The organism is Streptomyces sp. NPDC127119 (assembly GCF_042677425.1).
In the GTDB taxonomy this organism is placed as follows: domain Bacteria; phylum Actinomycetota; class Actinomycetes; order Streptomycetales; family Streptomycetaceae; genus Streptomyces.
Genome location: NZ_JBHXTO010000031.1, coordinates 1 through 56403, shown reverse-complemented (window position 1 = coordinate 56403; position 56403 = coordinate 1). Strand labels below are relative to the sequence as shown.

The window sequence follows — 56403 nt, the reverse complement described above, 5'->3', positions numbered from 1 at the left end:
TTGAATCCGCCGTCCGGCCCGACGATGTAGCCGTCGAGCGAGACGTTCATCGAATAGGTCACGTTACGCATCAGAAGTCCTCCCCGCGTCCGAACTATTTGACCATCATTGAAAGCTTTGCGGCACGTGAACACAGGCACGGACACTGAACCCCGCGCACCACAGAACTCGCACCACAGATCTTGGACCACAAGGGGGAAGCATGAGTTTCAACCGTTCCGTCCTGACCGCCGCCGCGTTCGCCGCCCTGGCGGTGGGGACCACGACCGCGCTGGCGGTGCCCGCCTCGGCAGCGCCCAACACCACGCCGCAGAAGGTCTGCGGAAGCGCCTACAAGACCGTGAACTCGGCGGCCGTCGGCACCCAGGGCACCGTCTATCTGACGTACAACGCCGCGAACGGCCAGAACTGTGTGGCCACCATCCGCAGCAACCCGGGCACCGCGGTGAACATGTCCGCGTACGTCTACGTCCCCGAAACCCAGGAAGGCGCCAACGACGACGGCGCCTACACGTCGTACGCGGGCCCGACATACGTGTACGGCAAGGGCCACTGCATCGACTGGGGCGGCAGCATCAACAACGTCTTCGTACAGATCACAGGCTCGAACTGCGGCACCCTGAAGGAGAACCGGGTCACATCGACGCACTGACCCATTGACCCGTTGCCCGCCGTTCCCGGGCGCCCGGTGAGGGCGCTGCGGGCAGACGAGTCGGGCTGTACGCCGGGTTCTGTCGCCCGGTCGCCTCGCGGCGGCCGGGGAGACGGCCATCCATCTAGGGCCGGCGTTGCCGCCGGCCTCGTGCGGTCTACCCGGGGACTCGGGCGGGCAGCCCTCGAACGTCCTCGCAGAGCGCCTTTCACAGCGCTCCTTTTGACCTTGCTCCGGGTGGGGTTTACCTAGCCGCCTGAGTCGCCTCAGGCGCTGGTGGTCTCTTACACCACCGTTTCACCCTTACCCGGGACCGAGGTCCCGGGCGGTTTGTTTTCTGTGGCACTGTCCCGCGGGTCACCCCGGGTGGCCGTTAGCCATCACCCTGCCCTGTGGAGCCCGGACGTTCCTCGGGAAGCGCCCCCGAAGGGGACTCCACGCGGCCGTCCGCCCGGCTCGTCTGCCGTGTCGACCATGCTACCGGGCGTTCGCCCCGCCGCCGTCCCGCGGCCGACGACGCCGTCGCCAGGAAGGAGCCCAGCAGGATCAGGGCGAAGGCCGCCACCGTGCCTCCGGTCAGCTCCTCGTCCAGCAGCAGCACGCCCGCCGTCACCGCCACCGCCGGGTTGACGTATGTGAAGACCACCGCCCGGGTCGGTCCCACCTCCCTGATCAGTTCCAGGAAGGCGACGAACGCGAGCGCCGTGCAGATCACTCCCAGGCCCGCGAGGGAGGCGAGGACCGGGAGGGAGGGGAGGGTGCCGGGCCATTGGAGGGCCGCCGCCGGGGCGTACACCAGGGCGGACAGGAGCAGGCACGGGGCTATCAGTTGCAGGGTCGGGATCTGCCGCAGGTAGCGGGCCATGATCAGCGGGGCCGTCGCGTAGCCCACCACCGTGATCAGCATCTCCGTCAGCGAGCGGGCGTCGCCGCCCGTCAGGTGCGGGATCGTCAGGACCGCCACGCCGCCGAGGCCGAGTGCGAGGCCGAGCGTGCGGCGGGTGTCCAGGCGTTCCGTGTCGCCGAAGAAGCGCGACAGGAGGACGCCCACGATCGGTACGCCCGCGATCAGCAGGCCGGCCGTGGAGCTGGAGAGGTGGCGTTCGGCGTCGGTCAGGGTCCACCACGGGCCGATGATCTCTATGCACGCGAAGGCCAGCATGGGGCGCCAGTGGGTCCGTACGACTCCGGTCAGGTTTCCCTGGCGGACGGCGAAGGGCAGGAGCAGCGCCGCGCCCACCGCACAGCGTGCGAACACCACCATGGACGCGGACATGCCACCGTCCACCGCCACTTTGATCATGAGATAGGGGATGCCCCAGAGCACTCCCATGAGGGAGAAGAGAAACCAGCCGCGTGCAGTCATGCGCGCAGTTTCGGCCAGGTCAGCGGCGGGCGTCTTGAACGCTGTTGCGGTACGCCGCCGGGGTCACCCCCAGCACCCGCCGGAACCAGCGCGTCAGATGCGCCTGGTCCGCGAAGCCCACCAGCGCGGCGGCCTCGGCCGGACGGTGGCCCGACTCCAGCAGGCAGCGGGCGCGGTTCACCCGGTACTGGGCCAGCCATGCGTACGGCGGCATCCCCATGCTCGTACGGAAGGCGCGCAGGAGCTGGTACCGGGACAGGCCGAGGTCCGCTGCCAGGGCAGCCAGGGAGGGCGGGGCGAGGAGTTCGTCGGCCAGGCGGTCGCGTACCGCCTCCGCCACCCGGCCCGCGCCCGGGATCGTGTCGCACACGTGGCGGGCCGAGGAGTGGCGGCGGGCCAGGGCCGTGAGCAGCCACGGTATGCGGGACTCGGCCTCCAGGGGGTCCGGGCAGGCGCTGAGTTCGGTGTGGGTCAGGCGGAGGGCGGCGGCCAGCTCGGGGTCGTCGAGGAGTGGTTCGCGGAAGTTCGGGATGCCCAGGGTGCCCTCGGTGAGCAGGGGTGTCTCCGCGTACAGGGCGCGGTAGGCGTACCCTCCGGCGGTCGTGGCCGGGCCGCCCGTGTGCACCTCGCCGGGGCCCAGGACCACGATCGATCCGGGGCCCGGACGGATCCGGCCGCCGCGGTAGTCGATGACCTCGGCGCCGGCGACGCAGACGCCGACGGTGAACTCGTCGTGCGCGTGGGGCGCGTACTTGTGGCGGTCGAATGTGGCCGTCAGCAGGTCGAGCGGCCTGCCGGTGCCGCCGAGGGTCGCCCTCGTCCAGACGGCCTGTTCACGCCCGCCCACGCGTCCCGAGCCGCCTGCGTCCGCCGTGTTCACCGTGTTCACGCCCGTCCGTCTCCCCCATGGACCCACCTCTTCCGGACACACTTCCTCGGGGGTGCAACGCCCTCGGCCCCGTTTCCATGCCCCGGTTCCATGCCCCGGTTCCATGCCTCGTTTCCATGTCCCTTCGCCGTGCTCCGTCGCCGTGCCACATTGCCGTGACCCGCCGCCGTGCGGCTCGCTTGACCTTGCCGCAACGTCAACGTTTCTACTGAGGGCATGCGGATCGGAGAGCTCGCCGCGGCCGTCGGCGTCACGACGCGGACCGTGCGGCACTACCACCACCTCGGGCTGCTGCCCGAACCCGAGCGGCGCCCCAACGGGTACCGCGACTACGGGCTGCGGCACGCCGTCGCGCTCGCCCGGATCAGACGGCTGACCGAGCTGGGGCTCGGGCTCACCGAGGTACGGGACGTCCTCGCGGACGACGCCGGCCGCGACCTCGCCGAGGTGCTCGCGGAACTCGACGACGACCTGGCACGCCAGGAGGCGGCGATCCGGGCGAGGCGGCTGCGGCTGCGCGCCCTGCTCGACGGGGGCCGGATGCCCGCCGAAGGTCCCGTCTCCCCCGAACTCGCCGCCATCTTCGGTGAGATGACCCGGCATCCGGAACCGGCGATCGCCGCGAAGGACCGCGAGATGATCGCCCTCCTCGAAACGGTCGCCGCCCCGGAGGACCGGGAGCGCCTGCTGTCCGCGCTGCGCGCCACCGCCGATGTGCCGGGCGCGCTGGAGCGGACGCAGGCGGCGTACACGCTGCTGGACGAACTCGCGGACGCCGACCCTGCCGACCCGCGGGTCGAGGAGGCCGCCCACGCCCTCGCCGACTGCCTCCCGGACGAGGCCCTGACCGGCCTGGACCTGGACGGCCTCGGCCCGGACGGGCCCGAGACGAACGGCGGCGGGTTCCTGAGCGCCTTCCTCGACGAGTTCCCGCCCGCGCAGTCCGCGGCGGCCCTGCGGACGATCCAGCTCCTCGTGGACCGTGCCCGCCCCGGACACGGTCGCCCGGAGCGTGGGCGATGACGGCCAGACGCGTACGGCGGCTCGTCGCGCACGAGGGGCGGCTGCTCGCGAGCATCGTCCGGTGGGTGGCCCGGCGCCCGCACGGTGTCGGGCCGGGACCGGGGCGAGGGCGGGCCTTCGGGTACGCCCGGGGACAGGGCGCGATGATGTTCGGCTTCGGGTTCGTGTGCGTCCTGGAGAGCGCCTGCATGGCGGTGCTGCTGCGGAACCATCCCGCCGTGCACCGCGTCGTGCTCGCCCTCGACGTCTACACGCTGCTGCTCGTCGTCGGTCTGCACGCGGCGTCCGTGACCCGCCCCCACGTCCTCGGCGACACGGTCCTGCGCGTCCGCCGCGCCGCCCATGTCGATCTGCGCGTGCCGCTCTCCGCGATCACCTCCGTACGACGGGAGTTGGTCACCACGCACGAGCGGACCGAGGGCCGGCTGGATCTGGCGGTGGCCGCGCAGACCACGGTCACCCTCGAACTGGCCACCCCGGTACGGCACTTCACCTTCCTGGGGCGCCGCCAAAACGTACGAGTGATCCGCTTCCACGCGGACGAGTCCGATGAACTGGTACGCGCGATACGCGACGTCATGCCGGCGCTCACGCCCACGCTCACGCGGGAGCGAACAGCACCCTCGCCGTCCCCGGGTCGGCCCGGGTGAGGCGTACCCGCAGCCGCTCCCCCAGCGGCAGCGTCGTACCGTTCCCGCTCTCGATGCGGGCGACGACTGCGGGAGTCTCCAACTGGACGGTGCCCACACCGGGTTCGCGTTCCTGTACGTCCACGACGGTGCCATCGAAGAGTTCGCCGACGCGGTCCTTGAGCAGGGCCGCCTCGACGATGTCCACGCAGCCGCGTTCGGCCTGGCCCGCCCTGCGGGTGCCCTCGGCCATCCGCGCGGGCAGTTCGTCGAGGGCGGCGAGCACCCACTCGGGCGGGACGGCGTCCGCTGCGGCGGCCAGGGACAGTTCGGAGGCGTACCGGTCGACGAGGCGGCGCAGCGGGGCCGTGCAGTGGGTGTAGGGCGCGGCGACGGCGGCGTGCGTGGTGATGTCGGGGACCACGCCGTCGCGGAACGGCGTGTAGCCGGCGCCGCGCAGCAGCGTCGTGCACTCCTGGAGGAAGGCCGCGTGGTGCGGCCGGTGCGGGTCGAGGGAACGGATGAGACGCGCGTACGAGACGTGGTGCGGCCAGTCGATGCGCAGCGCCTGCGCGGTACGCCGCAGCCGGCCCACCGCGCCGTCGGGGGCGGCCGGGAGCGTCCGCAGGATGCCGGTGCCGTGCGCGAGCATCAGCTCGGCGGCGGCCATGCCGGTGAGGAGGGAGATCTGCGCGTTCCAGCCTTCGGCGGGGAGCGGGGCGCGGTAGACGAGTTCGTACGTGCCGTCGTGATCGCGGGTGCTGCCCGGCGCGACCCGCTCGATGATCTCCTGTTCGGGGACGTCGAGGGAGATGCCGCCGCGGTCCACCTCCTGCTGCTCCCGCAGCAGCCCGATGTCCTTGAGGAGGGCGAGGGGTTCCTCGGCCGTGCCCGCGTCGATCTGCCGCTGTACGCCCTCGTAGTCGAGTTTGGCCCGGCTGCGGACCAGGGCGCGGCGTACGTCGGTCGAGGTCGGGCTGCCGTCCGCGTCCAGGTCGATCGTCCACAGCACGGCCGGACGGGTGCCGTCCGAGAGCAGGCTCGCGGCGCCCTCGCTCAGCACCGGCGGGTGCAGCGGGGTCTTCCCGTCCGGGAAGTAGAGCGTGGTCACCCGGCGGTGGGCCTCGGCGTCCAGGGCGGCGCCGGGCACGACGAAGGCGGCGACGTCGGCGATCGCGTACCGCACGCGGTAGCCGTGCGGGCGGCGCGAGAGGTGCATCGCCTGGTCGAGGTCGGTGGACGTGGGCGGGTCGATGGTGAAGAGGGGGATGTCCGTCGCGTCGACCATCGCGTCGACCGTCGCGCCGCGGTCCGGCGGCGTCGGCTCGCGGGCGGCGCGTTCGGCCTCGGCGAGCACGTCCGGCGGGAAGTCCTCCGGGACACCGAGTTCGGTGCGCAGGGCACGCAGCGCGGTCCGCAGCGGGGCCCTCGACGGGGCCTCGGCTGCGCCGGTCACACGTATCTGGCGGCGGGGCACACGACGAGCGTAGGACGGGGTGGGGCGGGCGGCACCCCGTAGGCTTGCGGGTGCTCCGCGTACGTACCGAAAGCCCCAGGGAGATCCGCCGTGCTCGTGTTGTTGCCGCCGTCCGAAGGAAAGGCTCCCTCCGGGCGGGGCGCGCCGCTGAAGCCGGAGTCGCTGTCGCTGCCGGGGCTCGCCGAGGCGCGGCAGGCGGTCCTCGACGAACTGGTCGAGCTGTGCGCGGCCGACGAGGAGAAGGCGCGCGAGGTGCTCGGGCTGAGCGAGGGCCTGCGCGGCGAGATCGCCAAGAACACGGAGCTGCGGACCGCGGGGGCGCGGCCCGCCGGCGAGATCTACACGGGTGTGCTGTACGACGCCCTGGACCTGGCCTCCCTCGACGCCGCGGGCAAGCGGCGGGCGGCGCGTTCGCTGCTCGTCTTCTCTGGGCTGTGGGGCGCGGCCCGGGTGACGGACCGGATTCCCTCGTACCGCTGCTCGATGGGGGTGAAGCTGCCCGGCCTCGGGGCGCTCGGCTCGCACTGGCGTGCGCCGATGGCCGCCGTGCTGCCCGAGATCGCCGGGAGCGGGCTCGTACTGGACCTGCGGTCGGCGGCGTACGCGGCCGCGTGGAGGCCGAAGGGCGAGGTCGCGGGGCGTACGGCGAACGTACGGGTGCTGCACGCGCCGACCCGGAAGGTCGTCAGCCACTTCAACAAGGCGACGAAGGGGCGGATCGTACGGAGCCTCATGGAGACCGGGGTCGCGCCGTCGGGCCCGGCGGAACTGGTGGAGGCGTTGCGGGACCTCGGGTATGTGGTGGAGGTGGCGGGGGCGGGCGGCTCGGCGGCGGGGGCGGGCAAGCCGTGGATGTTGGATGTGTTGGTGGACGAGGTCCACTGAGCGCTGCTGAGCGTTGTTGAACACTGCCGGTTGTTGCAGCATGCGCAACGACCTTTGCGCATGATGCGCGCTGCGGGCAGGATGACGGCATGTCGCCCTCGCCGCTGCCCTCGTCGTCGTCTTCGCCGTCGCCCCTCTCCGTGCTCGAACTCGCGCCCGTCGTGCCCGTGGTCGTCGTCGAGGACCTCGCGGACGCCGTTCCGCTGGCACGGGCGCTCGTCGCGGGCGGGCTGCCCGCGATCGAGGTGACGCTGCGGACGCCGGTGGCGCTCGACGCGATCCGGGCGATCGCGGAGGGAGTGCCAGGGGCGGTGGTCGGTGCGGGCACGGTCATCTCGCCCGCCCAGGTGACGGACTCCGTCGCCGCCGGGGCGCGCTTTCTCGTCAGCCCCGGCTGGACGGACACGCTGCTCGACGCGATGAAGGAGTCCGGGGTGCCGTTCCTGCCGGGGGTGTCGACGACGTCGGAGGTCGTGGCGCTGCTGGAGCGCGGGGTGCGTGAGATGAAGTTCTTCCCGGCGCAGGCGGCCGGTGGCACGGCGTATCTCAAGTCGCTGGCCGGGCCGCTGCCGCAGGCCCGTTTCTGTCCCACGGGAGGGATCGGTCCCGCCGTCGCCCCCGAGTACCTCGCCCTGCCGAACGTCCTCTGCGTGGGCGGAAGCTGGATGCTCCCCCCGGACGCGACCGCCTCCGGCGACTGGCCCCGAGTGGAAAACCTCGCCCGAGAGGCGGCGGGCCTGCGCCCGTAGGGGTCGCCCGTCAGGGCGCCTTCAGGGGCGCGGGGAACGGCGCGACGAGCCCCCACCGCCCCGCAGCCAAAACACGCTCAGCTCAACGCAGTGACCTCGTTCAGCAACCTCACACTCGCGTTCCCGTCCGCGTAATACGCCACCTCCGACAGCGACGCCGCCGACAGTTCCATGCGGAACATGGCCTCCGGCGGGGCACCCAACGCCAGCCGCACCAACGTCTTGATCGGCGTCACATGCGACACGACAAGCACGGTGCGTCCCGCGTACGCCGCGAGCAGCCCGTCACGAGCGGCCTCCACCCGCCGCGCGACCGCCGCGAAACTCTCGCCGCCGCCGGTCGGTTCGGCGTCCGGTGAGGCCAGCCAGGCGTTCATGTCGTCGGGGTGGCGCTCCCGTACCTCCGCGAAAGTCAGGCCTTCCCAGGCGCCGAAGTCCGTCTCGCGGAGGCCGTCCTCGATGTGTACGTCCAGGTCCAGACGGGCCGCCGCGAACTCCGCGGTTTCGCGGCAGCGGGTCAGGGGCGAGGACACGATGGCCTGTACGGTGCCGCGCGCGGCCAGGGCCGTGGCGGTGCGCTCCGCCTGGTGGCGGCCGGTGTCCGAGAGGGGTGGGTCGGTGCCGGCGCCGGCCCCGCGCCCGACTCCGCCCCCGCTTCCTGAGAAGCGCTTCTGCGGGGTGAGGGGGGTTTCGCCGTGGCGGAGGAGTACGAAGGTGGTGGGGGTGCCCAGGTCTGGGGGGCGGGTCATGTCTTTGGCTGCCTGTACGTCGGTGTTGCGGGGGTTGGCGTTCGACTGACGGCCCGTCGTGGCTGAGCGCGCCCCCCTGCGGGGCCCGGCCTTGGTACTGCGGGGGCGGCGGAGGTAGCCCATCGGCTGACGGCCCGTCGTGGCTGAGCGCGCAGTTCCCCGCGCCCCCTGCGGGGCCCGGCCCTGGTGCTGCGGGGGCGGCGGGGTTGGCATTCGGCTGACCGCCCGTCGTGGCTGGCCGCGCAGTTCCCCGCGCCCCCTGCGGGGCCCGGCCCTGGTACTGCGGGGCGGCGGGGTTGGCATTCGGCTGACCGCCCGTCGTGGCTGGCCGCGCAGTTCCCCGCGCCCCTTACGGGGCCCCGCCTGGGGCCCCGCGGACCGCGGACCCGGGCGCGGGGCCCTACAGGCCCGACTCCGACGTGCGGATCAGGATGCGGCGGCAGTTCTCGCAGCGCAGGACCTGGTCCGGGGCCGCCTTCTTCACCTCGTTGACCTCGGTGATGTTGAGCTCCAGGCGGCAGCCCTCGCAGCGGCGCTGGTAGAGGCGGGCAGCGCCGACGCCGCCCTGCTGCTCGCGGAGCTTCTCGTAGAGCTTGAGGAGGTCGGCGGGAACGGTACCCGCCACGACCTCGCGCTCCTTGGTCAGCGTGGCGCTCTCGCCGTCGAAGGACTCGTAGGACGCGTCCCGGCGGCTCGTCGCGTCGTCGATCTTCGACTGTACGGACGAGACCCGCCCGGTCAGCTCGCCGACCCGCTCCTGCGCGGACTCGCGGCGCTCCATGATCTCCAGGACGACGTCCTCAAGGTCACCCTGCCGCTTGGCCAGCGAGGTGATCTCGCGCTGGAGGTTCTCCAGGTCCTTGGGGGACGTGACGGCGCCGGAGTCCAGCCGCTGCTGGTCGCGCGAGGCGCGCTGGCGCACCTGGTCGACGTCCTGTTCCGCCTTGGTCTGCTCGCGGGAGCAGTCGCTCTCCTCGGTCTGGGCGGCGACGAGCAGGTCGCGCAGCTGCGTGAGGTCCTTGGTCAGCGACTCGATCTCGTCGTGCTCCGGCAGCGAACGCCGCTTGTGGGCGAGCTGCTGGAGGCGGGCGTCGAGGGACTGGACGTCGAGAAGTCGGATCTGGTCGGCGGGCGCGGCGTTCAGTTGGGGGCTCCAGGTGAAGGGGAGTGGGAGTTCCACGGATCGGTGACCGTCTTCGAGACATGGACCCGCAGGTCCCAGCCGTGACGGTCGGAAATCTCGTCGAGCTGGGCTGCGGCCAGCTCGCACCAGGGCCACTCGGTGGCCCAGTGCGCCGCGTCGAGCAGCGCGAGAGGACTGTGGGCGCGGGCCTCGGACGCCGGGTGGTGGCGCAGGTCCGCGGTGAGGAAGGCGTCCACGCCCGCGGCGCGTACGTCCTCGAAGAGGCTGTCGCCGGAGCCGCCGCTGACCGCGACGGTCCGCACGAGCGCGTCCGGGTCGCCGGCCACCCGGATGCCCTGCGCGGTGGCGGGCAGCCGTTCGGCGGCGCGTGCGGCGAACTCGCGGACGGTGACCGGGTGGTCCAGTTCGCAGACCCGGCCGAGGCCGCGGCGGCCCGCCGGGTCGGCGGGGTCCGGGACCAGGGGGCGTACGACCCGCAGGTCCAGCGCGCCCGCGAGGGCGTCGCTCACCCCCGGGTCGGCGCGGTCGGCGTTGGTGTGGGCGACGTGCAGCGCGATGTCGTTCTTGATGAGGGTGTGCACGACCCGGCCCTTGAAGGTCGAGGCCGCCACCGTCGTCGTACCGCGCAGATAGAGCGGATGGTGGGTGACCAGCAGGTCCGCGCCCAGCTTCACCGCCTCGTCCACGATCTCCTGGACCGGGTCGACGGCGAACAGGACACGGGAGACCTCCTGGTCGGGGTCTCCGCAGACCGTCCCGACCGCGTCCCATGCCTCCGCGCTCCCGGGGGGCCAGAGGGCGTCGAGCGCGGCGATTGCTTCAGACAGACGGGGCACGAACAAAAGGCTACCTGCCTTGTGTCCGTGCCCTGCCGGTCGCGGGTGACTCGACCAGCCGCGACCGTACGCCCCTACGCGTTCCCCGCCTACTTGGCGAGGTGGTCCCTGAGGTCGTCGAGGACCTCGTCGGCCGCGGTCACGCCGAGGCCGAGGTACCAGGTCTCGTCGGGTACGTCCTCGGCCTGCCCCTTCTCGACCGCGCCGAGCTTCTTCCAGAGCGGGTTGTCCTCGGCGCTCGCGCGGTCGGTCTTCTTCGCGTCGCCGTAGACGCCGGTGAAGATCCAGTCGGCGTCCGCCTCGTCGATCTTCTCGGGGCTGATCTCCGCCGCGAGGTCGTTGATCTGCTGGTTCTTCGGCCGCGGGATGCCGACGTCCTGAAGGATCGTGCCGACGAAGGACGCCTTCGCGTAGAGGCGGATCATGCCCGGCAGATACCGGAGCATGGTGACGGTCGGCTTGTCGGGGCCCAGCTCGTCGCCGAGGGCCTTCGCCTTCTTCTCGTACGCCGCGATCTCGTCCTTCGCCTCGGCGGTCCTGTCCAGCGCGGCGGCGTTGAGGAGGTAGTTCTCCTTCCAGGTGAAGCCCGGGCGGATGGAGAACACGGTCGGCGCGATCTTGGAGAGCTGCGGGTAGAGCTTGGCCGCGCGCAGTTCGCTGCCGAGGATCAGATCGGGCTTGAGGGCCGCGATGGCCTCCAGGTTGAGGGCGTTGATCGTGCCCACGTTCTTGGGGGTGCCCGCGTCCTTCTTCAGGTACGAGGGAATGCCGGCCGAGCCCTCGGTGGGCGCCCAGCCGACGGGCCGCACGCCCAGGGAGACGACGTTGTCGAGCTCGCCGACGTCCAGGACGACGACCCGCTTCGGCTCGGCCGTCAGCTCCGTCTCTCCCATGGCGTGCTCGATCGTGCGGGGGAATTCCCCCGCCCCGGCCGTGGTCCCCATCTTCGCCGTCTCCACGGCGGCCTTCGCGAAGTCCTCACCGCCCGTGGCGACGGACTTGCTGCCGCTGCCGTTGTCGGACTTCCCGGAGCCGGAACCGGAGTCCGCGTCGCCCGACGAACAGGCGGCGAGGGACAGCGCCGCGGCCAGGGTGAGGGCGACGGCGGCGGAGCCGCGGCGGCGTGGGGGCATCAGACACACTCCAGTGATCACTCAGCCGAGGCACAGGTCGTACTTAGGCAGCCCTAACCATAAGCACCTCCACTCCCGTCGAGCACACCCGCCCCCGTTCCCTCAGGTGAATCGGAACGGGGCCACTCTTATGTGTGAAGGGGCTGCCCGCAGGTCCCACGTCTGTGCGTGCGAAAACTAGTTTCGTCGCCGGAGGTGACCGAACGATGGCGGCCTGTGCGATCGAGTCCGCGGCGTCCGAGAACGAAAGGGCCGTGCGGGCAGGGTGCGTGATCACCGTCGACGGGGCGTACGCGGCCCGGCTGGCCCGCAGCGGCGAGTCCTGGTTCCCGGAGCGCTGGACGCTGGACGGCCCTGAGCCCTACGCCGTGCCCCTGCCGGGCAACCAGCCCGAGGAGCCCGGTACGGAGGTGCTGCCGATGACGGACGGGCGGGTGCTCATCCACCGGTTCACCGACGGGCGGCACGCGTTCTCCCTGCTGTACCCGACGGGTCCCGGGACGGGCGAGGTGCCGCTCGGCGCGGTGGAGTGCCCCGAGCCGGGCACCGGGCTGCGACTGCTGCCACCGGCTCCGGGCGGCACACGGGCGTACGCGCTCGCCGTGGGCCGGGGTTCGACCGCGGTGTGGCTGGTGGCGGGCGGCGCGTTCGGGCCCGAGCACCTCGCGGAGATCCCGGGACGCTGCTCGGGCGGGGTGTGGCTGGGCGGCGGGGACCGGCTGCTCGCCCTGGACCGGGAGTCGCAGGGCAGGACCAAGACGGTGGTGGTCGACCTGGAACGCGGGGGCGAGATGTCGCCGCTGCTGCAGATCTCCGAGGAGAGCAACGACCGGCTGCTGCTCGCGGACGCGGACAGCGGGCTGCTCCTGATCCGCTCGGACGCGCCCTCTCCCGGGCAGGAGCGGCTCGGCTGGGGTGTGCTGGGGAGCACGCTGCCCGTCCGCTTCCCGGAGTGCCTCCAGCCGGCCGGCTGCACGGTCACGCCGTTCGCGATCCAGCCGGGTCTGGTGCTGACGCCGGAGAGCTGCGGGGTGGCGCTGCGGATCGACGGCGACGGCGGCGCCGGTGGCTCGGGCAGCTGGCTGGGACTCTGGCGCCCGACGGAACGCCACCTCCACCAGCTCCCCCCGCCGGAAGGCTGGCTCACCGGCTCCGGCCGATGGACCAGGGACGGAGTACTTCAACTGCCCTACGCGACGGGGGCGGTGCCGTGCGGGGTGGCACGGGTCCAGGCATCGACGGAGATGGGTGACGCGGCGGGTACGGCTGAGGCCCCCCAGGAGCCGTCGGAACCGAAACCGGGCGTGGGGGCGGCCCGCCCGGTACCGCTCCAACAAGCCCCCTTGACGGCCCAAGCCCTCGCCAACGCCTTCGCGGGCCGCAGGGCGGCACAGGCGGCGGGGCGGGGACGAGGACCGGGCGGGGCCCCGTACCGGGCCCCGGGTGGGGCTCCGGCCCCCCGGAGGCCAAATCCGGGAACGGCTCGGGGCGAGGCTCCGGATCGCGCTCCGGAGAAACCTCAGAACGCACCTGCGGGCACCGCTCACGGCAGGGCACGGAACGGAACCGCGGGCAGGACTATCGGCTGGGGCCAGGCGGAAGGCCGGACTGCGGGTCCGGCCCCGGTCCGCCGCGAGACGCAGAGCGGAGCGCCTGGCGGAACGCCGGACGCAGCCCGCGGCGGGGCGTCGGATGAGGCAATGGGCGGGATCCCCGGCTGGGGGCCGGAGGGAGGCCGAGGCACGGCCCCGGGCCCAACCCGCCGCGAGACACACGGCGGAACACCCGAGTGCACACGGGACGCAGCCCGCGGCAGGACGCCGGATGAGCCTCAGGGCGAGATCCCTGGCTGGGGGCCGGAGACAGGCCAAGGCACGTACCCGGACCCAACCCGCCGCGAGACTGCGGGCGGAGCACCCGGCGGCACGCCGAAGGAAAATCGGGGCAGCACGCCGGATGAGGCTCGGAGCGGGACCTCCGACTGGGGGCCGGAGGAAGGCCGCGGCGGGGCGCCGCGCGTAGCTCGCGACGCGGCGCTTGAAGGCACTCCGGGCACGACTCCCGACCGGGCACCGGCGAACGGCCAAGCTGCGGCTCCGGAACTGGTCCGTCGCGAAGCTCAAGGCGGAGCATTCGGCGGAACGTCGGAAGGCAGTCAAAGCAGGACGCCGAACACGCCCCAGAACAAGACCCCCGAGTGGGGGCCGGAAGCAGGCCGCGGCAGGGCGCCTCACCTAGCTCGCAACGCGTCCCCGGGCGCAGCCCACGACACGGCGCTCGACGGCACCCCGGGCACGGCCTCCGACCAGGCACCGGCAAACGGCCAAGCTGCGGCGCCAGAACTAGCCCGCCCCGAGGCTCAGGGCGAAACACTCCATGGCACGCCGGAAGAAAGTCGGAGCGGAACGCCGAACGCGGCCCAAGACAGGACCCTCGGCTGGGAGCCGGAGGAAGACCTCGGCAGAGCAGCACACCTAGCTCGCGACGCAGCGCTCGACGCCACCCCGCGCACGACACCCGACCAGGCACCCGCAAACGGCCAAGCCGCGGCTCCAGAGCTAGCCCGCCGCGAGGCTCAAGGTGGAGCACTCGGCGGCACGCCGGACGCGACCCAAGGCCAGATCCCCGACTGGACACCGGAGGGCGGTCGCGGCGCGGCTCCGGAACTAGCTCGCGGCGCGGCAGCCCCTGTGGCTCCGGGCGGAGCTTCCCTCAGAGCTGCCGAAGGAGACCCGGGCAGCACGCCGGACGACGCCCCCGGCCGCACTCTCGGCAGGGCTCCCGAGGTAGGTCGAGGCGTGGCCCGCGACAGGGCGCCGGCCGAGGCCCCGGGCCTGGCTTCTGGCGGAACGCCGGAGGGAAGTCAGGGCCGGGCGCCGGGCATCGCTGACGGCTGGGTGCCGGACCGAATCCCGGACAGGGCCCCCGACGGGGCTCGTGGTGCGGCCCCGGGTCTGACTCCTGGCGGAACGCCGGAGGGAAGTCAGGGCCGGGCGCCGGGCATCGCTGATAGCTGGATGCCGGGCCGAATCCCGGATACGGCCCCCGAGGGAGGCCGCGGTGCGGCTCCGGGCCCAGCCCCCGGCGGCACACCGGACGAGGTCCCCGGCGGGACGACCGGAGGAAGTCCGGGCAGGGTGACGGGGCTGGTCCGCGGCGGAACGCCGGACGAGAACCCCAGCGGAACGCCGGACGAGGTCCCCAGCAGGACAGCCGAAGGAAATCCGGGCAGGGTGATCGGGACCACGGACGAGGAGCCGGTCGCGGCGGCCCAAGGCAGTCCGGGCAGTGGCGGGACGCCGGGCGGAGGCCCGGGCGGGGCTTTCGGCTTGGCGGGGGCGGGAAGTCCGGGCAGGGTTTCGGGGGGCGTTCTCAGTGGGACGCCGGACGGAGACCCGGGCGTGGGGACCGGTGACGGGCTCCGCCTCGGTGCCGGTTCTTCCGGGGCCGGAGACGGGCTCCGCCTCGGTGCCGGTCTTTCCGGGGACGGGGCCGGGACCTTCCCGGCGGCCACGCCCCCTGCACCCCGTACGCACCACACCCCTCCCCCCACACCCCCCGAGCCGATGCAGCCGCTACGTGTTGAGCGGGTCAGTTGTGAGGCGCCGGCTGACTTTCGGGGGCTTCGGGTGGGTGCCGGGGGCGGGTCGTCTCCGAGTTCTCTCAAAGTGACCATCGAGTAGCCCCCACCACCCCTCGGGCCGGTCACGACCGACCGTTAGAATCTCCGGCGCTGTACCGAAGGATCTTGCTGACGGGGTGAATTCCAGATGAGCGAAACGAACACCATGGAGACGACGGCCACCGACCTGCGGGGAACGTCGGCGCAGGCCGACGACGACGGTGGCCAGGGCCGGCACCGGGGGCCCGTCTCCGCACAGGAGGACGGGGCGATCCCCCGTGGCCGGCACCGCAGGCCGGCCGAGCAGTACGACACGGGGGTCTGACCAGACCTCGGGCCGCGAGACGACACGGCCCCGTCCGACACTCGTCGGGCGGGGCCGTTCCGCATGGGGGCACGAAAATCCTTGCCTACGATCCTTGCCTACTCGTGCTTCAGGGCCAGTACCTCCGCCGCCGCGAACGTCTCCCCCCGCGGCCGGTCCGCGTAGTGCGGCGTGAGCAGCGCGTCCAGTTCGTCGTAGGTGAAGGCGTCCTGCTTGGTGTCGAACTTCGCCGCCACCCGCGGCCGTTCGACGACGGCGACCATCCCGCCGTGCACGACGAGCAGCTGGCCGTTGACGTGTGCCGCGGCCGGCGAGGCCAAGTAGCCGACGAGCGGGGCGACATGCTCGGGCGCGAGCGGATCGAGTGCGTCGAGCGAGCCGAGCGAGTCGCGCGGACCGCGCCGCCCCCCGGCATCCTGCCCCTGCCCCGACTCCTCCATCGGCTGCTCCCCCGGCTGCTGGAAGCCCGCGAAGACGTCCGCCGTCATACGGGTCCGGGCCCGTGGGCAGATGACGTTCGCCGTGACGCCGTACTTGGACAGCGCCAGCGCCGTCGAGGTCGTCAGTCCGACGATCCCGCCCTTCGCCGCGGCGTAGTTGGGCTGTCCCGCGGAGCCCGCGAGGAACGCCTCCGAGGAGGTGTTCACGATCCGCCCGTACACCGGCGAGTCCGCCGCCTTGGACCGGGCCCGCCAGTGCGCGGACGCGAAGTGGGTGGTGTTGAAGTGGCCCTTCAGATGGACGCGGATCACCGAGTCCCACTCGTCCTCGGTCATGGAGAAGACCATCCGGTCCCGCAGGATGCCCGCGTTGTTGACGAGGATGTCCAGCTGCCCGAACTCCGCGATCGCCAACTCCACCAGTTCCCGGGCCTGTTCGTGGTCGGCCACATCTCCGGTGTGCGCGACCGCCCGGCCGCCCGCCGCCCGGATCGACGCGGCGACCTCCTCGGCGGGCCCGGCCGACGCGTCACCGGAACCGTCCCGGCCGGGCTGTCCGTAGTCGTTGACGACGACAGCGGCCCCCAGCCGGGCAAGTTCCAGCGCCTCCGCCCGGCCGAGCCCGCGCCCGGCCCCCGTGACGACCGCGACCCGCCCCTCGAGCGGCGGACGTGGCGGGTGCGGCAGACGTGGCAGTGACATGGAAGTCCCTTCGGCTCGACCGGCCGTGACCGGAGGTTCGGGGCGGGGCGGGGCGGCGTCAGATCTCGATGCACGTACGCAGCGAAACTCCCGTACGCATCTGGTCGAGCGCCTCGTTGATGTCGCCGAGCGGCACCCGGTGCGTGATCAGGCCCTCCAGGTCGATGCGTCCGGCGCGCCACAGCGCGATGGTCCGCTCGTACGACCGCAGGACGTCCCCTCCGCCGTACATGGAGGGCAGGATCCGCTTCTCGTCGAAGAACAGCTCGAACATGTTGAGCTGGAGGAAGTCGTCCATGGCGCCCGCGCCGACGACGACCAGCGTGCCGCCGCGGCGGGTGTTCTCGTACGCCGTGCGGGCGGTGGCGGAGCGGCCGACGACCTCGAAGACGTAGTCGAAGCCCTCGCCCGCGGTCACCGACTGCTTGGCGTCGGGGAGTTCGTCGGGCGATACCGCCCTGGTGGCGCCGAACTTCAGCGCGGCCTCGCGGCGCGAGAGCACGGGGTCGACGGCGACGATCTCGGCGGCGCCCCGGAGCCGCGCGCCCTGGATCGCGGAGATGCCGACGCCTCCGCAGCCGATGACGGCGACCGACGAACCGGCTTCCACGTCAGCGGTGTTGAGCGCGGCGCCGAGCCCGGTGGTGACCCCGCAGCCGATGAGCGCGGCGATGTCGAAGGGCACGTCGTCCGGGATCGGTACGGCGCAGCCCGCGTCGACGACGACCTCCTCGGTGAAGGTCCCGGTGCCCGCGAAGCCGAACACGTCGCCGCCGGGGCGCTTGAAGTTGGGCGTGCCGGCGTTCATGAATCCGGCGAGACACAGTTCGGTCTGGCCGCGCTTGCATGCGGGACACGCGCCGCACGCGGGCAGCCAGCAGACGACGACCCGGTCGCCGGCCTTGACGTTCGTGACGCCCTCGCCGACCTCCAGGACCTCGCCGGCCCCTTCGTGCCCGGGGATGAAGGGCGCGGGCTGCGGCAGCACCCCGGCCATCGCCGAGAGGTCCGAGTGGCACAGCCCGGTGGCCCGCACCCGGATGCGTACCCGGCCCGGTCCGAAGCCCGTCGCCTCGACGTCGTCGAATATCTCCAGCTTGTCCTGGCCGATCTCGTGCAGTACGGCTGCGCGCATGGTGCGGCTCCCCTCGGAAACGTGCGGAACGTACGTACGACACGCGCCCCTCGTCCTCGGGACGCTCAGGTGTGTGCGACGACGGTGTCGGTGAGGACGGGCGCGTCGTCGCGTTCGGCCGCGCCCACCGTCACCCGGACCCGGCCGTCCTCCTCCCACATGCGGACGCGCAGGGTCTCGCCGGGGTACACCACTCCGGCGAAGCGCGTGGCGCAGGAGCGGACCCGGGTGACATCGCCGCCGAGCACGGTGTCCACGACCGCCTTCAGCGTCATCCCGTACGTGCACAGTCCGTGCAGGATCGGGCGGTCGAAGCCGGCGAGCTTGGCGAACTCGGGGTCGGCGTGCAGCGGGTTCCAGTCGCCGGAGAGCCGGTACAGGAGGGCCTGGTCCGCGCGGATCGGGCGTTCGACGGTCCGGTCCGGTGCGCCCGTCGGCGGTTCGGGGCGTGTGGAGGGGCCCCGGTCGCCGCCGAATCCGCCTTCGCCGCGTACGAAGATCTGGGCGTCGTTGGTCCAGAGCGGCCCGTCCGCGTCGGCGACCTCGGTGCGTACGACGAGGATGGCGGCCTTGCCCTTGTCGTACACGGCGGCGATCCGGGCGGTGGCGACCGCGTCGCCCGCGACCGGGATCGGCCGGTGCAGCGTGACGGTCTGGCCGCCGTGCAGGACGTGCGCGAGGTTGACGTCGACGCCCGGCATGGAGAGACCGCTGATCACTCCCGGGGAACCCGCGCCCGCGACGGTCGCGAAGCTCGGCAGGACGTGCAGCCGGGACTCCAGGGTGTAGCGCAGCTCGTCGGGGTCGGTCGCGGGGGTGTCCCTGTCGGGGTTCGCGCCGGCGCCGAGGCCGAGGTGGTAGAGCTGGACGTCCTTGTGACCCCAGGCGATCCCGGCGGACCGGGGCTCGGCCGCGAGGGCCTGGGCAACGTCGATGGGCATGGGGCTCCTGACTGCCGCGCGGAGAACACGGGCGGACAAGTACGGGCACGGGAGAACACGGGAAGACCTCGGTGCGGCCGTCCGCACCGTCGGCCGCACCGAGGTCGACTCTGGGCCGGGGGCCTGGAACCCGCCCGTTCTAGAACGCGTTCCAGTACCGGCGATCCCCTGTATAGCCGAGCCCCGGGCACATGTGAAGACTCCTGACGCCATGTCAGATAGCGGCGGGGCCGCACACACTCCCGGGCCCCGGCAGAGCCCTGGCAGTACCCCCGCAGTGCCCCGGCAGCACCCCGGCGGTGACATTTGTCCTGCCCGAGTCCGTACATGCGCATCTGCCGCGCCCGGCCCGCGCCTCCGTAGCGTCGTACCCATGAAGAAAACGGGGACGGGGACGGGAACGATGGCGGGGACGGCGGCGGGGACGAACGCGGCGGCGGTACGGATGACGGGGACGGTCAAGGCCTTCGGTGCGGTACGGGCCGTCGACGGGGTCGACCTGGAGATCGCCCGCGGCGAGACGGTCGCGCTGCTCGGCCGCAACGGCGCGGGCAAGTCCACCGCGATCTCCCTCCTGCTGGGCCTGGACGAGCCCGACGAGGGCACCGTCCGCCTCTTCGGCGCCGCTCCGGAGCACGCCGTACGCGCAGGCCGGGTCGGTGCCATGCTGCAGGACGGCCGGCCCGTGCCGCGGGTGACGGTGGGTGAGCTGGTCGGGTTCGTGGCCCGTACCTGTCCCGCGCCGATGCCCGTCGCGGAGGCCCTGGCGCTGGCGGGCATCACCGAACTGGCCGGGCGGCGCGTCGACCGGCTCTCCGGGGGCCAGACCCAGCGGGTGCGGTTCGCGGTCGCCCTCGTCGGGAACCCCGCGCTGATCGTGCTCGACGAACCGACCGCCGCACTGGACGTGGAGGCCCGGTACGCCTTCTGGGACTCGATGCGGTCGTACGCGCGCCACGGCCACACGGTCCTCTTCTCCACGCACTACCTGGAGGAGGCGGACGCCAACGCCGACCGGATCGTGGTCGTCGACCACGGGCGGATCGTCGCCGACGGCACCGGCGAGCAGCTCAGGCGGGCCGCGGGCGGCAGCCTGGTCGCCTTCGACCTCGCGGGCGCCGGTACGGACGGGCTGTCGCTGCTGCCCGGCGTGGTCTCGCTGGAGATCCGCGGGGACCGGGCCCGGCTGCGCACCGACGACCCGGACGCGACGGTGATCGCGCTGGCCGAACGAGGTGCGATACGGGGCCTGGAGGTCGCTCCGGCCTCACTGGACGACGCGTTCCTGGCCCTGACCGCCCCGACCTCCGCCACGGCCTCCGCCCCGACCTCGGCCTCAGCCTCCGCCACGGTGGCCCGGCCCGCTTCCCTGGAGACGGTGTGATGATGCTCGACTATCTGCGGCTCGAAGTGCGCCGGACGCTGCGCGACGTCGGTTTCATGATCGGCGGGGTCGTGATGCCGGTGGTGATGTACCTGCTGTTCACGAACCTCGGCGGTGGCGCCGACGGCGACTGGAAGACCGCCTCCATGATCGGTATGGCCGCGTACGGGGCGATGGGCTCGGCCCTGAACACCGGCGGCGGGGTCGCCGAGGACCGCACGGTCGGCTGGCTGCGGCAGCTGCGGATCACTCCGATGAGCCCGCGCCAGGTGGTCGCCGGGCGCGCGCTGACGGGCGCGGTGACGGTCCTGCCCGCGATCGTGGCGGTCCTCGCGGCGGGCGGCCTGGTCAACGGCGTACGGCTGGACGCCTGGAAGTGGGCGGTGATCGCGCTGACGCTCTGGCTCGGCTCGGTCCCCTTCACCCTGCTCGGACTCGGCAACGGCTACCGGCTGACCGCGCAGGCCACCGGCGTGGTGAACATGGTGTGCAACCTGACGCTCGCGGTGGTCGGCGGGCTGTGGTTCCCGCTGGCCCTCTTCCCCGGTTGGCTGCGGTCGCTGTCGTCCTACACACCCACGAACCGCTTCGCGCAGCTCGGTACGGCCGTCGCCGACGGACGGGCGCCCGCGCTCGCGGCCGTGCTGGTGCTGACCGGCTGGCTGCTGCTCTTCGGCTCGTACGCTGTGGTCTCGTACCGCAGGACCGCACGGACCGTCTGAATGGAAACGGGTACGGGAACGGGAGCTGGGGAGATGTCCTGGTTGCGGAGCGTCAGGTGCCGGACGGCCGCCCGGCGGCAGGAGCGGGCCGGGCAGAGGGCCGGGCAGAGGGCCGGGAGGCTCCCCGAGCATCTGGGTCCGCCGCCCAGCGGGTTCGCGCTGCTGCCCTGGCTCCTCATGGGAATGGGCGCGTTCTCCAACCTCTTCCAGGGCAGGACCCCGAACCCGTGGATCGGCGGCATCGGACTCCTCGTCTTCAACTCTCTCTACATCCAAGTGGTGTTCCGCGCCTTCACCAAGGAGGCCCGCGAGGCCCGCTCCACCCGGGGCGCGCTGATCGCACTGGGCGTGGTGACCTGCCTCCTCGGCGGGCTGTACGGGGGCAGCTGGCTCCTCTTCTTCCCGCTGCTCGGGCTCGCCGCGGGCGCGATCGTCCGGGGACCGTGGCTCGGCAGGACCGGTATCGGACTGAGCGTGCTCGCCGGTGTCGTGGCGGGGCTGCGGGACGGCTGGGGCGCGGTGAACGTCGCGTACGGCACGTTCCTGTCCACCATGGTGACCGCCGCGATCCTGTCCCTGTCCGACGCCGTACGTGAACTGCGGGCCGCGCGCGAGGAGTTGGCGCACCAAGCCGTCGAGAAGGAGCGTCTGCGCTTCTCCCGCGACCTGCACGACCTGCTCGGCCACACGCTCTCCGTCATCGTCGTGAAGTCGGAGGCGGCCCGGCGCCTCGCCCACCGGGACCTGGACGCGGCGCTCGTCCAGGTCTCCGACATCGAGTCGGTCGGCCGGCAGGCGCTCACCGAGATCCGTGAGGCGGTCACGGGCTATCGCGAAGGCAGCCTGGCCACGGACCTGGACCGGGCGCGGTCGGCACTGCTGGCCGCGGGCATCGAACCGGTCGTACGGCAGTCGGGGCCGCCGTTGTCCGCGCAGGCGGAGGCGTTGCTGGGATGGGTCGTGCGGGAGGCCGTCACCAACGCCGTGCGGCACAGTGGCGCTCGCCGCTGTTCGATCACGGTGGACGGGGGGTCGGAGCAGGTTCGGGTGCGGGTGTCGGACGACGGCGGGGGTGTGCCCGCGCCCACGGGGGCCTCACCGGCCGTTCTGCCGGGTATCGGCGGGACCGGATTGAAAGGGCTGACCGAGCGGCTTGCCGCGGCGGGGGGTCTGCTGGAGGCGGGGCCCGGGGTTCGGGGCGGGTTCGTGGTGACGGCGGAGCTTCCGGTGGAGGTGGCTGCCGCCTGAGGGGGCCGGGGGTTGGCTTTCGGGTGCGGGTGCGTGGGGGCTGATCGCGCAGTTCCCCGCGCCCCTTGCGGGGCCGCGCCCCCTGAACTCTGGAGCCGGGGCGGCCTAATGTTGGGGTGTGAACGAGATGCCCCGGGATCATCGGCCCGCCAAGTCCATTCGTGTACTGCTCGCCGAGGATCAGGGGATGATGCGGGGCGCGTTGGCGCTGCTCCTCGGGCTGGAGCCCGACATCGAAGTGGTGGCGCAGGTCGGGACGGGGGACGCCATCGTGGGAGCGGCCCTGGAGTCCCGGCCCGATGTCGCACTGCTCGACATCGAACTGCCCGGCATCAGCGGGCTCGACGCCGCCGCGCTGCTGCGGGACGAGACACCCGACTGCCGGGTACTGATCCTCACGACGTTCGGTCGGCCCGGATACCTGCGGCGGGCGATGGAGGCGGGTGCCGCGGGGTTCCTCGTCAAGGACGGGCCCGTGGAGGAACTGGCGCAGGCGATTCGCCGGGTGCTGACCGGGGAGACCGTCATCGATCCGGCGCTCGCGGCGGCCGCGCTGGGGGCGGGGCCGAACCCGCTCACCGCGCGTGAGTGCGACGTGCTGAAGGCGTCCGTGGACGGTGCGACGGTCTCCGACATCGCGTCGAAGCTGCATCTGTCGGAGTCGACCGTGCGCAACTATCTCAGCTCCGCGATCGGCAAGACTGCGACGCGCAACCGCATGGAGGCGATGCGGGAGGCTCGCCACCAGGGGTGGCTGTAGTCCTTTTGGCACGGGTGCCGCGGGGGCGGGGCCCCCGGGGGGGCGGGGGGCGGGGGGCGGGGGGCGGGTCTTCGGGTGCGGGTGAGTGGGGGCCGGCCGCGCAGTTCCCCGCGCCCCTGAAAGCGGGGCTGCGCCCCTGCCTTCACCCTCGGGGCTACGCGACCGGCGCAGCTTTTGGCTTGTGGCTTTTGGCTTTTAGGGGCGCGGGGAACGGCGCGGGCAACCACGACGCACTCGTACCCGACAACACGCGCCTGCCCCCCGCGAGGGAAATGCAGGGCCGCGCCCTTGCCTTCAGGGGCGCGGGGAACTGCGCGGCCAGCCACAGCGGACCCGCAGACGAGTCAGGCGCGTCTGAGGAGTGTCACCACCGCCGCACCCCCGAGCCCGATGTTGTGCGCGAGCCCCACGCGGGCGTCCCCCACCTGCCGGGCCCCCGCCTCGCCCCGCAGCTGCCAGGTCAGCTCGGCGATCTGCGCGATGCCGGTGGCCCCGAGAGGATGCCCCTTGGAGATGAGCCCGCCCGAGGGGTTCACGACCCACCGCCCGCCGTACGTCGTGGCGCCCGACTCGACGAGCTTGCCGGACTCCCCGGGCGCGCACATGCCGAGCGCCTCGTAGGTCAGCAGTTCGTTGATCGAGAAGCAGTCGTGCAGTTCCACGACGTCCACGTCGTCGATGCCGAGCCCGGCACTCTCGTACGCCTGCCGGGCGGCGGCCCGTGACATCGGCCGGCCGACGACGTCGATGCACGACCCGGACGCGAACGACTCCTCCGTGTCCGTCGTCATCGCCTGCGCGACGATCTCCACGGCCCGCTCCCCCAGCCCGTGCCGCTCGACGAATCGCTCCGACACGACGACGGCCGCCGCCGCCCCGTCCGAGGTGGGCGAGCACTGGAGCTTGGTCAGCGGGGAGTGGACGGTCCGCGCGGCGAGGATCTCGTCGACCGTGTACGCGTCCTGGAACTGCGCGTACGGGTTGTTCGCCGAGTGCCGGTGGTTCTTGGCGCCCACGGCCGCGAGCTGCGCCTCCGTCGTGCCGTACTTCTCCATGTGTTCGCGCGCCGCGTTCCCGAAGATCTGGGCGGTGGGCGGCGTCATCTCGAAGCCGTGCCGGGCCGCCATGACGGCGTAGTGGCGGGCGACGGGTGAGGTCGCGAAGTCGCCCCCGTCGGCCCCGCCGCCCAGCGCGCCGCGCGCCATCTTCTCGAAGCCCAGCGCCAGTACGCAGTCGCTCGCGCCGCCCTGGACGAACTGCCGCGCGAGCATCAGCGCGGTGGCGCCGGTCGCGCAGTTGTTGTTCACGTTGTAGACGGGCACGCCGGTCAGGCCGAGTTCGTACGCGGCCCGCTGTCCGGCCGTGGAGGCCTGGAAGCAGTGGCCGACGGGGACCTGCTCGACCGCGTCGTACGGGATCCCGGCGTCGGTGAGGGCGCCGGTGCCCGCCTCCCGCACCATGTCCCAGTACTGCCAGTCCCGTGTCTCCGGCTTCTCGAACCTGGTCATGCCCACACCGACGACGTACGCCTTCGTCCTCATGGCTCTCCCCAGGGTCCGGGACCGGTTCCGACGCCGCGGAAGACTAGAACACGTTCCAGTCAGATGGAAGGAGAGGGGACATGTTCGCCGGGCGGGGGCCAGATGTAATGAGAAGGTCAAGAATTCGTTAGCGGCTCGAAGCAACGGAATAGTTGCCTGGGCGCACGGGGTTCACCCTGCAACTACCTGTAGCAGTACCCATCCACCAGCCCCATGCCTCTGGAGGCCGCACGTATGACCCGGACCACGACGGATCCGCACACCCGAAAGCCGAGCGGCAGCGGAATCGTCCCGGTACTGGCCTTCGCGGGCATCGTCGTCGCGGTGATGCAGACCCTGCTCGTGCCGGTCATCAAGGACCTGCCGGAGCTGCTGGGCACCTCCCCCGGCAACGCCACCTGGGTCATGACCTCCACCCTGCTCGCGGGCGCCGTGTCCACGCCGATCATGGGCCGCCTCGGTGACCTCTACGGCAAGCGGCGCATGCTGATAGCCAGCCTCGCCGTCATGGTCGTGGGCTCCCTCGTCGCCGGATTCACCAGCGAACTGCTCGTGATGATCGTCGGCCGGGCCCTGCAGGGCTTCGCGATGGGCGCCATCCCGCTCGGCATCGGCCTGATGCGCGACGGACTGCCGCGCGAGAAGCTCGGCTCCGCGATGGCTCTCATGAGCTCCTCGATCGGCGTCGGCGGCGGACTCGCGCTGCCGGTCGCGGCGCTGGTCGCACAGCACGCCGACTGGCACGCGCTGTTCTTCGGCTCAGCGGGCCTCGGCGTCGTCTCGATCGTGCTCACCCTGATCTTCGTACCCGAGTCGCCGATGCGTGCGGTGGGTACCTTCGACGTGCTCGGCGCGCTCGGCCTGTCCGCAGGTCTCGTCCTCTTCCTCCTGCCGATCACCAAGGGCAGCGACTGGGGCTGGACGTCCGGCACGACCCTCGGCCTGTTCGGCGCGGCGGTGGCCGTCCTGCTCCTGTGGGGCGTGATGGAGCTGCGCATCAAGGCCCCGCTGGTGGACCTGCGCACCACGGCCCGCCCTGCCGTCCTCTTCACCAACCTCGCCTCGATCATGGTCGGTGTCGCCTTCTACGCCGTCTCCCTCGTCCTGCCCCAGCTGCTCCAGCTGCCCGCGTCGACCGGTTACGGCCTCGGCCAGTCCATGGTCGTGGCGGGTCTGTGCGTGGCGCCGCTCGGCCTGACGATGATGTTCACGGCGCCGGTGTACGCCCGTATCTCCGCCAAGTACGGGCCCAAGGTCACCCTGATGACCGGCATGCTGATCATCGCGGTCGGGTACGGGGCCGGGCTCGGCCTGATGAGCGCCGCCTGGCAGACCATCATCATCGCGGTGGTGCTGGGCGCGGGCATCGGTCTCGCGTACTCCTCGCTGCCCGCGCTGATCATCGGCGCCGTGCCGGCGTCCGAGACCGGGGCGGCCAACGGGCTCAACACGTTGATGCGCTCCATCGGTACGTCCGTGTCGAGTGCCGTGATCGGCATGGTCCTGGCGAACACCGCGAACCAGGTGGGTGGCGTCGCCGTTCCCACGATGCACGGCTTCCGGGTGTCGTTCATGATCGCTACGGGTGCGGTGCTGCTCGGGCTGGTGTTCGCGGCGTTCCTGCCGGGGCGACGGGCGGCGGCGAACGCGGCGAAGCCGCACTTGGTCGCTTCCAGCGACCCTCTGTCCGAGCCTGCGCCCGCGGGCCCGGCGCCGACCGGTTTCCGCGGCCGGGTCCTCACCTCCGACGGTGAGCCGGTCGCTCGGGCCAAGGTGACGCTGATCGACCGGCGGGGGCGGCAGGCGGGGGCGACGCTGTCCGCGGCCGACGGCGGGTACGCGCTCGCCGTACCGACGGCAGGCGCGTACGTCCTGGCCGTCACGGCGGGCGGCCACGGCCCGCTCGCCTCCGGCGCGAGCCACCCCGGCGACAACCGATCCATCGAAATGGACCTCGCGCTTCCGGGCGCGACGGTACTGGCGTAGCGCGCGGCGCCGGGCGCCCCGTCAGGGGGCGGGCCCCGGCGGGTAGACCTTCGGGTGCGGGCCCGTCGTGGTTGCTCGCGCCGTTCCTCGCGCCCCTAGGGGGCGAGCCCCGGCGGGTAGACCTTCGGGTGCGGGTACATCGTGGTTGCTCGCGCCGTTCCTCGCGCCCCTAGGGGGCGGGCCCCGGCGGGTAGGCCTTCGGGTGCGGGTACGTCGTGGCTGGCCGCGCCGTTCCCCGCGCCCCTTTAGGGCGCCCCTCTCGGGGCGGTGGCGGCCGCGTGGGGCAGCATGGCCACGCACGCACACCCCCGTACGTACAAGACCTGGAGGAACCCCATGCCCCCGGCCCCCACCCCCTCAGTGCTCGCCGCGTTCGAGGGGGCCAAGGGGTTCATGCCCATGAAGGAAGGGCTCGCCCTGTACGGGGCCGGCGTCGAGGCGGGACGCCTCGGGCTGCCTCTGCTGGAGGTCGGGACGTACTGCGGCCGGTCCACGATCCTGCTCGCCGACGCCGCCCGCGAGGCCGGTGTCACGGCGATCACCGTGGACCACCACCGCGGCAGCGAGGAACAGCAGCCCGGCTGGGAGTACCACGACCCCTCCACGGTCGACCCGGAGCTGTCCCTCATGGACACCCTGCCGACCTTCCGCCGTACGCTCCACCGGGCCGGCCTGGAGGACCACGTGGTCGCGGTCGTCGGCCGCTCCCCGCAGATCGCCGCCTTCTGGAACTCCCCCCTCGGTCTCGTCTTCATCGACGGCGGCCACACCGACGAGCACGCGAGCGGCGACTACGAGGGCTGGGCGCCCCACGTCGCCGAGGGCGGGCTGCTGCTCATCCACGACGTGTTCCCCGACCCGGTGGACGAGTTCACGGGCCAGGCGCCGTACCGCGTGTATCTGCGGGCGCTGGAGTCGGGCGCGTTCACGGAGGTCTCGGTGACGGACTCCCTGCGGGTGCTGCGCCGCACGGGCAAGGGGATCTGAGGAAGCGCCACCCCGGCCCCCTCCCTCCACTCCGACCGCCCGGCGGACCCGTAAGGTGTTGGCCGTGTCATACGTAGGCCCGGACTTCGAACCCCCACGCCCCCCACGCCCCCCGCGCCACCCCCTGCGCGGACCCCTGACCGTCGCGGTCGCCGCGCTCGTACCGGGAGCCCTGGTGGGCTGGCTGGTGTGGCAGGCGACCGGCGGCTCCGACGACGGGGACGGATCGGCGGCGGCGCGGACGTCGGCCTCGGCCGGCGCGTCCGCGTCCGCATCCGCGCCTTCGTCCGAGCTGCCGGGCCCCTCCGAGGACGGCAAGGACCAGACCGGCGGCGGCACCGGCCAGTCGGGCGGCGGTGAGGAGTCCGACTCCTCGGCCTCCGACCCCGCCGGCTCCGGCCCCCTCAAGGGCAAGGTCGTCGTCATCGACCCCGGTCACAACCCCGGCAACTTCCGGCACCCGTCCGACATCAACCGCAAGGTGAACATCGGGACGAACTGGAAGGAGTGCGACACGACGGGTACGTCGACCAACGCCGGTTACACCGAGGCCGAGTTCACCCTCGACGTCTCGCACCGGCTGCGCACGATCCTCAAGAAGGAGGGCGCCACGGTGAAGTTCACCCAGGACGGCGACCGCGCCTGGGGCCCGTGCGTCGACGAGCGGGCCGAGATCGGCAACAAGGCCGGGGCGGACGCCGTCGTGTCGATCCACGCGGACGGCTCGGCGGCCGGCAACCGCGGCTTCCATGTGATCCTGCCGGGCTCGGTGCACTCCGGCGCAGCCGACACCCGCCCCATCGTGGCCTCGTCCCGCGCGCTGGGCGAACGCATCGCCGGCGGTTTCCTGCGCACCACCGGCGGACCGCCCTCCAACTACATCGGCGACGGCACCGGCCTCGATGTGCGCAAAGACCTCGGCGGTCTCAATCTGTCAACGGTTCCGAAGGTGTTCATCGAGTGCGGCAACATGCGCGACACCAAGGACTCCGCGCAGCTGACCAGCGGCGCGTGGCGGCAGAGGGCGGCGGAGGGAATCTCTGAGGGAATCGTGAGTTTCCTGCGCGGGTAGCGATCAGAGGGGACATCCGGGCGGACACCCGTGTAGGGCGGGCGATAGTGTCCTCCCTACGATAAGGGGCCACCCCTGCGCTGCACACCACGACCTGACGGCGACGTGGTGGGAGCGACGCCTCTACCGATGACGAGACGACTGACGAAGGACCTGAAGTGAATATCCGCTCCCTCACTAGGGGCGACGGCGTGGTGATCGGAGCAGCGGTTCTGCTGTTGATCGCGTCGTTCCTCGACATCTACTCGATCGACGGGGCCCCCGACAGCGCCGACATCCCGAACGCCTGGGGCAGCGGCCCGGTTCTCCTGAGCGTCACCCTGGCCGGCATCATCGGCGCCGCGCTGATCGTCGTCGCCCGCGGTCTGCCGCAGGCGCCGAAGGTCGCCGGTCTCGAACTCGGCCCGTTCGGTGTCGCCTTCACGGTGTTCGCCGCCTGGAGCGCCCTCGGGAACATCTTCGACCCGGCCGGCGGCTTCGACAACAACGGTGGCAGTGACGCCATCGGCAGCGGCACGGGCCTCATCCTCAGCTTCATCGCCACGCTGGTGCTCGCCGGTGCCGCGATCGCCACCCCGCTGGTCCCGGCCCTCAAGGGCGCGCTCCTGCCGCCCCCGAAGCCGGCCGCTCCGCAGCCCTACGGCGGTCAGCCGCAGGGTGGTTACGGCTACCCGGGCGCCCAGCAGCCCGGCCCGTCCTTCGGCGGCCAGCCCGGCCAGCCGCAGCAGGGCCAGCCGTTCGGCACCCAGCCCGGTCAGCCCCAGCCGCAGCAGCCCCACCAGGCGCAGGCCCCGCAGGCGCAGCAGCCCGCCGGGGACTTCGCCCCGTTCTGGTTCGCGGTGCCGGTGGCCCGTCCGCTGTTCGCGGAGGACGGTTCGCCCACGCCGATCGCCGAACTGGCGCCGGGTACGTGGTACTTGGCCGTCGAGCAGCGCGGTCCGAGCCTGGTGGCCCAGACGCAGGACGGCCGCCGCGGTGTGCTTCAGGACACGTCCGGGATCCAGCGCGGCTGACCCCGTCACCGCCGGTCCGTCACGGCCCTCCGCCCAGGGTGCTCCTCGGAGCCCTTCCGGGCGGGGGGCCGTTCCCGTACAGTCGGCCCGGCCCGGATGACATCTGACGAACCGTCAGGAGTGGTGTATGCGGCTCGGACTCGCCCTCGGATACTGGGGCCACGGCCCCTCGGCCGACCATGTGCCCCTCGCCCTGGAGGCGGAACGGCTCGGCTACGACTCGGTGTGGACCGCCGAGTCCTGGGGCTCGGACGCCTTCACCCCGCTCACCTGGATCGCCGCGCAGACCTCAAGAATCAAACTGGGTACGGCGGTTGCCCAGATGGCGGCCCGCTCCCCCACCACGACGGCGATGCACGCGCTCACGCTCGACCACCTGTCGGGCGGGCGCGTGATGCTCGGCCTCGGGCTGTCCGGACCACAGGTCGTCGAGGGCTGGTACGGGCGGCCGTTCCCGAAGTCACCGCTGACGGCGACCCGGGAGTACGTCGACGTCGTACGCCAGGTCCTGCGGCGCGAGGGGCCCGTCGAACTGGACGGCCGCTTCCACTCGCACCCGTACCGGGGCGGCGACGGCACGGGCCTCGGCAAGGCCCTCAAGCCCATCACGCACCCGCTCCGATCCGACCTGCCCGTCCTCCTTGGCGCCGAGGGGCCGAAGAACATCGCCCAGACGGCGCGGATCGCGGACGGCTGGCTGCCGCTGTACTGGTCGCCGATGCGGACAGCGGTGTACGAAGCTTCGCTGGGCGCGGCGCCCGAGGGGTTCCTCGTCGCTCCGATGGCCCGCGCGAAGGTGTGCGACGACGTCGCCGAGGGGTTGCTGCCGGTGAAAGCGATGCTCGGCTTCTACATCGGGGGGATGGGGCATGCCGCCCGGAACTTCCATGCGGATCTGATGGGGCGGATGGGGTTCGAGGAGGAGGCTCGGCGGGTGCAGGAGTTGTTTCTGGCGGGGCGGCGGGAGGAGGCGGTGCGGGCCGTGCCGGACGCGTTCGCGGACGAGATCTCTTTGATCGGCCCTCGCGCGCGGATCGCTGAACGCCTGGACCTGTGGCGCAAGGGTCCGATAACGGACCTCCTGCTCCTGTCCCCGGACCCCCACACACTACGAGTCCTGGCGGACCTGAACTAGCCGCTCCGCGGGCTGGGTCGCTTCGTCACAGGCCCGGCACGCTGTCGTCTGCGGGCGCGCCATGCTCACCCGCGCAGTTCCCCGCGCCCCTAAAAGCCGCGGGCCCGGTGCGCTGTCACCTGCGGGTACGTCGTGGTTGCTCGCGCAGTTCCCCGCGCCCCTAAAAATCGGCGCCTCTGGCGGGCCCCTTTAGGGGCGCGGGGAACGGCGCGGCCAGCCACGACGCACCCGCAGACGACAGCACACCCCCACCCCCTCAGGGGCGCGGGGAACGGCGCGACCAGCCACCACGCAGCCGCACACGACAGTGCACGCCCGCCCCCCAAGGGGCGCGGGGAACTGCGCGGCCAGCCGCAGTGGACCCGCAGGTCACTGCGATCGCGTCAGCGGAATATTGCTATCGCTTCCAGCGTGACCTCTCGGGTGTCCTCTCGCCAACCCGTCATCTTGCCGAGGCACCGCGCCTGGAACGTGCCGTCGTTGAGCCGTTCGTTGCGGAGTCCCCCCGCCGCACAGGTGACCCTGACATGCGCGGGCTGACCCGGATCCCCGTACGGCGCCCGCAGTACGATCCCCTGCGCCGTCCCGGATTCCGACTGCGGCTCCACCAGGAAGCGCCCCCGGAGCGAGACGAACTCCTCGACGTCGCTGAGCGCGACACCACCCCCGTCGGCCCCGGCTCCGGCCCCGGCCCCGAGCGCCTCGGCGAGGGCGCGGTTCGGAGTGACGTCCCCGGTGCGCAGGTCCGCGTGGACGATGACATCGGCCTGTTCGAACGCGTCCAGCAGCATCCCGATCACGGAGATCGGCTCACTCTTGGCCACGTAGCTGCTGAACTTCTCCTGTGTGACATCCCGGTTCGCCTTGACCGTCCACGGCAGCAGCCGGCCCCACAGCCCCACGCTGGTGTTGACGTTGGTGCGGTGCTCGACGGCCTGTTCCAGCGCCGCGCTGTAGTTGCCGATCCGGTAGAGGTCCATCACAGCCTTCTCGTCCAGGTAGAAGCAGACGCTGTACGCGGACCGCTGTCCCACGCCCCGCCGGCCTAGGCGTCCGCGTCCGCGTCCGCGTTCCCGCACGTGCCGCACCAGCACCGCCCCGAGCGTCACCAGGCCGGCCGCGGTGACGAGCCACACCGTCATCCACGGCCACCACACACCCCACCACTGCGCGTCAACGACAGCCACGGATCTCCTTGAACGCCTCGGAAAGGGACGATCCCCGCGCGTCCGCGTCCACCATGCGTCCGCCCGTCCTGTCGGCGGCGCGCCGGAGGGCCACGGCGTCCGCCTCCCCGAAGTGCACGGGGTAGGTGTGGACCGCGGTACGGGTCTCGGCGGACCGCGCCTCGTAACGGCGTACGAACTCCTCGTACGCGATGCCCGCGTTGTTCTCGCCGTCCGTCATCAGCACGATGGACACGGACCGTGCGGGTTCGTCGGCCAGCGCGGCGGAGGCCGTCCGGTAGCCGTGGTCGAGCGCGGTCCAGACGGCGGTCGCGTCGCCGTAACCGCCGCGCGTGACGACGTCGGCGAGGGTGCGGAGGTCCTGCCGCCCCCGGACGGTGACGGTCCGCTCCTCCAGGACCTGCCCGCCGAACCGTACGACGGTGAGCCGCTCGCCCTGGTAGAAGCGGGCGAAGGCGCCGGTCGCCGAGGCGTCCGCGCCGCTGAGGTCGGCGAACGCCTCGCGCAGTTCCGTCATGCGTCTCCCGCGCATCGAGCCGGAGAAGTCGAGCAGGAAGACGACCTGGTCGGCGATGCGGTGGGCGGGATCGCCGTAGTCGTCGAGGAGGCGTTCCAGGACGTCCGGCCGGTCGGGGAAGTAGAGCGCGTTGCCGACCTGCGCCCGCAGTTCTCCCTCCCTGGCGACCGACGGGTTCACCGGTCGCCGCAGTGCCGTCCGCATGATCTTCCGCTGTACGGAGTCCTGCCGCAGCCACTCCACGACCTTGTCGTAGGCGGCCCGTCGGCCCGGGTCGAGGAGGAGCAGCGGGAAGTCGGCGAGGACCGTGCCGTCCTTGGGGCGCACGATCTCCAGCTTCTCCTTCAGCCGGCGGCCGGAGTTGAGGGCGAGGAGGTCGGACTCGTAGGTGATGAGCGCGTTCGCCGTGCCGGGGTGGTCGACGAAGTCGTCGAGCAGGTCGCGGGTGGAGGCGGCGGTGATCCGCTGTCCGGAGCGGAAGCCGCGCAGCCGGTCGCAGGAGACGTCGGCCTCGCGCAGGGCGCCGCCGGTGCCGGCCGCCGCGGTGGCGACGCCGACGAGTGCGGCGAGGCCGGTTCCCGTCCGCCGCGGGTCGGCCATGCCGAAGCGTACGGTCCCGGTGGCGGCGGCGTCGGCGAGGTCGGCCCAACTGAGTTCGCTGTCAGGTGACTTGGCGTGGAGTGCGCGTGCCGCGGCCGGGCGCAGGCCGACGACGACCGGCGAGAGCATGGTCGGGGTGCGCAGCAGCCCCCGGGCGGTGGCCTTGTGGCGCAGTTGGAAGGAGCGGTCGGTGGAGAGCCAGGCGACCTCGTGACCGCCACCGTCCTTCGTGGTGGAGGCTCCGGTGGCGGCCAGCGCCTCGCCGGTGTCGGCGTCGGCCCGGTAGTCCATCTGCAGCTCGACCCCGGTCTCGGACCTCAACTCGTCGAGCAGCGGCTCCAGTACGGCGAGATCGGGTCCGGCGAGGACCCGCAGGGTGGTCGGGTCCTCGGCGTCGGCGGAGCAGGCGGCGGTCATGGCGAGTGCGAGGCACAGCGTCAGGATGCCCGGCCGGCGGCGCCTCATGTGGCGTCCCGCCGGGCCGACTGTGCGGGCGGGCACTCGCCGACCGTCTGGATCATGCGCTCCAGCAGGGGCAGGCGCGGGAGGACCGCCTTGGTGTCGTCGGCCGAGGTGACCGGCACCTGGATACCGCGGTCCGCCAGGAAGGCCGCCAGCTGGTCGCTGGTCGAGTCGCTGGTGGCGTCCCGTACCCGGAAGCCCAACTCCATCGCCTTGTGCTGGAGTTCGGGGTCCTCGGTGACCAGTTCGCCGAGCCGTTCGCCGTCCCCGGTGAGGGCGACGAGCTGGGGTTCGGTGACGAACCGGGTCGAGGGGTAGAGCAGGACGCGCCCGCTGTCCGGTCTGCCGTGCTCGGCCTCGTACCGGATCTGGTGGGCCAGGAACTGGTGCTCGTAGATCACCGAGATGGGGGCGATGCTCTTGCCGTCCACGGACAGGTAGGTCTCGGCGCGCTCGGAGCCCGGCAGGCCCTGTTCGATGAGCAGTTCCTTGATGTCCTTGGCGTATCTGTCGGCGTCCTTGCCGTTGCCGGGGGCGTCGTTTCCGTGCCATACGAAGGAGACGAGGCCGAGGTAGGTGCCGCCGGAGTTGGAGTCGCAGACGTCCGAGGTCTGGGCGAGGATCTTGTTGCCGTTGTGGACGCCGTGCTTCTCGATGCCCAGGTCGTCCCATCGCCTGCCCTGCTTCGTCTGCTGCAGGAACTTGCCCATGTCGAGCGTGTAGTACAGCGGCTCGGCGGAGCCGCCGGAGGTGCCGGCGGGCTGGGGCCTGGCGATGTCCGCGTCGTCCAGCGTCCGGGCGTACTCCCGGTACGTGGCGAGGACGATGGGGCTGACGAAGGGCCGGTAGGTGAGGGCGGGGTGGCCGGCCTCGGCGCGTTCGCGGGTGATCAGGTCCGCGGCGGGCTGTCCGGAGGGGAAGACGACGTCGTACCCGGCGACGTCCTGCGTGGCGATGTCCCGGGAGCCCATGCGGGTGATGTGCACCCGGAAGCCGTGCTTCATGAGGATGCGCCGGACCTCGGGGTTCTCGAAGAAGTCCCGTTTGGAGGCCATCTTCGCCTCGATGGTGACGATCCGGTCGAGCGGCAGCGTCAGATGGCCGGAGGCCAGGAGCAGGACGAGGCCGATGACGGGGACGGGCAGTACGAGGGCCAGCGTGCGGCGCAGCCGGCTGCGGACGGGTCCGCCGACCGCGAGCCGGGGTTCCTCCGCGGGGCCCACCGGTCGCACCGGTCCAACGGACGGATCGGAGGGTGCGGATGGGGCGGGTGGATCGGACCGGGCGGGTCTCTCGGATCTCGCGGAACCTGCGGATCGTGCGGCGGGTCCTGCGGGTCTCTCGGCTCTGTTCGCGGGCACCGGCGTCTCCCCCTACTGTGGGGCAGGATCGTCGGTGACCGTGCTTACCGCCGAACCACCTCACGGCGAACGGCAGTTGAGATCCAGAGTAAGGGCTGACGAACCATCATGAGGAGAGCCCGAGGTTTCATACGGGATTCAAGGGCTACCCGCATGACATGTCCCCTCGATATCGCAACGGTTCCCACTCGGCCGGCCGCGTCATAGCCATCGTTGCCGACATCATGGCCTTCATCCTGGGCCTCTGGATCCTCATGTACCTACTGGACGCCAACCAGGGCAATTCGTTCGTCCAGTTCATCCATGACTCCGCACGCTGGCTCGCCGGCTGGTCGCACGACCTGTTCACGTTCGACGAGCAGTGGGCACGGGTCGTCGCGGGCTACGGCCTCGCAGCCGTCGTCTACCTCTTCATCGGTCACGCGATCGCCAATCGCGTACGCAGCTGATCCCCTCCTGGCCGCGTACGCGGCAGACCCCCTACCGGCAGCAGTCGGGGTCCAGTCCGAACGGCAGGCGGTCGCCGCCGAAGACCGCGCAGGTCGCCTCGTCACCGCCCAGTGCGGCCACGGCGAGGAGCAGGGAGCCCGCCGTCCACGAGGTGAGCTCCTCCGGCCAGATCGCCCGTGAGTCGAAGACGTAGCCGGTCCAGTACAGGCCCGTCGCCTGGTCGCGCAGGTGCTGGATCGACTGCAGTATTTCCAGCGCGCGGTCGGACTCGCCCACGACCCACAGGGCCAGGGCGAGTTCGGCCGATTCGCCGCCCGTCACCCACGGGTTGGGCACCACGCAGCGCACGCCGAGATCCGGGACCACGAACCGGTCCCAGTCCCGCTCGATGCGCTCCTTCGCCTCGGCGCCGGTGAGCGCGCCGCCCAGCACCGGGTAGTACCAGTCCATCGAGTAGCGGTCCTTGTCGAGGAACCGCTCGGGGTGCCGGCGGATCGCGTGGCGCAGCGCGCCCACCGCCAACTCCCAGTCGGGCTGCGGTTCTTCGCGTTCCTCGGCGATGGCGAGCGCGCAGCGCAGCGCGTGGTGGACGGACGAGCTCCCGGTCAGCAGCGCGTCCTCGACGGCCCGGCCGTCGTCCTCGCGCTTCCAGCCGATCTGCCCGCCGGGCCGCTGGAGCGCCAGCACGAACTCGACCGCGGCGAACACCACGGGCCACATCCGGTCGAGGAAGGTGTCGTCGCCGGTCGCCAGGTAGTGGTGCCAGACGCCGACGGCGATGTACGCGCAGAAGTTCGTCTCGCGTCCGCGGTCGGTGACGTCGGCGGCGTCCCCGTCGGCGTAGGCCGCGTACCAGGAGCCGTCCTCGTTCTGGTGCCGGGCCAGCCACTCGTACGCGCGGGCGGCGGCCTCGTGCTCGCCGGCCGCGTCCAGGGCCATGGCGGCCTCGGTGTGGTCCCACGGGTCGAGGTGATGGCCGCGGAACCACGGGATGGCGCCGTCCGCGCGCTGTACGGCCAGGATGCCCCGGACGGTCTGCGCGGCCTCTTCCGCGGTGAGCACCCCTGTCAGGACGAGGTGTTCGGTGCGCGGAGTCGTCACGAAGCGTCCGTGAGGGTGGCCGCGGGCAGGTGGGGCTTGGTCGCGTACGCCACGAAGCTCTTGCCGATCAGCGGGTTGAGCGCCTGTTCGGCGACCCGGGTCGCGAGGGGCTTCTTCATGATGTCCCAGACGAGGAGCTTGTGGTACGCCCGTACCGGCAGCGCCTTGTCGTTGTCGACGCCGAACGCGCACTTGAGCCACCAGTAGGGGCTGTGCAGCGCGTGGGCGTGGTGCGTGCCGTACGGCCGCAGGCCCGCCTCGCGGATCTTGCCGAGCAGTTCGTCCGCCTTGTAGATGCGGATGTGACCGCCCTCGACCTCGTGGTACGCGTCCGACAGCGACCAGCAGACCTTCTCGGGCCCGTAGCGCGGCACGGTGATCGCTATGCGCCCGCCGGGCCTGAGCACGCGGACCATCTCGGCGAGCACGCCCTTGTCGTCCGGGATGTGCTCCATCACCTCGGAGATGATGACGACGTCGAACGACTCGTCGGGGAAGGGCAGCCGCAGCGCGTCGCCCTCCATCGCGGTGGCGGTGGCGCCCTCGGGTGCCTCGCCCGCCTCCTTCATCGCGGCGAACCACTTGGCGACCTCGCGGATCTCCTCGCCGTTCTGGTCCAGCGCGACGACCTGGGCGCCGCGCCGGTAGCACTCGAAGGCGTGGCGTCCGGCCCCGCACCCGAGATCCAGCACACGGTCCCCCGGGGCAAGCGGAAACCGGGAGAAGTCGACGGTCAGCACGTGGTCCTGCTTTCACGGTGAGGGGTGTCCACGGGGGTGGCGGCGGGGGCCGCCCCCTGGGGGGCCGCGGAGCGGCTGCCTTCGGTTGCCGCCGGCGGGCCGACGGCGGGGGCCTGCTCCGCCTCCTGTCGGGCCGTGGAGCGGCTGTTCGACCCCGTCGCGGAGCGACGGGCCTCGGCGATCGCCTCGCGGTAGCGGGCCACCGTGCCCTCCGCGGCGCGGGCCCAGGTGAACTTCTCCAGTACGCGTGCCCGCCCGGCCGAGCCGAGTCGCTCACGCAGCCCGGGATCGCCCAACACCCTGCTCAGCGCGACGGCCAGCGCCCCCGCGTCACCGGGCGGCACGGCCAGGCAGGTCTCGCCGTCGGGTCCCGCGACCTCGGGGATGGCTCCACCGGTGGTGGCGACCAGGGGCGTACCGGTGGCCATCGCCTCGGCGGCGGGCAGCGAGAAACCCTCGTACAGGGAAGGCACGCAGGCCACCTCGGCGGACCGTACGAGGTCGACGAGTTCCGCGTCCGAGATGCCCTTCACGAACTCGACGGCGTCTTCGAGCCCGTACCGCTCGATGAGCTGGGCGACCGGCCCGTCCTCGGCGCGCCTGCCGACGACCACGAGGTGGGCGGCGGGGTGCTCGGTACGGACCTTGGCGAGCGCCTCGACGAGGAAGACGAGCCCCTTGAGGGGGACGTCGGCGCTGGAGGTCGTGACGATCCGGCCCGGCACCTTCGGCACGGACGGATCGGGCGAGAAGAGGTCGGCGTCGGCCCCGATGTGCACGACGTGGATCCGCTCGTCGCGTACGCCGAGATGGTCGACGATCTCCTGGCGGGACGTGCCGGAGACGGTGAGCACGGACGCCAGGCGGCGCGCGACGCGCTTCTGCATCCGCGTGAACGCGTACCAGCGGCGGACGGACGCCCGCTTGCGGCGGCTCCCGGCGGCGTCCAGCTCCAACTGCCGGTCCACGGTGATGGGGTGGTGGATGGTGGTGACCAGCGGTGCGCCCACGTCACCCAGCAGCCCGTACCCCAGGGTCTGGTTGTCGTGCACGACGTCGAAGTCGCCGCGCCGGGCGCGCAGATGGCGGCGGGCGCGCAGCGAGAACGTCAGCGGCTCGGGGAAGCCCCCGGTCCACATCGTGCCGACCTCGACCGCGTCGATCCAGTCGCGGAACTCGTCGCGCCCGGGCGTACGAAAGGGGTCGGGTGAGCGGTACAGGTCGAGACTGGGCAGCTCGGTGAGGGAGAGCCCCTCCAGGTCCTCGCCCTCGTCGAGCACCGGGTAGGGCTGCGAGCCGATCACCTCGACGTGGTGGCCCAGCCGGGCGAGCTCGCGCGAGAGGTGACGTACGTAGACACCCTGGCCGCCGCAGAACGGGTTCCCTTTATAGGTGAGGAGCGCGATGCGCAGCGGTCGGTCGGCGTCGGCGGCCGAGCCCGCGTGGAGGCCTGCCTCCATGGCCTCATGGGTCACTCTCGGCCCCCTTCTTCCAGCACGTTCCCGCGAGATTACTTCGGGACGGTAATCTAGAACAAGTTTCAGACTTGATCGTTCAGGGAGCACTGAATCTACCGGCAGGTAGCCCTCCTGTGAGCGGTGGATCGGGTGATTCACGCCACGGCGGGACCTCTACTCTGCTGTCACCCGACCCGCCCCCGCCCGCCCCACCGCCCTCTGTTGTACGAACGTCACGGAACGGGATCCATGCCTGCGGAAGCCAAGACTGCGGCGAAGGCCGCGCAGCCGCCCGTACGGGCCGCGCAGCCGGTCACTCCCCCGCTCACCGAGCGCCAGGAGGCGCGCCGGCGGCGGATCCTGCACGCGAGCGCGCAGCTGGCGAGCCGGGGCGGCTTCGACGCGGTACAGATGCGGGAGGTCGCGGAGTCGTCCCAGGTGGCCCTGGGCACGCTGTACCGCTACTTCCCGTCGAAGGTGCATCTGCTGGTCGCGACCATGCAGGACCAGCTGGCTCACATGCACGGCACGCTCCGCAAGAAGCCGCCGACGGGGGACACGGCGGCGGAGCGGGTTGCGGAGACGCTGATGCGGGCGTTCCGCGCGCTGCAGCGCGAGCCGCATCTCGCGGACGCGATGGTCCGCGCGCTCACGTTCGCGGACCGCAGCGTCAGTCCGGAGGTCGACCAGGTCTCCCGCCAGACGACGGTGATCATCCTCGACGCGATGGGCCTGGACGACCCGACCCCGGCGCAGCTCTCCGCGGTCCGCGTGATCGAGCACACGTGGCACTCGGCCCTGATCACCTGGCTCTCCGGCCGGGCGTCGATCGCCCAGGTGAAGATCGACATAGAAACGGTCTGCCGCCTGATCGACCTGACATCCCCACGGGACTGACGCTGCGGGGCTGCACCCATGGCGCGTTGCCGGGTGCGGGCCGGTGGGGGCCGGTCGCGCAGTTCCCCGCGCCCCTGACGGGGCGCGGGCCGGCGCGAGCAACCACGACTCACCGGCACCTCTTAGGGGCGCGGGGAACTGCGCAATCTTTCGGGCCCACCCCCACCGGCCCGCACCCGACCACGCACCTCACCCCCCACCTCATAGGGGCGCGGGGAACTGCGCAGTCTTTCGGGCCCACCCCCACCGGCCCGCAGCCGCACACGCACCGCCCGCCGCAGGCGCCCTCACTCCTCCGGAGGAAACACCGTCTCCCCGCTGCCCAGCAGGGCAATGGCGATCGCCTCCACCGGACACCCCTCCGCCGCCTCCAGAATCTCCTCACCGGCATCCGTCTCGGACTCCACGGGATGCGACTGCATCGCGGAGTCGAGACGGAAGGCCGCGGGAGCGACATGCGTGCACTGGGCCGACCCGATGCACAGCGACCGGTCGACCTCCACACGCCAGCGGTCCCCCATCCTCAGGCCTCCCAACCGGCCGGCAGATGGATCATCTTGTGCTCCAGGTACTCCCCGTACCCCTCGGGTCCGAACTCCCGCCCCAGCCCGGAGTTCTTGTAGCCCCCGAACGGACCGAGCATGTCGAGGCTGAAGGTGTTCACGGAGTACGTCCCGGTCCGCACCTGCCGCGCCACGTCGATGCCCCGCGCGACATCCCCCGTCCACACACTCCCGCTCAGCCCGTAGTCGGAGTCGTTGGCGATCTTCACCGCCTCCGCCTCGTCGCCGTACGGGAGCAGGCAGATCACCGGCCCGAAGATCTCCTCGCGCGCGATCCGCATGGAGTTGTCGACGTCGCCGAAGAGCGTCGGCTCGACGTACCAGCCGCGGTCGAGTCCGGCGGGCCGCCCACCACCGGTGAGGATCTTGGCGCCCTCCTCCTGGCCGATGCGGATGTAGTCGAGGTTGCGCTGCTGCTGCCGGCGCGCGACCAGCGGGCCGACCTGGGTCGCGGGGTCCAGCGGGTCGCCGACCACCAGCGCGTTCGCCGCCGCCGCGAACGCCTCCGCGAACTCGTCGTAGCGCGAGCACGGCAGCAGGATGCGGGTCTGGGCGACACACGCCTGGCCGTTGTTCATCCAGGCCGCCGAGACGATGCCCGGCACCGCGGTCCCGATGTCCGCGTCCGGCAGGACCACGGCCGCCGACTTCCCGCCCAGTTCCAGCGTCACGCGGGTGAGGTTGCGCGAGGCGACCTCCATGACGCGCCGGCCCGCCCCGACCGACCCGGTGAAGGAGACCTTGTCGATCCCGGGGTGTCCGACGAGGTACTCGCTGACCTCGCGGTCCGCCGGCAGGATCGACAGGACGCCCTCCGGCAGCCCGGCCTCCTTGGTGATCTCGCCGAGTATGTACGCGTCCAGCGGCGACTCGGGCGACGGCTTGAGCACGACCGTGCAGCCGGTCAGCAGGGCGGGCGCGAGCTTGGCCGCGGCCACGAACTGCGGCACGTTCCACGGGACGACGGCCGCGACGACCCCGACCGGCTCACGGCGTACGAGGATCTTCCCGAGCACTCCGTCGCGCGTCTCCTCGTACGTGAAGCCGCGGGCGACCGTGATCGCCGCGTCCCACACCATCATCGCGCCGAGTGCCTGCGCGAGGACGCTCCAGGAGTACGGGGAGCCGTTCTCGGAGGAGATGACCCGGGCGATCTCCTCGTGCCGTACGGCGATCGCGTCCTTGATCCGGGTGACCACCTCGATGCGCTCGTCGAGGGTCATCCGCGGCCAGGGCCCCTCGTCGAAGGCGGTGCGTGCCGCGGCGACCGCCCGGTCGACGTCCTCCCGCGCGGCGTGCGGCACCCGGCCGATGACCTCCTCGGTGTGCGGGGAGACCACCTCGATGACGTCCCGGCCGCTGGGAGCGGTCAGCTCGCCGCCGATGAACAGCTGTGCGTGTTCCACGAGTTCGGTCATGACCGACTGCCTCTCCGAGGACAACGAGGACAACTCCTGACGGTGCATCAGACACTGAAACTGATACCAGTTCCACTTGGCGGAGTCCACGGAGCGCACAGCACTCCCATTGGAACCGGTTCTAGTTATAGTGGCCGGGAGTCGGCGACAGGGGAGCCCATGCCACAGGTGACCGATCACGGCGGGGGCGTACGGTCCATCGCGGTCCCCATCCCGGACAACCCGCTCGGGAACACGCTCGTGTACGTCGTGGACACCGACCGCGGACCGGTGCTGATCGACACGGGCTGGGACGATCCGGCCTCCTGGGACGCGCTCACCGAGGGCCTGACGGCCTGCGGGACGGCCGTCGGGGAGATCCACGGCGTGGTGATCACCCACCACCACCCCGACCACCACGGCCTGTCGGCGAAGGTGCGCGAGGCGTCGGGCGCGTGGGTGGCCATGCACGCCGCCGACATCGCCATCGTGCGGCGGACCCGCGAGACCAGGCCCGGCCGCTGGTTCACGTACATGGCGGACAAGCTGACCGCCGCGGGCGCGCCCGAAGAGCATGTGGCACCGCTGCGCACCGCCCGCTCCCGGCTCCCCGGCCTCTCCCCCGCGCTCCCCGACCGGGAGATCGTCCCCGGCGAACTCCTGGACCTCGCCGGCCGACGGCTGCGCGCGGTCTGGACCCCGGGCCACACACCCGGCCACGTCTGCCTCCATCTGGAGGAGAAGCATCCCGCTCGACTGCCCGGCAACGGGCGGCTGTTCTCCGGGGACCACCTCCTGCCGAGGATCACCCCGCACATCGGGCTGTACGAGGACCCGGACGACGACAGCGAACCCGATCCGCTCGGCGACTACCTCGACTCCCTGGAGCGGATCGGCGGCCTCGAACCGGCCGAGGTGCTCCCGGCCCATCTGCACGCCTTCACCGACGCCCCGTCCCGCGTACGGGAGTTGCTGGACCACCACGAGGAGCGCCTCACCGGCCTCCTCACCCTTCTCGCCACCCCGCTCACCGTGTGGCAGGTCGCCCGGCGGATGGAGTGGAACCGCCCCTGGGCCGACATCCCGTACGGCTCAAGGAACATCGCCGTCTCGGAGGCGGAGGCCCATCTGCGCCGCCTGGTGAAACTGGGCCGCGCGGAGCCGGTACCCGGCAGCGATCCGGTGACGTACACCGTGGTGTGACGGCTCGTCAGGTGTCGTGGAAGTCCTCCACCGCGTAGGCGATGCCCCGCTCGTACGACATGGCCAGCCCCTCCGCGTACGCCCGCGTGTAGGCCTCGGTGCCGATCTTCTCGTGGACCAGGTCTTCGCAGGAGCGGCGCGCGGAGATCAGGTCCGGTGACTGCATCTGGGCGTTGCCGAGGCGTTCCCAGATGCGCTGGCCGATCGCGAGGAGCCGGGCCGCGCGCCGCCCGTCACCGGTCGCCACCACCGCCGAGGCCAGGATGTCGAGGGTGTGGGCGACACCGAGCGTGCTGTTCAGCAGGGAGTGCGCCGCGACGGCCGTACGGGCGTTGCGCGTCGCCGCGGTCAGGTCGCCCTCGGCCAGGTCGATCTGGGCGAGGAAGCAGTCGGCGAAGGCGCCCGCCCAGCGCTCGCCGCGCCGCACGCTCTCCGCGCGGACCTCGTCGGCGACCGCCCTGGCGCCGGCCAGGTCTCCGCGCAGCAGGTGGGTCAGCGAGAGCGCGAGCCGCACCTGGAGCTGCGCGGAGCCCAGCCAGTCGTCGCGGACCGGGAGCGGTTCGGCCGCGGCCAGGACGACCAGCGCCTCGCCGAGCCGCCCGCGCAGGAGCAGATGCCCGCCGGTGACGTACGCGGCGCCGACGACGGCCACCGCGTCGCCCTGTTCCACGGCCGCCGCCGTGCACACCGCCGCCCAGCGTTCGGCGCTGTCCAGGTCGCCCTGGAGGAGGGCGACGGCGGCCCTCGCCCACAGGGCCCGTACGAGGTCGGGGCCGGGCGCCGGATCGGCGGTGAGCACCTGGTCGAGACAGTGCTGCGCGTCCCGCAGATAGCCGCAGTGGCGCCACAGGAAACCGACGTCGGCCGCCGTGCGCAGGGCGGTGGGGCCGTCGCGCTCGGACAGCGCGCAGTCCATGGCGGTACGGAGATTGTCGTGTTCGGCGATCACGCGCTCGCACCAGGCCGGTTGGCGGCCGGTGTTCCACTCCGTGCAGCCGCCGTGTGCGAGGCTGCGGTAGTGGTCGAGGTGACGCAGTCGCAGGGTCCGCTCCTCGCCGAGGGCGCGCAGCCAGTCGCCGCCGAAGTCCCGGACGCTGTCGAGGAGTTGGAAGCGTCGTTCGTCCGTGCGGTGGCGCAGCACGATCGACTGCTCGACGAGCCGTTCCAGCAGGGCCGCGATCCGTCCGGCGGGCAGGGGGCCGCCGGAGCAGACGTCCTCGGCGGCGGCCAGGTCGAAGCCGCCGGTGAACACGGAGAGCCTCGCCCACAGCAACCTCTCGACAGGCGCGCACAGTTCATGGCTCCAGCCGATGGCCGTGCGCAGGGTGCGGTGCCGCAGCGGCCCCTCGTCGAGTCCCGCCGCGAGGAGGTCGAGCGGGGACGGCAGCCGCTCGCCGAGCCGTTCGTCGAGTTCGCCGAGGGAGAGTTCGCCGAGGCGGGCGGCGGCCAGTTCGATGGCCAGCGGGATGCCGTCCAGCCGGCGGCAGACGGCGGCGGCCGGGCCCGCCGAGTCCTCGTCGAGCACGAAGCCGGCGCGCGCCTCGGCGGCCCGCTGGGCGAACAGGTCGAGCGCGTCACCGGGTTGTCCTCCTCCCCGGCCACCGGGATCCTCTCCGTCCCCCACCGACAGCGGGTCGGTCTCCACGCGGAGTTCGGACGGATGGCCGAGGTGCTCCCGGCTGGTGGCCAGGAACCGCACACCGGGCGCGGCGGGCAGCAGGGCGCGGACCAGGTCGGCGCAGTCGGGGAGCACGTGTTCGCAGGAGTCGAGGACGATCAGCGCCTCCTTGTCCGCCAGCCAGTCGGCGAGCACCTCGGTCACCGGGGACGTCGACTGGTCGGCGAGCCGCAGCGCCTCCACGACGGCGAAGCCCACCAGGCCCTGGGCGCGCAGCGGCGAGAGTTCCACGAACCAGACGCCGTCCGGGTACCGGTGCGAGGCGCGGCGGGCGGCGTTCAGGGCCAGCCGGGTCTTGCCGACGCCGCCGGTACCGACGAGCGTCACCAGACGTCCCTGCCCCGCGCGCGCCGGGTCCAGCAGCGTGTCGAGCCGGGCCAGTTCGCGTCGTCGGCCGACGAAGCTCCGGGTCTCCGGCGGCAGATTCCCCGACTGCCCCTCGGTCGTCGTGTTCTCCGGCACGGCAACGCCCCTCCCCGCACGGTTCCCTGCACGGCATACGAGCGAGCCCCGCGGGATCGTGCAACCCGGCCAGTGTGACGCGGCCGGCGGGCCACTTCGAACCGCTCCCCCGCGCCGCGGAAGAACTCGGTCCCACGCCGTCACTTGCGGACACATTGCGTCGAGATCCGATCAACACCCTGTCGGTGCGGGAGCGGAAGGGGATATTCGGAGACCGTCGCGCGAAGGCCGTCGCGAAGGCCGCCCAGAGGGGCGGGGAGAGGGCGGAACGAGCGGATGACCCGCGACAGCAAGGAGACCCGACGCGGCCGGTGGCGACGCCTACGCGGCCCCGGCCGGCCTCTCCGGTGCGGCACGTCCGGCGACCTCCGCAGGCTCTCCGAAGGGCGGCTCCTCGCGCCTTCGGCGATCTGCGTGCTCATCGCCGCCCCGGCGCTCCTGCTGAACCACGTCCCGCCCGCCGTCACCCTCACGCAGCTGCTGCTCGGCTGCGGGTTCACCGTGCACGCCGTGCGGCAGCGGGACCGGCTCCTCGCGCAGCTCGCCGAGGTGCGCGAGGTCGCGCGGATCACCCAGGAGGCCATCGTGCGGCCGCTCTCCCGGAACCTCGCCGGCACCCACGTCTCCACGCGCTACCACTGCGCCGTGCGCGAGTCGGGGCTCGGCGGAGACCTGTACGACGTCGCCGTGACGTCCTTCGGCCTGCGGGTCCTCGTCGGTGACGTGCGCGGACACGGCCTGGAGGCCATCCGGCTGACCGCCGAGACGGTGGCCGCCTTCCGCGAACTCGCCCACACCGTCCCCGACCTGCCGTCCCTCGCCGCCGGCCTGGACCAGCGTCTCGCGCCGGACCTGGGCCCGGAGGACTTCGTCACCGCGCTCCTCGCGGAGTTCGCACCGGGCGAGGTCCGGCTGGTCAACTGCGGCCATCCCGCGCCGCTGCGCTCCGGCCAGCGGGTGGAACTGCTCGAACCGGCCGTCACCACACTGCCGTTGGGGCTGCGCCCCGACCCCCTCCAGTACCGCGTACGACTCCAGCCGGGTGACCGTCTCCTCCTCTACACCGACGGCCTGACGGAGGCACGCGCGCCCGACGGCACGCTCTTCCCCTTCCTCACGGAAGCGACCCACGCCCTACGGGACCCCCTCCCCGACGAGGCCCTGAACACCCTGTACACCAGCCTCCTCACCCACACGGCAAAACCCCCCACGGACGACCTGGCCCTCATCCTCTGCCAACCCACCCACGCGTCCGCCTTGCCGGCGCAGGTGGGGCGCTAGGGCCTGTCCCGGGTGCGGGCCGGTTGGGGCTGGCCGCGCAGTTCCCCGCGCCCCCAAAAACCGGAGCTACGCCCCGATCCAACCCCCACCCCAACCCCCCAGGGGCGCGGGGAACGGCGCGACCAGCCCCCACCGAACCCGCACCCGAAGCTCGGGCCGGGGCGCAGCCCCGCCTTTCAGGGGCGCGGGGAACTGCGCGAACGGCCCCCACCGACCCGCAGCCGAGCCACCCCGGGCCACCCCCGAGCCACCCCGGAGGGCCAGGCACCCGCATTCCTACGGGCCGGTACAGTGAGCAGGTCGTCATCACACTCGTACGGGGGGAAGCCGGTGCAAATCCGGCGCTGACCCGCAGCCGTGTGCCGCCCCGTTCCCAGCGGGCGGCAAGCCGGATTGCCCCGTGCGGAACGTGATCGGCTCGCGTCACCAGACCGCCGGTGACCGGCACCGTCGAGGCATACGGGGCCGAGCCGCCCGGGGCTCCGGGCTGCCCGGCTCCTCCCGCACCGGGAGAGCCGAAGGGGCACCCCCGTCGGCGAACCGCTGAGTACAGAGAGGCACCCGCCGATCATGTTTGTCCGCCGCAGCGCCGCGGTACTGGCCGCCACCGCCGTGATCGGCACGGCGTTCGCGCCGGCCGCCCTCGCCGACGCGTCACCCTCCGCGTCCCCGTCCCCCGCGCTCCCCTCGGGTCTGTACGGCAGCACCGACCCCACGTACGACGGTGTCTGGCGGCAGTCGCTGGCGCTGCTCGCCCAGCACACCGTGGACGTGCGGCCCGCGGCGAAGGCCGTCGACTGGCTCACCGGACAGCAGTGCGCCGACGGCGGCTTCGCGGCCTACCGCGCGGACCCGGCCACGAAGTGCGACGCCAAGACGCAGATCGACACGAACAGCACCGGCGCCGCGCTCCAGGCCCTGACCGCGCTCGACGCCGACGACGCCGTGACCGGTGCGGCCGTGAAGTGGCTGAAGTCCGTGCAGAACGAGGACGGCGGCTGGGGCTACCTGCCCGGCGGCGCCAGCGACACCAACTCGACGTCCGTCGTGATCGGGGCCCTGGAGGCCGCGGACACCGACACCGAGGACCTACGGTCCAAGGACGACCGGACACCGTACGACGCCCTGCTCGGCCTCGCCCTCCCCTGCGGCAAGGGCAGCAAGGAAGGCGGTGCCTTCGCCTTCCAGCCCGACAAGAAGGGCAAGCTCGCGGCGAACGCCGACGCCACGGCCGCGGGCGTGCTCGGCTCGCTCGGCGAGGGTCTGGTGACGGACCCCGAGGACGACGGACAGTCCGCCGCACCCTCCGGCACCGGCAAGGCCGCCGAGTGCGCGGGCGGCGACTCCCCCACTCCGGAGCAGGCGGCGGCCGACGGCGCCGCGTACCTCGCCGGCGCGGTCGCCGAGACCGGGTACCTGGAGTCCGCCCTCGCGGGCGCCGAGGACCAGCCCGACCACGGCAACACCGCCGACACGGTCGTCGCGCTCGCGGCGGCGGGCCGGACGGCCGACGCCGGCAAGCCGCTGGCCTGGCTGGAGAAGAACTCGGGCCCCTGGGCGGCGGAGAGCGGCCCGGCCGCGTACGCGCAGCTGATCTTCGCGGCACACGCCACGGGTACGGACCCGCGCGACTTCGGCGGCGCCGACCTGGTGAAGCAGCTCGGCGCGACCGACCCGGCGGCACAAGCCGCCGCCAAGGACGACAAGGACGACAAGGACGGCGAGCAGGCCGCCCAGGACGAGAGCGAGGACGACGGCGGGGTCAGCGTGTGGTGGATCGTCGGGGTCGGCCTGGTCGGCGGCATCGGCGTCGGCTTCCTCCTCAGCACCCGGACCAAGAAGCAGCGGCAGCCGTGACGCTCGACCGCCCGGCCCTGCGCGCCCTGCTGGTCCTGGGCCTCCTGCTCGCCGTACTCGGCACGGCGGGTCGGGCCCAGGCGGTCGGCTACCGCTACTGGTCCTTCTGGGACCGCGATTCCAGCGGCGGTACGTGGGTGTACGCGACCCAGGGCCCGTCGACCGCGCGGCCGTCCGACGGAGACGTCCAGGGCTTCCGGTTCTCGGTGAGCGAGGACTCGAAGCACTCGGCGCAGCCTCGCGGCGAGAGCGGTTTCGCGGCGATCTGCGCGAAGACGCCCGCGCGGGAGGGCGCCAAGCGGGTCGCGCTGGTCCTCGACTTCGGTACGGCCGAGGACGCGCCGGCCGGTTCGGTGCCGCCGGATCCGAGCCCGCGTACGGCCTGCGCGCGCGTCGACGAGGACGCGACGACCGCGGAGGCCCTCGCCGCCGTCGCCAAGCCCCTGCGCTACGACACGAACGCCCTGCTGTGCGCCATCGCGGGCTACCCCCGTACGGGCTGCGGCGAGGCCGTGTCGGACGACGCGGCGACCGGCGGCCACGCCAGGACCTCCCCACCGCCCCGCGCGGCGAGCGAACCCGCAGACGGGGACGGGGGCGGAGACGGAGACGGAGACGGCGGACCCTCGGTGGGCCTGCTGACCGGAATCGCCGCCGTGGCCGTCCTGGCCGCGGGCGCGCTCTGGCAGTCCCGCCGTCGCCGCGGCTGACGGGACACGACCGATGCCCAGCACCGACAAGCACCCCAGGAACACCGGGCGGCCCAGAACCCACGACCGCCCCGCCGCAGCCCGCGCTCGCGGGGCCGATGCCCCGGCGGCGCGCCCCGCCACCCCCTGGTCCCGCCTCCGCGCCCCCCGCGCGACCCGTACCAACGCCCTCCACCCCGGCGCCTGGTGGATCTGGGCCCTGGGTCTCGGGACCGCCGCGTCCCGCACCACCAACCCGCTGCTCCTCGCCCTCCTCGTCGGCGTCGCCGGTTACGTGGTGGCGGCGCGCCGGACGGAGGCTCCCTGGGCCCGGTCCTACGGCGCGTTCGTGAAGCTCGCGCTGGCCGTGCTCGGCATCCGGCTGGCCTTCGCCGTCCTCCTCGGCTCGCCCATTCCGGGCACGCACACCCTCGTCACGCTTCCCGAACTCCCCCTCCCCGACTGGGCGCAGGGCATCCGCGTGGGTGGCCGGGTCACCGCAGAAGGCCTGGTCTTCCCCCTGTACGACGGTCTGAAACTCGCCACGCTCCTCATCTGCGTGGGCGCCGCGAACGCCCTCGCGAACCCGGCCCGCCTCCTCAAATCGCTCCCGGGCGCCCTGTACGAGGCGGGAGTCGCCGTCGTGGTCGCCCTCACCTTCGCCCCGAACCTGATCGCCGACGTCCAGCGGCTGCGCGCGGCCCGGCGGCTGCGCGGCCGTCCCGACCACGGTCTGCGCGGGCTGCTCCAGGTCGGACTGCCGGTCCTGGAGGGCGCGTTGGAGCGTTCGGTGGCCCTCGCGGCGGCGATGGACGCGCGCGGGTACGGCCGTTCCGCCGAGGTGCCCCCGGGCGTACGCCGTACCACCGCCGCCCTCACCCTCGGCGGTCTGGTCGGGGTCTGCGCGGGCACGTACGGTCTGCTCACCGCGGAGGGCGGCACCTACGGTCTGCCCGTGCTGCTCGCCGGACTCGCCGCCGCCCTGGGCGGCCTGTGGCTGGGCGGTCGCCGCTCGCTGCGCACCCGGTACCGGCCGGACCCCTGGGGCGTGCGCGCGTGGCTGGTCGCCGCGTCCGGCGCCGCCGTAGCCGCGCTCCTCGTCCTGTACGCCTCGACCGGCGCGTGGGCCTACGCGGCCCTGCACCCCGGTGTCGTCCCCCTCACCGCGCCGGCCCTTCCGCTGTGGCCCGCCGCGGCGATCCTCCTCGGCCTCCTCCCCGCCTTCGTCGCCCCCGTCCCCGCCCCCTCGGACAGCCCTACCACCGGCAAGGAGCCCTCATGATCCGCTTCGAGGATGTCTCCGTGACGTACGACGGGGCGCCGGAGCCCACCGTCCGCGGCATCGAACTCACCGTTCCCGAGGGCGAGTTGGTGTTGCTGGTCGGCCCTTCCGGGGTGGGCAAGTCGACGCTGCTCGGGGCCGTGAGCGGACTGGTTCCGCACTTCACCGGCGGCACCCTGCGCGGACGCGTGACGGTCGCGGGCCGTGACACGCGCACGCACAAACCCCGCGAACTCGCCGACGTGGTCGGCACGGTGGGCCAGGACCCGCTCTCGCACTTCGTCACGGACACGGTCGAGGACGAACTCGCCTACGGCATGGAGTCGTTGGGCCTCGCGCCGGACGTGATGCGCCGTCGCGTCGAGGAGACCCTCGACCTGCTGGGCCTCGCCGACCTGCGCGACCGGCCCATCTCCACGCTCTCCGGCGGACAGCAGCAGCGGGTCGCGATCGGCTCGGTCCTCACCCCGCACCCCGAGGTCCTGGTCCTCGACGAACCGACCTCGGCCCTCGACCCCGCCGCCGCGGAAGAGGTCCTCGCGGTCCTCCAGCGCCTCGTCCACGACCTCGGGACGACGGTCCTCATGGCCGAACACCGCCTGGAGCGCGTCGTGCAGTACGCCGACCGGGTCGCCCTCCTCCCCTCCCCCGGCGCCCGCTTGCTGCTGGGCACACCGGCCGAGGTCATGGCCGTGTCGCCGGTGTACCCACCGGTGGTCGCCCTGGGCCGGCTCGACGGATGGACCCCCCTGCCCCTCACGGTCCGGGACGCCCGCCGGAGAGCGGGACCCCTGCGCAACCGCCTCCAGGCACTCCCGTACGAGGGGCCGGGCGCCCCGGGCCCCGTACCCGCTCTCCCACTCCCGGTGGAGGGTGCCGCAGCCACCTCGCGCCGTCCCAGGCTCTTCCGCAGGCGCCCGCCCGAGGTGCCGTCCGTCACCGCCCACCCGGCGGTGGTCACCGGCCTCGCCGTCCGCCGCGGGCGCACCGAAGTGCTCCACGACGTCACCCTGTCCGTCGCCCCCGGCGAGACCGTCGCGCTGATGGGCCGCAACGGCGCGGGCAAGTCGACCCTGCTCTCCGCCCTCGTCGGCCTCGTCCCCCCTGCGGCGGGTTCGGTCCGCGTCGGCGGGCTCCAGCCCCATCGCACGGCACCCGGTGACCTCATCCGTCACGTCGGCCTCGTACCGCAGGAGCCCCGCGATCTGCTGTACGCGGACACGGTCGCCGGGGAGTGCGCGGCGGCGGACTCGGACGCGGGGGCCGGGGCGGGCACCTGCCGGGCCCTGGTGTCCGAGCTGCTGCCGGGCATCGAGGACGACACGCATCCGCGCGACCTGTCGGAGGGGCAGCGGCTCACCCTGGCCCTGGCGGTCGTCCTGACGGCCCGGCCACCGCTGATCCTCCTCGACGAGCCGACCCGCGGCCTCGACTACGCGGCCAAGTCCCGACTGGTCACGCTGCTGCGGGCGCTCGCGGCCGAGGGGCACGCCATCGTCCTGGCCACCCATGACGTGGAGCTGGCCGCCGAGCTCTCGCACCGGGTCGTCATCCTCGCGGACGGCGAACCCGTCGCCGACGGCCCGACGGCGGAGGTCGTCGTCGCCTCCCCGTCGTTCGCCCCACAGGTCACCAAGGTCCTCGCCCCGCAGAAATGGCTCACGGTCTCCCAGGTGCGCGAGGCGCTCGGCGCGTCCGGGCCACCGGCAGGGGGCACGCAGTCATGAACAGCCGGCCTCAGGCACAGCCCCAGCCGCAATCCCCGCCACAGACTCAGCCCCAGGCCCGCCCCATCCGGCTCGGCCCGCGTTCCGTCGCCGCCCTCGTCCTGGTCGGTGCCATCGGGCTCGCCGCGCTGACCTGGCCCTTCTTCAGCGGGCCGACCTCGCAGGCGGGCGCCCACTCGAAGGACGCGCCCTGGCTGTTCGCGGGGCTGCTCGTCCTGCTGGTCGGGGTCGTCGCGGCGACGATCTCCGAGTCGGGTCTCGGCCCCAAGGCCGTGGCCATGCTCGGGGTGCTGGCCGCGACCGGGGCCGCTCTGCGCCCGATCGGGGCCGGTACGGCGGGCATCGAGCCGATGTTCTTCCTGATGGTGCTGAGCGGGCGGGTGCTGGGGCCGGGGTTCGGCTTCGTGCTCGGGTCGGTCACGATGTTCGCGTCCGCGCTGCTCACGGGCGGGGTCGGGCCGTGGATGCCGTTCCAGATGCTGTCCATGGGCTGGTTCACGATGGGCGCGGGGCTGCTGCCGGGCCCGGACCGGCTGAGGGGCCGGGGCGAGCTGGCGATGCTGGCCGCGTACGGCTTCGTGGCGGCCTTCGCGTACGGCACGTTCATGAATCTGGCGGGCTGGCCCTTCATGGACGCGCTGTCGTCGAACGTGGCCTTCGACGCGCACGACGCCGTGCACACGAATCTGGCCCGGTTCGTCGCGTACTGCCTGGCCACCTCGCTCGGCTGGGACCTGGGCCGGGCCACGGTGACGGTCGTCCTGACCCTCGCTCTCGGCGCGACGGTCCTCAAGGCGCTCCGCCGGGCCACGCGCAGGGCGGCTTTCGAGACGCCGGTCACGTTCGGGGACCCCGACGGTGACCGCGGTGGCAGCCACGACGGTGCGGCGCCGGTCACACCACCCGGCCGCACGCTGTAGAAGCCGCAACTACGTGGTGTCACGCGTACCGTGCGAGGCTCGTGAGGCGGCCCACAGGACCTTGGTCCTCTACTACGGGCGACCGTAGGCCGCGACTCTTGTCATGACCACGGCCCAACCGCCTCTGACCTGCGGATTGAGAGCCACGTCACAGAGGGACCTTTTGCGACGGGTACGACCACAACTAGCAAAAGGGGTCATTGCGGACAGGCTTCCGGCCTGGTTCATTGGTGGAGTCGCAAGGCGCCGACGTGCCCCTCAGGGCCTCGGCGCCGCCGCATGCCAGGGCTGGACGTCAGGGCGTACGAGCGACCGTCCCGTCCCCGAAGAAAAGGTTCTCCGTGTCCTTCTCCACCCGCATCCGTCTCATCGCCACCCCGAAGAAGGCCCTCACCGGCGCCGCCGTGGCGGCCGCCACCGCCGGCATGGTCATCGCGGCGGGCCCCGCCCAGGCCGCGACCCCCACAGTGGCCTCCTCCGCGTCGGCCAAGACGATCGCGCAGAAGATGATCCACGACGACGCCCAGTACAAGGCGTTCTCGAAGATCGTCGAGCACGAGAGCGGCTGGGACGTCGACGCCACGAACTCCTCCTCCGGCGCCTACGGCCTGGTCCAGGCCCTGCCCGCGTCGAAGATGTCCTCCGCGGGCTCCGACTGGAAGACGAGCGCGAAGACCCAGATCAAGTGGGGCCTCGACTACATGAACGACCGCTACGGCAGCCCGGTCGGCGCCTGGAACTTCTGGCAGTCCAACGGCTGGTACTGAGCCCGACCCACTAGGGCGAGGCCCGTCAGGGGCGCGGCCGGCCCGCTAGGGCCCGGCCCGTCAGGGGCGCGGGGAACTGCGCGACCAGCCACGACGCACCCGCAGCCAAAGAACCGACCTCCCAGCGGGGCCGGCGAAACCCCCGTACGCGAAGGCGGCGGCCCCGATCCCCGGGCCGCCGCCTTCGCCATGCGCGGAGCGCGCCGCGCCGCGCTCAACCCCACGCGCCGGCCCGCACCCGGGTGACGGCGGTGCTGAGAAGCCGGACCCCCTTGGTGGAGCCGGGGTCCACGCCGGTCAGGGCCCGCACCCGGCGCAACCGGTAGTCCAGGGTGCGGGGATGGACGTGCAACGCGGCGGAGGCCCGCAGCCGGTTCATGTCGGCGCGGTAGTAGGCGTCCAGCGTCGCCACGAGATCGGGACCCTCCGCCAGACGTCTCGTGAGGTCGCGTAACCAGTCGTCGAGCCGGGGCAGTTGCTCCAGCCCCATCTCGACGAAGACGTCGGCGGCCGTGCAGGCGCGGTCGGGGGAACCGGTGACGGGCGCGGCCCTGCTGACCAGGGCGGCCGTCCGGGCGGTCTCGGCCAGCGCGGAGACCGCTCCGGTGGCCGTGCCGACGGCGCACGGCAGTCCGACGGCCGCCGAGAAGTCCCGGGCGAGTGCGAGGACGCGCCGGTCCACCGCGGCCGGGTCCGGGTCGTCGGCCGGGACCAGCGCGACGCATTCCTCCGGCCGCCGCCAGAGCAGGGGCACCCGGTGGTTCAGGAGGAACGGTTCGAGCAGCGCGGCACGCCTCCCGCCGTCCGGAAGGGGGCGTGACGCCGGGAACCGCAGCACGGTGACGGCGTAGCGGCCGGGGCAGGGCAGGCCCAGGTCCCGGACGACGTCGGGGGCCGCGGGGTCGTCGGCCAGCAGCATCTTCGCGCAGGCCTGGACCCGCGCCACCGCCGACAGCGCACGGGAGCGCCCCTTCTCGAAGCCGCGCACATAGGCGCCGCGAGCCGTTCCGGCCTGTGCGGAGAACCAGGTGACCATGCGCAGCAGGCCGTCCATGTCGTGCGTGGCGGGCGCCTCGCCGATCTCCCGCAGCATGGAGCCGGTGTGCAGCGTGAGGACGTTCTGCTGGGACGACTCGGAGAATCCCTTCGCCCCGCGGTCCTGGCCGATCGACGCGATGAAGGACAGGTCCTCGTCCGAGAGCGGGGCTCCCTCCCGGGCGAGGAAGACGGTGCGGCGGCGGATGGAGACCGCGAATTCCATGATCGCGTCGTAGAGTCTCGCGTCGTTGTGCGCACGGTGGTACTCGGGGAGTTCCTTCGCGTACATCTCGACGGCGTTCTTGGCGTTGTCCGTGACCTGGCTCTCCAGGATCTCGAAGATATCCCGCATGATCGCTCCTCCGTGGGCTGCGTGGCTCCTGCCGTGACCCCTGTCGCGGCCGTCGGCAGCGAGTCATGCCCATGTCAGCCATGTGCCTCGCCGCCACCTCTGAGCTTTCGCAGGAACACGCCTGTTGGATTTCGTCCCCGGCGCCCCGTGCGCGCCCGGGGCACGCACGGCGTCCTACGGCCGTCATCCAGGTGAACCCGAAACCCGCACAAATCACCCCCCTGCCACAGCCGCGTAACGGGCCCCGCACCGCTACAACTCCCGCTCCACCCCGCCGGTCGAACCCGGTGCGTCGCACCTCTGCGCCGTGGCGGAACCGGTGCCGCCCGGCGCGACCGCTCCAGTCCCGATCCCGCAGTCCCGACCGAACCCGGAGTTGACCTGTGCCCAGGAAGTCCCTGCCGACGCGGCTCGCCGCCCTCGCCGCGCTCCTGCTCACCACCGGAGCCCTGTCCGCGCCCGCCGCCTCCGCGAACTCCGCGGACGCCGCACCCGGCGACGCCTACGTCCTGACCGTGAACACCGATCCGGCCACCACCGACCACGACAACCGCCGCGTCGACGTCACCGGCACCGTCACGAAGGCGGACGGCACCCCGGCGCCCCACATCCCCGTCACCGTCGAGGAAGTCGTCCGCTTCACCACCTGGAACCCGTGGGGCGACCCGATCGACCCCACGTACTACGAGCCGCGCGAGCTGGGCAGGCCGGTCAGCGACGCCGACGGCAGATTCACGATCCCGGACGTCGCCATCGACCACGTGGGCACGAGCAGTCTGCTCAACGTCCAGCAGGGGGTGCAGATCACGGCCTTCTACGACGAGGACGGCGACCTGAACACCCCGCAGGACGGCTACTTCGCCGACACCACCGTGACCGCCGACGCCAGGCCCAGCTCCGTCGCCTACACGGTCAACAGGAAGCGACTGAAGGCGGGCGACGTCCTCATCGTCCAGGGCCGGGTCACCCTCCCCGAGGGGGTCGGGCCCGGTGACACCGAGGTCTTCCTGCAGACCTACTGGGAGGGCCAGTACCGCGTGAAGACGACCACCAGGGCCGACGGCACCTTCATGCTGCTCGCACGAATCCGCGACTACGACGACACGTTCACCCTGCGCACGGCCCCGAGGGACCTGTACGTCTCCGGCGCGAGCCGGTCCCTCCCGGTCACCAACACCTCACTGCCACGCGCCTAGGCCCGATTCGAGACCTGGTCATTCGAGTCCTGGTCGCCGGTCCGCGGGTCACCCTCGCCCGGGCGGGGGTGACCCCATCCAGGCGCCGTCGCGCATGACGACCCTGCCGCGCAGTTCCGGCTCGCCGCGCCAGGCGCGCACGGTCCTCGGCACCACGCGTACATACACGAAGGACCCCTCCTCGGCGCGCGGGTCCCAGCCGAACTTGCCGGCGAACCCCTCCGCCGCGTCCGAGGGCACCCGGTCGTCGGGGAAGCACTCCGCCTCGCCCTGGAGAAGCACCACGTCGAAGGTGTCCGGGAGCGCCAGGCGCACCCGCGGCTCCGCACGGACGTTCCGTACGGTCGCGGAGGCCGCTCCGGTGCACATCCAGACCGCGTGTCCGTCCCACCGGAACCACAGAGGCACCTGGTGCGGCCCGTGCTCCGGATGGGACGTCGACACCCAGACGTCCCGCTCCGCGTCGAGCCGTTCCAGCGTGTCGCGTCTGCGCTCCGGCGTGGGCCGAGGCTCCGTTCCCATGATCCGCATGGTCGTCGACCCTAGCCAGCAGGGCCGCGGCCCGCATGAGGCGCGGGACCTAGGTCCTGTCGTCAAATTCCCGACGTCCGCCCGGAGGGCGGGCCGGGCGGCGTCTGGTGCGTGCTCTCGGTGTGCCGGGCGGAAGCCCTCGT

At 72.5% G+C, this 56403-nt stretch carries 47 protein-coding genes, 1 other RNA gene, 3 pseudogenes and 1 riboswitch (1 of these 52 only partly in view); of the genes and pseudogenes, 27 read left to right on the top strand and 24 right to left on the bottom strand.

Going from position 1 to position 56403, the window contains the following annotated elements:
• Nucleotides 1–71, bottom strand: partial view of a dihydrofolate reductase family protein gene (locus ACFVH5_RS16700; protein ID WP_385834415.1) — the start only. Its footprint begins 502 nt before the window's first position; 71 of the gene's 573 nt are visible here — the first part of the coding sequence; its start codon is at nt 69–71; the stop codon falls past the left edge of the window.
• A 131-nt stretch (nt 72–202) separates the two neighbouring features.
• On the opposite strand from ACFVH5_RS16700, the gene ACFVH5_RS16695 reads away from it, so the two are divergent.
• On the top strand, nt 203–652 hold the full coding sequence (locus ACFVH5_RS16695) for a spore-associated protein (RefSeq protein WP_385834414.1): 450 nt from the start codon (nt 203–205) through the stop codon (nt 650–652).
• Nucleotides 653–704: 52 nt separating this feature from the next.
• On the opposite strand, the gene rnpB is transcribed toward ACFVH5_RS16695, so the two are convergent.
• The 3 genes and pseudogenes from rnpB to ACFVH5_RS16680 form a co-directional block, all read right to left on the bottom strand.
• Nucleotides 705–1111, bottom strand: an RNA gene (gene rnpB / locus ACFVH5_RS16690) — RNase P RNA component class A.
• Between the two features lie 76 nt (nt 1112–1187).
• A pseudogene (locus ACFVH5_RS16685) lies at nt 1188–1955 on the bottom strand (DMT family transporter); the annotation flags it as partial.
• An 82-nt stretch (nt 1956–2037) separates the two neighbouring features.
• A complete protein-coding gene (locus ACFVH5_RS16680) occupies nt 2038–2865 on the bottom strand; it encodes an AraC family transcriptional regulator (protein ID WP_385834438.1) in 828 nt (275 codons plus the stop codon).
• A 258-nt stretch (nt 2866–3123) separates the two neighbouring features.
• Between ACFVH5_RS16680 and ACFVH5_RS16675 the strand changes: the two genes are divergently transcribed.
• Both ACFVH5_RS16675 and ACFVH5_RS16670 read left to right on the top strand, forming a co-directional pair.
• The gene (locus tag ACFVH5_RS16675; protein WP_385834413.1) at nt 3124–3930 is read left to right on the top strand and encodes a MerR family transcriptional regulator; all 807 of its coding nucleotides are present in this window, start codon (nt 3124–3126) and stop codon (nt 3928–3930) included.
• Nucleotides 3927–4580, top strand: a complete 654-nt coding sequence (locus tag ACFVH5_RS16670; RefSeq protein ID WP_385834411.1) for a hypothetical protein — start codon at nt 3927–3929, stop codon at nt 4578–4580. Before ACFVH5_RS16675 ends, ACFVH5_RS16670 begins: the two co-directional genes overlap by 4 nt.
• On the opposite strand, the gene ACFVH5_RS16665 is transcribed toward ACFVH5_RS16670, so the two are convergent.
• Nucleotides 4531–6036 carry an RNB domain-containing ribonuclease gene (locus tag ACFVH5_RS16665; protein WP_385834410.1) on the bottom strand — a complete coding sequence of 502 codons (1506 nt, stop codon included), beginning with the start codon at nt 6034–6036 and terminating at the stop codon, nt 4531–4533. The two genes, ACFVH5_RS16670 and ACFVH5_RS16665, sit on opposite strands and share 50 nt — an antisense overlap.
• Nucleotides 6037–6126: 90 nt before the next feature.
• On the opposite strand from ACFVH5_RS16665, the gene yaaA reads away from it, so the two are divergent.
• The gene (gene yaaA, locus ACFVH5_RS16660; RefSeq protein WP_385834409.1) at nt 6127–6921 is read left to right on the top strand and encodes a peroxide stress protein YaaA; all 795 of its coding nucleotides are present in this window, start codon (nt 6127–6129) and stop codon (nt 6919–6921) included.
• Between the two features lie 89 nt (nt 6922–7010).
• On the top strand, nt 7011–7670 hold the full coding sequence (gene eda, locus ACFVH5_RS16655; RefSeq protein ID WP_385834408.1) for a bifunctional 4-hydroxy-2-oxoglutarate aldolase/2-dehydro-3-deoxy-phosphogluconate aldolase: 660 nt from the start codon (nt 7011–7013) through the stop codon (nt 7668–7670).
• Between the two features lie 77 nt (nt 7671–7747).
• Here eda and ACFVH5_RS16650 read toward each other — a convergent pair.
• The 4 genes and pseudogenes from ACFVH5_RS16650 to ACFVH5_RS16635 all read right to left on the bottom strand — a co-directional run.
• Nucleotides 7748–8410: pseudogene (locus tag ACFVH5_RS16650) on the bottom strand (histidine phosphatase family protein); the annotation flags it as partial.
• A 409-nt stretch (nt 8411–8819) separates the two neighbouring features.
• Nucleotides 8820–9563 (bottom strand): zinc ribbon domain-containing protein, encoded by a 744-nt coding sequence (locus ACFVH5_RS16645; RefSeq protein WP_384812631.1) that lies wholly within the window; start codon nt 9561–9563, stop codon nt 8820–8822.
• Nucleotides 9560–10399, bottom strand: coding sequence for a Nif3-like dinuclear metal center hexameric protein (locus tag ACFVH5_RS16640; RefSeq protein WP_385834407.1), 840 nt, complete (start codon nt 10397–10399; stop codon nt 9560–9562). Before ACFVH5_RS16640 ends, ACFVH5_RS16645 begins: the two co-directional genes overlap by 4 nt.
• 89 nt (nt 10400–10488) lie before the next feature.
• Complete coding sequence (locus ACFVH5_RS16635; protein WP_385834405.1) at nt 10489–11532, bottom strand: ABC transporter substrate-binding protein; 1044 nt, start codon at nt 11530–11532, stop codon at nt 10489–10491.
• Between the two features lie 206 nt (nt 11533–11738).
• Here ACFVH5_RS16635 and ACFVH5_RS16630 point away from each other — a divergent pair.
• Together ACFVH5_RS16630 and ACFVH5_RS16625 are read left to right on the top strand one after the other, a co-directional pair.
• A pseudogene (locus ACFVH5_RS16630) lies at nt 11739–12878 on the top strand (hypothetical protein); the annotation flags it as partial.
• 2424 nt (nt 12879–15302) lie between these two features.
• Complete coding sequence (locus ACFVH5_RS16625; protein ID WP_384812552.1) at nt 15303–15479, top strand: hypothetical protein; 177 nt, start codon at nt 15303–15305, stop codon at nt 15477–15479.
• Between the two features lie 98 nt (nt 15480–15577).
• Here the strand turns inward: ACFVH5_RS16625 and ACFVH5_RS16620 are convergent, their stop codons facing one another.
• From ACFVH5_RS16620 to ACFVH5_RS16610, 3 genes are all read right to left on the bottom strand, one after another.
• On the bottom strand, nt 15578–16621 hold the full coding sequence (locus ACFVH5_RS16620; RefSeq protein WP_385834404.1) for a 3-oxoacyl-ACP reductase: 1044 nt from the start codon (nt 16619–16621) through the stop codon (nt 15578–15580).
• A gap of 58 nt (nt 16622–16679) precedes the next feature.
• Entirely contained in the window at nt 16680–17756 is a 1077-nt protein-coding gene (locus ACFVH5_RS16615) for a Zn-dependent alcohol dehydrogenase (protein WP_384812547.1), read from the bottom strand.
• A gap of 65 nt (nt 17757–17821) precedes the next feature.
• On the bottom strand, nt 17822–18697 hold the full coding sequence (locus tag ACFVH5_RS16610) for a MaoC/PaaZ C-terminal domain-containing protein (protein WP_385834403.1): 876 nt from the start codon (nt 18695–18697) through the stop codon (nt 17822–17824).
• A 403-nt stretch (nt 18698–19100) separates the two neighbouring features.
• Between ACFVH5_RS16610 and ACFVH5_RS16605 the strand changes: the two genes are divergently transcribed.
• The 4 genes from ACFVH5_RS16605 to ACFVH5_RS16590 all read left to right on the top strand — a co-directional run bounded on the left by ACFVH5_RS16605 (nt 19101) and on the right by ACFVH5_RS16590 (nt 22811).
• A complete protein-coding gene (locus ACFVH5_RS16605; RefSeq protein WP_385834437.1) occupies nt 19101–20081 on the top strand; it encodes an ABC transporter ATP-binding protein in 981 nt (326 codons plus the stop codon).
• 2 nt (nt 20082–20083) lie between these two features.
• The gene (locus ACFVH5_RS16600; RefSeq protein ID WP_385834436.1) at nt 20084–20803 is read left to right on the top strand and encodes an ABC transporter permease; all 720 of its coding nucleotides are present in this window, start codon (nt 20084–20086) and stop codon (nt 20801–20803) included.
• A 33-nt stretch (nt 20804–20836) separates the two neighbouring features.
• Nucleotides 20837–22051: a sensor histidine kinase gene (locus ACFVH5_RS16595; RefSeq protein WP_385834402.1), complete on the top strand. Its 1215-nt coding sequence runs from the start codon at nt 20837–20839 to the stop codon at nt 22049–22051.
• A 127-nt stretch (nt 22052–22178) separates the two neighbouring features.
• Nucleotides 22179–22811 (top strand): response regulator, encoded by a 633-nt coding sequence (locus ACFVH5_RS16590; protein WP_384812625.1) that lies wholly within the window; start codon nt 22179–22181, stop codon nt 22809–22811.
• 344 nt (nt 22812–23155) lie between these two features.
• Here ACFVH5_RS16590 and ACFVH5_RS16585 read toward each other — a convergent pair whose 3' ends face one another.
• Entirely contained in the window at nt 23156–24352 is a 1197-nt protein-coding gene (locus ACFVH5_RS16585) for a lipid-transfer protein (RefSeq protein WP_385834401.1), read from the bottom strand.
• 234 nt (nt 24353–24586) lie between these two features.
• On the opposite strand from ACFVH5_RS16585, the gene ACFVH5_RS16580 reads away from it, so the two are divergent.
• The 5 genes from ACFVH5_RS16580 to ACFVH5_RS16560 all read left to right on the top strand — a co-directional run bounded on the left by ACFVH5_RS16580 (nt 24587) and on the right by ACFVH5_RS16560 (nt 30545).
• The gene (locus ACFVH5_RS16580) at nt 24587–26338 is read left to right on the top strand and encodes an MFS transporter (protein ID WP_385834400.1); all 1752 of its coding nucleotides are present in this window, start codon (nt 24587–24589) and stop codon (nt 26336–26338) included.
• Nucleotides 26339–26674: 336 nt separating this feature from the next.
• The gene (locus tag ACFVH5_RS16575) at nt 26675–27325 is read left to right on the top strand and encodes a class I SAM-dependent methyltransferase (RefSeq protein ID WP_385834435.1); all 651 of its coding nucleotides are present in this window, start codon (nt 26675–26677) and stop codon (nt 27323–27325) included.
• A 64-nt stretch (nt 27326–27389) separates the two neighbouring features.
• Entirely contained in the window at nt 27390–28397 is a 1008-nt protein-coding gene (locus ACFVH5_RS16570; protein WP_385834399.1) for an N-acetylmuramoyl-L-alanine amidase, read from the top strand.
• Nucleotides 28398–28555: 158 nt separating this feature from the next.
• On the top strand, nt 28556–29410 hold the full coding sequence (locus ACFVH5_RS16565) for a hypothetical protein (protein WP_385834398.1): 855 nt from the start codon (nt 28556–28558) through the stop codon (nt 29408–29410).
• Between the two features lie 127 nt (nt 29411–29537).
• Nucleotides 29538–30545, top strand: a complete 1008-nt coding sequence (locus tag ACFVH5_RS16560; RefSeq protein WP_385834396.1) for an LLM class F420-dependent oxidoreductase — start codon at nt 29538–29540, stop codon at nt 30543–30545.
• Between the two features lie 383 nt (nt 30546–30928).
• Here ACFVH5_RS16560 and ACFVH5_RS16555 read toward each other — a convergent pair whose 3' ends face one another.
• Genes ACFVH5_RS16555 through ACFVH5_RS16545 form a run of 3 tightly spaced genes read right to left on the bottom strand, consistent with a single transcriptional unit; the run spans nt 30929 to nt 34543 of the window.
• A complete protein-coding gene (locus ACFVH5_RS16555) occupies nt 30929–31732 on the bottom strand; it encodes a hypothetical protein (RefSeq protein ID WP_385834395.1) in 804 nt (267 codons plus the stop codon).
• On the bottom strand, nt 31719–33314 hold the full coding sequence (locus ACFVH5_RS16550) for a substrate-binding domain-containing protein (protein ID WP_385834394.1): 1596 nt from the start codon (nt 33312–33314) through the stop codon (nt 31719–31721). Before ACFVH5_RS16550 ends, ACFVH5_RS16555 begins: the two co-directional genes overlap by 14 nt.
• Complete coding sequence (locus tag ACFVH5_RS16545) at nt 33311–34543, bottom strand: hypothetical protein (RefSeq protein ID WP_385834393.1); 1233 nt, start codon at nt 34541–34543, stop codon at nt 33311–33313. The genes ACFVH5_RS16550 and ACFVH5_RS16545 overlap by 4 nt, the downstream gene beginning before the upstream one ends.
• Before the next feature lie 287 nt (nt 34544–34830).
• Here ACFVH5_RS16545 and ACFVH5_RS16540 point away from each other — a divergent pair, with 287 nt between their 5' ends.
• Nucleotides 34831–35121 (top strand): hypothetical protein, encoded by a 291-nt coding sequence (locus tag ACFVH5_RS16540; RefSeq protein ID WP_385834392.1) that lies wholly within the window; start codon nt 34831–34833, stop codon nt 35119–35121.
• Nucleotides 35122–35152: 31 nt separating this feature from the next.
• On the opposite strand, the gene ACFVH5_RS16535 is transcribed toward ACFVH5_RS16540, so the two are convergent.
• The 3 genes from ACFVH5_RS16535 to ACFVH5_RS16525 are packed head-to-tail and all read right to left on the bottom strand — an operon-like array spanning nt 35153 to nt 38438.
• Nucleotides 35153–36223, bottom strand: a complete 1071-nt coding sequence (locus ACFVH5_RS16535; RefSeq protein ID WP_385834391.1) for a prenyltransferase — start codon at nt 36221–36223, stop codon at nt 35153–35155.
• On the bottom strand, nt 36220–36963 hold the full coding sequence (locus ACFVH5_RS16530; RefSeq protein WP_107018434.1) for a class I SAM-dependent methyltransferase: 744 nt from the start codon (nt 36961–36963) through the stop codon (nt 36220–36222). Before ACFVH5_RS16530 ends, ACFVH5_RS16535 begins: the two co-directional genes overlap by 4 nt.
• Nucleotides 36957–38438, bottom strand: coding sequence for a glycosyltransferase family 4 protein (locus ACFVH5_RS16525; RefSeq protein WP_385834390.1), 1482 nt, complete (start codon nt 38436–38438; stop codon nt 36957–36959). The genes ACFVH5_RS16530 and ACFVH5_RS16525 overlap by 7 nt, the downstream gene beginning before the upstream one ends.
• Nucleotides 38439–38669: 231 nt before the next feature.
• Between ACFVH5_RS16525 and ACFVH5_RS16520 the strand changes: the two genes are divergently transcribed.
• Nucleotides 38670–39317: a TetR family transcriptional regulator gene (locus ACFVH5_RS16520; RefSeq protein ID WP_210883061.1), complete on the top strand. Its 648-nt coding sequence runs from the start codon at nt 38670–38672 to the stop codon at nt 39315–39317.
• Between the two features lie 287 nt (nt 39318–39604).
• Here the strand turns inward: ACFVH5_RS16520 and ACFVH5_RS16515 are convergent, their stop codons facing one another.
• Both ACFVH5_RS16515 and ACFVH5_RS16510 read right to left on the bottom strand, forming a co-directional pair.
• The gene (locus ACFVH5_RS16515) at nt 39605–39838 is read right to left on the bottom strand and encodes a ferredoxin (protein ID WP_385834389.1); all 234 of its coding nucleotides are present in this window, start codon (nt 39836–39838) and stop codon (nt 39605–39607) included.
• A 2-nt stretch (nt 39839–39840) separates the two neighbouring features.
• The gene (locus ACFVH5_RS16510; RefSeq protein WP_385834387.1) at nt 39841–41298 is read right to left on the bottom strand and encodes an aldehyde dehydrogenase; all 1458 of its coding nucleotides are present in this window, start codon (nt 41296–41298) and stop codon (nt 39841–39843) included.
• A gap of 159 nt (nt 41299–41457) precedes the next feature.
• Between ACFVH5_RS16510 and ACFVH5_RS16505 the strand changes: the two genes are divergently transcribed.
• Nucleotides 41458–42480 carry an MBL fold metallo-hydrolase gene (locus ACFVH5_RS16505; protein ID WP_385834386.1) on the top strand — a complete coding sequence of 341 codons (1023 nt, stop codon included), beginning with the start codon at nt 41458–41460 and terminating at the stop codon, nt 42478–42480.
• 7 nt (nt 42481–42487) lie between these two features.
• On the opposite strand, the gene ACFVH5_RS16500 is transcribed toward ACFVH5_RS16505, so the two are convergent.
• Entirely contained in the window at nt 42488–44620 is a 2133-nt protein-coding gene (locus tag ACFVH5_RS16500) for an ATP-binding protein (protein ID WP_385834385.1), read from the bottom strand.
• Nucleotides 44621–44896: 276 nt separating this feature from the next.
• Here ACFVH5_RS16500 and ACFVH5_RS16495 point away from each other — a divergent pair, with 276 nt between their 5' ends.
• From ACFVH5_RS16495 to ACFVH5_RS16465, 7 genes are all read left to right on the top strand, one after another.
• On the top strand, nt 44897–45901 hold the full coding sequence (locus ACFVH5_RS16495) for a PP2C family protein-serine/threonine phosphatase (RefSeq protein ID WP_385834384.1): 1005 nt from the start codon (nt 44897–44899) through the stop codon (nt 45899–45901).
• Between the two features lie 320 nt (nt 45902–46221).
• Nucleotides 46222–46300, top strand: a riboswitch (cobalamin riboswitch).
• A 171-nt stretch (nt 46301–46471) separates the two neighbouring features.
• Nucleotides 46472–47758 (top strand): prenyltransferase/squalene oxidase repeat-containing protein, encoded by a 1287-nt coding sequence (locus ACFVH5_RS16490; RefSeq protein WP_385834383.1) that lies wholly within the window; start codon nt 46472–46474, stop codon nt 47756–47758.
• Nucleotides 47755–48468, top strand: a complete 714-nt coding sequence (locus ACFVH5_RS16485) for an SCO2322 family protein (RefSeq protein ID WP_385834381.1) — start codon at nt 47755–47757, stop codon at nt 48466–48468. Before ACFVH5_RS16490 ends, ACFVH5_RS16485 begins: the two co-directional genes overlap by 4 nt.
• Nucleotides 48469–48481: 13 nt before the next feature.
• Nucleotides 48482–49729 (top strand): CbiQ family ECF transporter T component, encoded by a 1248-nt coding sequence (locus ACFVH5_RS16480; protein WP_385834380.1) that lies wholly within the window; start codon nt 48482–48484, stop codon nt 49727–49729.
• Nucleotides 49726–51456 carry an ABC transporter ATP-binding protein gene (locus tag ACFVH5_RS16475; RefSeq protein ID WP_385834379.1) on the top strand — a complete coding sequence of 577 codons (1731 nt, stop codon included), beginning with the start codon at nt 49726–49728 and terminating at the stop codon, nt 51454–51456. Before ACFVH5_RS16480 ends, ACFVH5_RS16475 begins: the two co-directional genes overlap by 4 nt.
• Nucleotides 51453–52376, top strand: coding sequence for an ECF transporter S component (locus tag ACFVH5_RS16470; protein ID WP_385834378.1), 924 nt, complete (start codon nt 51453–51455; stop codon nt 52374–52376). The genes ACFVH5_RS16475 and ACFVH5_RS16470 overlap by 4 nt, the downstream gene beginning before the upstream one ends.
• Nucleotides 52377–52717: 341 nt before the next feature.
• Entirely contained in the window at nt 52718–53143 is a 426-nt protein-coding gene (locus tag ACFVH5_RS16465; protein WP_384807530.1) for a transglycosylase SLT domain-containing protein, read from the top strand.
• A gap of 214 nt (nt 53144–53357) precedes the next feature.
• Here the strand turns inward: ACFVH5_RS16465 and ACFVH5_RS16460 are convergent, their stop codons facing one another.
• On the bottom strand, nt 53358–54533 hold the full coding sequence (locus tag ACFVH5_RS16460) for a PucR family transcriptional regulator (protein ID WP_385834376.1): 1176 nt from the start codon (nt 54531–54533) through the stop codon (nt 53358–53360).
• Between the two features lie 383 nt (nt 54534–54916).
• Between ACFVH5_RS16460 and ACFVH5_RS16455 the strand changes: the two genes are divergently transcribed.
• Nucleotides 54917–55729, top strand: a complete 813-nt coding sequence (locus tag ACFVH5_RS16455) for an acyl carrier protein (protein WP_385834375.1) — start codon at nt 54917–54919, stop codon at nt 55727–55729.
• Nucleotides 55730–55777: 48 nt separating this feature from the next.
• On the opposite strand, the gene ACFVH5_RS16450 is transcribed toward ACFVH5_RS16455, so the two are convergent.
• Entirely contained in the window at nt 55778–56251 is a 474-nt protein-coding gene (locus ACFVH5_RS16450; RefSeq protein ID WP_385834374.1) for a pyridoxamine 5'-phosphate oxidase family protein, read from the bottom strand.
• Nucleotides 56252–56403: the final 152 nt, after the last annotated feature.

What these genes read in the sequence shown, in the direction of transcription:
- ACFVH5_RS16695 (WP_385834414.1), top strand. Translation starts at nt 203, where the DNA reads ATGAGTTTCAACCGTTCCGTCCTGACCGCCGCCGCGTTCGCCGCCCTG.
- ACFVH5_RS16675 (WP_385834413.1), top strand. Translation starts at nt 3,124, where the DNA reads ATGCGGATCGGAGAGCTCGCCGCGGCCGTCGGCGTCACGACGCGGACC.
- ACFVH5_RS16670 (WP_385834411.1), top strand. Translation starts at nt 3,927, where the DNA reads ATGACGGCCAGACGCGTACGGCGGCTCGTCGCGCACGAGGGGCGGCTG.
- eda (WP_385834408.1), top strand. Translation starts at nt 7,011, where the DNA reads ATGTCGCCCTCGCCGCTGCCCTCGTCGTCGTCTTCGCCGTCGCCCCTC.
- ACFVH5_RS16635 (WP_385834405.1), bottom strand. Translation starts at nt 11,532, where the DNA reads ATGCCCCCACGCCGCCGCGGCTCCGCCGCCGTCGCCCTCACCCTGGCC.
- ACFVH5_RS16625 (WP_384812552.1), top strand. Translation starts at nt 15,303, where the DNA reads ATGAGCGAAACGAACACCATGGAGACGACGGCCACCGACCTGCGGGGA.
- ACFVH5_RS16620 (WP_385834404.1), bottom strand. Translation starts at nt 16,621, where the DNA reads ATGTCACTGCCACGTCTGCCGCACCCGCCACGTCCGCCGCTCGAGGGG.
- ACFVH5_RS16615 (WP_384812547.1), bottom strand. Translation starts at nt 17,756, where the DNA reads ATGCGCGCAGCCGTACTGCACGAGATCGGCCAGGACAAGCTGGAGATA.
- ACFVH5_RS16610 (WP_385834403.1), bottom strand. Translation starts at nt 18,697, where the DNA reads ATGCCCATCGACGTTGCCCAGGCCCTCGCGGCCGAGCCCCGGTCCGCC.
- ACFVH5_RS16605 (WP_385834437.1), top strand. Translation starts at nt 19,101, where the DNA reads ATGGCGGGGACGGCGGCGGGGACGAACGCGGCGGCGGTACGGATGACG.
- ACFVH5_RS16600 (WP_385834436.1), top strand. Translation starts at nt 20,084, where the DNA reads ATGCTCGACTATCTGCGGCTCGAAGTGCGCCGGACGCTGCGCGACGTC.
- ACFVH5_RS16595 (WP_385834402.1), top strand. Translation starts at nt 20,837, where the DNA reads ATGTCCTGGTTGCGGAGCGTCAGGTGCCGGACGGCCGCCCGGCGGCAG.
- ACFVH5_RS16590 (WP_384812625.1), top strand. Translation starts at nt 22,179, where the DNA reads ATGCCCCGGGATCATCGGCCCGCCAAGTCCATTCGTGTACTGCTCGCC.
- ACFVH5_RS16585 (WP_385834401.1), bottom strand. Translation starts at nt 24,352, where the DNA reads ATGAGGACGAAGGCGTACGTCGTCGGTGTGGGCATGACCAGGTTCGAG.
- ACFVH5_RS16580 (WP_385834400.1), top strand. Translation starts at nt 24,587, where the DNA reads ATGACCCGGACCACGACGGATCCGCACACCCGAAAGCCGAGCGGCAGC.
- ACFVH5_RS16575 (WP_385834435.1), top strand. Translation starts at nt 26,675, where the DNA reads ATGCCCCCGGCCCCCACCCCCTCAGTGCTCGCCGCGTTCGAGGGGGCC.
- ACFVH5_RS16560 (WP_385834396.1), top strand. Translation starts at nt 29,538, where the DNA reads ATGCGGCTCGGACTCGCCCTCGGATACTGGGGCCACGGCCCCTCGGCC.
- ACFVH5_RS16550 (WP_385834394.1), bottom strand. Translation starts at nt 33,314, where the DNA reads ATGAGGCGCCGCCGGCCGGGCATCCTGACGCTGTGCCTCGCACTCGCC.
- ACFVH5_RS16540 (WP_385834392.1), top strand. Translation starts at nt 34,831, where the DNA reads ATGTCCCCTCGATATCGCAACGGTTCCCACTCGGCCGGCCGCGTCATA.
- ACFVH5_RS16520 (WP_210883061.1), top strand. Translation starts at nt 38,670, where the DNA reads ATGCCTGCGGAAGCCAAGACTGCGGCGAAGGCCGCGCAGCCGCCCGTA.
- ACFVH5_RS16515 (WP_385834389.1), bottom strand. Translation starts at nt 39,838, where the DNA reads ATGGGGGACCGCTGGCGTGTGGAGGTCGACCGGTCGCTGTGCATCGGG.
- ACFVH5_RS16510 (WP_385834387.1), bottom strand. Translation starts at nt 41,298, where the DNA reads ATGACCGAACTCGTGGAACACGCACAGCTGTTCATCGGCGGCGAGCTG.
- ACFVH5_RS16505 (WP_385834386.1), top strand. Translation starts at nt 41,458, where the DNA reads ATGCCACAGGTGACCGATCACGGCGGGGGCGTACGGTCCATCGCGGTC.
- ACFVH5_RS16495 (WP_385834384.1), top strand. Translation starts at nt 44,897, where the DNA reads ATGACCCGCGACAGCAAGGAGACCCGACGCGGCCGGTGGCGACGCCTA.
- ACFVH5_RS16490 (WP_385834383.1), top strand. Translation starts at nt 46,472, where the DNA reads ATGTTTGTCCGCCGCAGCGCCGCGGTACTGGCCGCCACCGCCGTGATC.
- ACFVH5_RS16480 (WP_385834380.1), top strand. Translation starts at nt 48,482, where the DNA reads ATGCCCAGCACCGACAAGCACCCCAGGAACACCGGGCGGCCCAGAACC.
- ACFVH5_RS16475 (WP_385834379.1), top strand. Translation starts at nt 49,726, where the DNA reads ATGATCCGCTTCGAGGATGTCTCCGTGACGTACGACGGGGCGCCGGAG.
- ACFVH5_RS16470 (WP_385834378.1), top strand. Translation starts at nt 51,453, where the DNA reads ATGAACAGCCGGCCTCAGGCACAGCCCCAGCCGCAATCCCCGCCACAG.
- ACFVH5_RS16460 (WP_385834376.1), bottom strand. Translation starts at nt 54,533, where the DNA reads ATGCGGGATATCTTCGAGATCCTGGAGAGCCAGGTCACGGACAACGCC.
- ACFVH5_RS16450 (WP_385834374.1), bottom strand. Translation starts at nt 56,251, where the DNA reads ATGGGAACGGAGCCTCGGCCCACGCCGGAGCGCAGACGCGACACGCTG.